Genomic DNA, 57671 nt, shown 5'->3' with positions numbered 1-57671 from the left:
CGCAATGCGCAGCGAATCATTGTCATTGGGGTGGACGGTGACCACGCCGGGAGACCGTGTTGTCAGCTCCTCGGTGTAGGCGGTGTGCGGTACCAACGGCCGTCGGCCCGCTGAGATCCAGGCGTTGATGGAACCCGACGCAGACATGTGCCGGTGGTAGGCCACCGGCACGGTGATCTCGGCAGACCGTCGTCGCAGTTCGGCATCGGACAAGAACCCGGTGACCTCACAACGCCGCCCCATGTCTGCGGCAACCTTGCCCAATTCGTCGGCGAGGTTCTCGTGGCCGGCGGACGGACCCCCGAGGGCAACGAAGGCGACCGATGGATCGAGTCCCGCCATCGCCTGCAACGTTTCCATATGACCTTTACCCGGGTAAAGAAATCCCAAGACGCCTACCGTCAGTTCCCTTGTTCCAGAGCGCTTTTCGGCACGGACATCGTCGATCATGAGCGGTACCACCTCGACCATCATCGCAGCATCGATGAACTCTGCAAACAGGTCCGCTTCGTGGCGGCTCGACACGATCACGCCCGATGCAACTCGCGCGACAGCCCGATAGAACTCGACACGAGCAGGCATGGCCGCGCCGTCGGAAGGCTGCGGAAGGTCGTGCAGGGTGACCGACACGGGCCGCCGCAAGCTCTCGATGATTGACAAAACACCGCTTCGTGCTTCGGACGGCGTCCGTCCGAACAGGCGATCGGTGACGTGAAGATGGACAAGCGCGCAGTCCTCGAGGATTTCTCGAAACTCGGCCACTGGACCGTGCACGTGGTGGAGCCGATGGTCGGCGCCTACTGCCACCGCTGCCTCGAACACCGAGTGCGCATAGCGAACAACCCCATGCGTCTGAGGTCCAACGGCGAGGTGCCCGATCGCTCCTCTCATGACAAGCCCAGAATCGAGATGAGTTCACGGTAGCGGTCGAGAGCTGCGTCGATGTATGCAGGATTATCGATGTACCAACGAATTTGTCGTTCGTGGACGTCTTCTTCGCTCAGCGATTCTCCATCCACACGCCACGAAAGCTGCGCGGCGGCATCGAGGCCCAGAGCGTCGATCACCCGCTGTTCCAGCGGCGCTCGAGTATTGCCCAGCAGCTCTCGCGCGGGTGCCTCGGGCACAGATGCTCCGAGCTCACCCAAGATACGGCCGGCAAGGGCGAGAAGCACCTTGTTGCCCGGGTGATTGATGGTGTGTGCGGCGTCCGCTCCGAGTCCGAGCAGCACATCGGAGACGGTGACGTCGCAATGTCGGCTCTCACGGGCCGCCAACTGCTCGACACTCCATCGGGCTGCTTCGCTAATGTTCTCGCGTGCGACATGTACATCCCAGTCGTCGAACGACTTTCGTCCGTCCCGTGCCGCAAAAATGGTTCTCAGGTCGTGATACGGAACGCCGGGCGGAACCGCAGCGGGGCTCGCAGGATGCCGAACGATGACCTGGAACGGGAACAGCCCACCGTAGCGGATCACCGGCCATGCGATGCGCTTCGCCGACGGCGCCATGTCGGCAAGGTCCGGACTGCCGATCGGCAGCCCGCGATATCCGCCGCGCACCGGCTGCGAAACGATGACCGCAGCCTCGCGGATGAGCGATTCGACCTGCGGGATGTCGGAGGCCTCGAGTTCGTGCACCGGCGGCACCCGGATCGTGCGGTACGCAAGATCAGGTGATCCCGACAGAACGACCCTCATCGCTTCGGCCTGACAGTTGCCCCACACGACCAGAATTTGCCGATCGTCGATTGTCTCGTTGTCGGCGACACCATAGAACTCGCCGTAGTGCCGGGTACGTCCGTCCACCTCATCCCTTCTGCTCACCGCCGCTTGACCCCGCATTTTGGACGGGCGCCGCGATAGTACTTTGATGTCAGGACGCATCTCCTCTCGAACAGCCGGGCCGGGGTGGCCACACCCCGGGTATCCGAAATGCCCATGGAGGAATCATCGACTTGATCACCATTGCCTCGGTCCCCACGGGACACCGGTACGTCACCCATCTCGACGCCGGCGATTCCCGGGTGACCCGGCTCTCCGATCCGGTGCCCGAAGGCGCCGACAGCAACGATCCGTGGTGGCCACCGCGGTGGCTCGAACCCGCCTGGTTACGCGGTCACATCAACGACTTCGATCTGATGCACCTTCACTTCGGATTCGACGCGATCCCCGTCGATCTTCTCCGAGAGATCATCGATGTGCTGCACCATCACGACAAACCTCTGGTGTTCACCGCCCACGACCTGCACAACCCCCACTTCTCGGACAACACGCAGCACTTGGAACAGCTGGGAGTGCTGGTGCCCGGAGCCGACGAAGTCATCACACTCACCACCGGGGCAGCCAGCGAAATCTCTCGGCGCTGGGGGGTCGACGCCACTGTCATTCCCCATCCGCACGTGGCCCCTCTCCCCTTGATCGGCCGGCCTCGTGAGGACAGGCCCGAGTTCGTCATCGGCATCCACGCGAAGAGCCTTCGGGCCAACCTCGACCCGCTTGCGATACTGGACACTGTCGTGACAACCGCGGCCGATCTACCGAACGCCCGAGTGCGGGTGGATCTCGACGCCCATGTCCTCGATCCTGGTGTCGACCAACGAACGGCCGACCTCGCCGCGATCATCACCGACTACGCAACCGAGCACAATGTGGACCTCAGGATTCACGACCGGTTCGACGACAACGAACTCTGGCAGTACCTGATCGAAATCGATGTCAGTGTGCTCCCCTACCGATTCGGAACACATTCGGGATGGCTGGAAGCGTGCTACGACCTGGGGACCGCGGTGATCGCTCCGGACTGCGGCTACTTCGCCGATCAAAAGCCATGTCGAACATACGGTTTCGGATTGAACAGATTCGATCCCAACAGCCTGACCGAGGCCTTGAGGGCCACACACGCCGAACGCGACAGCACACCGGCAGCCAGCAGAGCCTCGAGAGAAACTGAGCGGCAGCGCATTTCGGCGATGCATGACGCCGTGTACTCGCGAGCGCTCGAACAATACTCCACCGTGACCGGTCGCGCCGATCAAGCGATCGACTAGCATCGTGGACAGCAGATCTCGAATCACATCACGCGCTCATGAGCGCCGACGGCGCCCTGGTGCGTCACCGAGGAGATGACCATGCAACTTGCAGGTGTAGGCGTTTGGAGTTCGCAGTTGCGCTATGGCGATGCAGCCGAATCCGCAGAAGCTGCCGCCGAACTGGAGGACCTGGGATACACCGCACTGTGGATCCCTGACGTCGGAGGTCCGCTGTTCGACGCCGTGGAGAACCTCCTCGGAGCCACGAGCAAAGCCGTCGTCGCAACGGGCATCCTCAACCTGTGGATGCACGAACCGGTGGACGTCGCCGCGAAATACCAGTCCCTGGTCTCTGCGCACGGAGAGCGCTTGTTGCTCGGAATCGGCGTGAGTCACGCTCCACTCATCGACGCGGGCGACCCGGGCCGATACAAGAAGCCGTTGGCTGCAACCAAGGCGTACCTCGAGGCTCTGGACGCGACCGAACAGCCAGTCCCCGTCGACGCCCGCGTCCTCGCCGCGCTGGGACCAAAGATGTTGCACTTGTCCGCAACTCGCGCGAACGGATCACACCCGTACCTGGTCACACCCGACTTCACCGCCCGGGCGCGCGAATCCCTGGGCACCGGCCCTCTACTGCTCCCCGAGCAGACCGCCATCCTGACCACGGACGCCGACCACGCCCGCTCGATCGGAACCGAGTGGCTGCGTAATTACCTCGGGCTGCCGAACTACGCGAACAACCTGCTGCGCTCGGGTTTCACCGAAGACGATCTGACATCGGTCAGCGACCGGTTGTTCGACGCCATCATCGCGTGGGGCGACGAAGCCGCCATCGCCGGCCGGGTGCAGGAGCACCTCGCCGCCGGTGCCGACCACGTCTGTGTGCAGGTACTCGACACCGACCCCAAGGTGTACCCAAGGGAGCAGTGGCGTCGTCTGGCTCCGGCCTTGTTGTGACGCCGTGAGCAAAACCCGTCCGATCGTCGACGCGACGCCGAATCGTGAATGATCGGGCGGGTTTTCCGGATTGTCAGTCCGGTGGTTCGCCGGTAGCCGACCCCTGCGCGGTGCTGGTGTCACCACTGGGATCCGACCCGCTCGAATCCGAATCGGCACTGTCCCCGGGGTCGCTGTCGTTGATGGACGGCCCGGCTTTGCCCGAGTCAGCATGTTCTTGACTGATCTTCTCTTCCAGATCATCGACCGTCTTGCTCGGCTCATCGGTGCTGCCAGGCTGCTCGTTCGGGTGTGAATCGCTCATCGCTGCCTCCCGTATCAATGGATTCGTCTGTTCGGATGGAAAAGTCTGACCTCAGACGGGTACCCAATCGCGCGCCTCAACTACATCACAGTGGCTGCCGGCGGGATCGAGACGCCCGTGCGCGCGTTCAAGCGAGTGCCGCGACGCGATCCTCGAGCCCGTCGAGATCGTCGAGCACAACAGCTGCCCCTGCGATGGCTTCCGGGGCCGGCGGGTATTCCGGCCGGGGTGCAGCGATGAGCACCAGTCCGGCGGCGGTCGCGGACCGCATACCGTTGGACGAATCCTCCACCGCAACACACTCTGCGGGCTCGAACCCCAACGCCCGTGCCGCCGAGAGGTAGACGTCGGGCGCGGGTTTACCCCTGCTGAGCTCCTCGGTCGACACGGTCACCGCAAAAAGGTCGGTCCATCCCGCCGACCGCAGGACAGCATCGATGAGTTGCCGGGGCGATGAGCTGGCCAGCCCCAATGGCCACCGCCCGGCACACCGTCGCACTGCGTCATCGGCGCCCGGTAACACCGGGAGATGGTCCTCATACCGCTCGACCATCTTGTCGATCACGATCTGCGCGACCTCATTCGGCGGCTTGCCCACACCGAGGTCCTCACTCAGGTACTTCGCCCACTCCGGAGTGCTCATGCCCATCAGTGCGGTCTGTGCCTCGTCAAGCCACCGACCGCCGTGTTCGGCCACCACATCCCGGCGCACCTGTTCCCAGATGGGCTCGGAATCGATGAGCACACCGTCCATGTCGAAGATCACTGCTGCAGTCACTGCACCATCATCGCCTGCGCGATGAGACCGCGCGCGGTCACCCGAGGTCGATGACTCCGGCACCCGGCGGGTTCGAGAAGAGATCGACGATCGTGTCGGCATACTTGCCGGCAATCGGCTTGCGCCGCAATTTCATCGTCGGAGTCAGTTCGTCGCCGCCCGGATCCCAGGCCGATGGCACGATCGCGAACCGTTTGACCTGCTCCACCCGCGACAACTTCGAGTTGCCTGCCTTCACTGCCAGCGTGACCTCTTCGATGATCTCGGGGTTCTCGGCAAGATCCGCGATCTGCGCCTCGGGGATACCCAGAGCTTTTGCACGCGACGTCGCGACGTCGGGATCAAGGACCACCAAGGCGCTGATGTACGGCTTGTTGTCGCCGATCGCGACCACCTGGCTGATCAGCGACGAGGACGCCTTCACCGCGTTCTCGATTGTGCTCGGCGCCATGTTCTTGCCGGACTCATTGATGATGAGTTCCTTCTTGCGGTCGACGATTGTCAGGTTTCCCTCGTCGTCGATCTTGCCCACATCGCCGGTGGCGAACCACCCGTCGGCATCAATCGCCTCTGCCGTCTTCTCCGGCTTGTTGCGGTAACCGCGCATGACCATCGGAGCTCGCACCAGCACTTCGCCGTCGTCGGCCAGTTTGATCTCCACACCGTCCACGGGTTTGCCGACCGTGCCGACCTTCAGATTGTCCGTGGTCGTCTTCGTCGCAGCTCCGGTCGTCTCGGACAGACCCCACACCTCTATGACGGGAATGCCGATCCCGACGAAGAACTCGATGACCTCGGCCGGAATGGACGCCGCACCCGAGATGGCCACCTTCAGTTCGTCGAGTCCAAGCGCCGCACGGACTTTCGACAGCACGAGGGTGTCTGCCACGCGGTGCTGTGCAGCGAGGGTCTTGCCCCTCGGAGTGCCCGCCAAGTCGGCCTTGGCTGCGCGCCGGCCCACGTCGAGCGCCCATCCCGCAAGCTTCTTCTTCAGCGGGCTCGTCTCTTCGGCAAGCTTGCCTTCGATGCCGGCCTTCACCTTCTGCCACACACGGGGAACCCCGAAGAAGACGGTCGGCCGTACATCGGGCAGCGCTGAAGCGAATTCTCGCGGATCGGCCACCGAGGTGATCTGGATTCCGCGCATCTGGCTGGCACCGTGAGATGACACCCGATCGGCAATGTGTGCGGCCGGCAGGTAGGAGATGATCCGGTCGTCGAATCCGAACTGCAGTTCGTCGGCCACCGATTCCGCGGCGGAGATCACGTTGCTGTGCGTGATCTCCACGCCCTTCGGAGGTCCCGTGGTTCCCGAGGTGTAGATCAACGTGACCAGGTCATCGGATTCCACTGCGCGCCAGGAAGCTTCGAAATCGAACTCTTCGTCGCCCCGGGCTTCCACGTCTTTGAGTTCGATGGCACCTTCGGCCGGGCCGTCGACGGTGATGATGTGCTCGAGCGCCACGCCGGACTGTTTGATGGCGGGCATGAACACCTGCTCGGTGATCACGATCTTGTTGGCGGCATCGGTGAACAGGTACTCGAGCTGCTCGGGTGCGCTGGTGTTGTACACCGAGAACGGGATCGCTCCCAGGTGAACGATGGCGGTGTCGACGAGGTGGAATTCGGGGCGATTGGTCAACATCAGGCCGACGGTGTCGCCACGTGTGACACCGAGACGCACGAGGCCTCGTGCGATTGCCTCGACACGCTGAGCGTACTCACGCCAGGTGATCTCCTGGATCCCGCCCGGAGTGCGCAACGCGACACGATCGGGGTGCATCTTGGCGGTCTGCTGAAACGCTTCGGCCGTGGTGTGCACGGCGACTCCCGAAGCGTGGTGAAAGACGACGTCGGTGGTGTTCTCGCTCATCAGTTCTCCCGGCGGTTGGTCGCGACGCATCATGAACACGGCTGTGATCAGAATCTAGCGCTGCCGCGCCGCTCCCGAAGGCGATTCGCCGATGACCCGACAAATCGGACAGCCGACACCCACCTGCAATATGGCGACCACGACGCAACACCCCAGACAGACTGCCCGCGCCGCTTGGCACCCGGAGGGCGCACCTCGGCCGTAACATCACCTCGGACAGGAGATTCCGGGCGGGAGAACCATGCCGACGACCACGACGACAACGCTGCGATTCGCTTTGCTAGTTACTTGCGCCAGTGGCTTCCTGGACTCGTACACATTCCTTGTTCGCGGCGGCGTGTTCGCCAATGTGCAGACGGGGAACGTCATCTTCTTCTTCATCAACCTGTCCGAACAGCACTACGCCGACGCGGTGGCGCGGATTTGGCCGATCGTCGCGTTTTTGCTGGGTGTCACCCTGTCGACCCACATCAAGACCGGACGCCTCGACTCGGTGGTGACCCATCCAATCCGATGGACGATGGGCGTCCAAGCCCTGTCGTTGGCCGCCATCGGATTCGTTCCCGAGACAGTCCCCCACATGTACGTCACGGTGCCGATCTCTTTCATGGCCGCGATGCAGATCGAGCTGTTCCGCTCGATCGGCGATCTCAACTACATGGTGGTCGCGACCACCGGGAACTTGATGCACACCGTCGAGTCCGCGTACGGCGTCCTCACCACCGGATCCGAGACGTCCAAGCGCGCGCTTGCCGTCTACTCCAAAGTCATCGGCTCGTTCTTCCTGGGCGCTGCGGTCGGCGCGTTCGCGACGGAGTGGCTGGGTGTGCACGCCGCCTGGCTGCCCGCCGGCTTTCTTGCCGTCACCCTCGCCTTTTTCATTCTCGACGAGCGCGATACGAGTTCGGGACCCGACGACGACGCAGGTCACGGCGCCGCGACAGTGTGAGTCCGCCCACCACCGACAGCCCCGGAGGGGTTGATGCCGGTCAATCGGGTCAGGGTCTCGGGCGTACCCTCGAAGCGAATACGCACCGAAGGAGATCCGAATGTCCTCGACCGATGCCACCTCGCGACCCGCATCTCTCGCAATTGCCGCGGACCCTGAGACACGCCCCGCGGCTGACGATTCGGTGACCTACCGGGTGGAGAAGACGCCATTCGGTCCCATCGCGCATGTGCAGCTCAACCGGCCCGACAAGCACAACGGACTCACCTTGCCGTTGCTCGCCGGACTCACCAGAGCAGCCCGGCAGGCGGCCAAGGACCGCACCCTGCGCGCCGTCATCATCAGCGGCGCGGGCAAATCTTTCAGTGCCGGACTTGATTTCGCCAGCCTCCAGGGCAAAGAGAAGAGCATCTACCGGAACTTCATCCCAAACCTTCTGAAGGGCTCCAACGGTTTTCAGGACCCCGCATGGGAGTGGCGACGGGTTCCCGTCCCCGTCATCGCGGTGGTGCATGGCCATTGCTACGGCGGCGGGCTGCAGATTGCGATGGGAGCCGACTTCCGGTTCGCCACGCCTGACGCCGACTTCTCCGTCTTGGAGGCCAAGTGGGGATTGATCCCCGACATGTCGGCATCGGCCGCGTTGGCCCAGCTCACCACCATCGACATCGCCAAGCGACTGACCATGACCGGCGAGATGTTCTCTGCCGACCATGCCAAGGAGATCGGGCTCGTCACCGGCGTCGCCGAGGATCCGATGGCCGAGGCAATGGCCTTGATCGAGAAGATCGCGTCCCGCTCCCCCGATTCGGTGGCGTCCACGAAGACGCTGCTCGAGAAGACCTGGTCGCGCTCTCCCCGGTTCTCGTTCCCGGTGGAGCAGGTGCTGCAACTGCGGCTGCTGCGCGGCAAGAACCACTCCATTGCCCGTAAAGCGGGCATGAAGCGCACAACCCCGGAGTTCGTGGACCGCGAACTCTGAGCCTTCGCTCAGAACTCGAACGTGATGCCGCGTTCGAGCACGCCTTCGCTCGCCTCGTGCCGGACGGTTGTCCCGATCTCGACGACGTAGCGGCCGCGGCCCTCCGGTACCCCGGTGACCGCGAATCCGAGGCGGCATCGGTTGTCGAAGAGTTCAGGTGCGCCGAGTGTGCCCTCTTCCAGAATGGTGAGCTCCTCGTCGAGGATGCGGACTCGAGCACCGACCTTGAGGTCTTCGAATTCGCCTGTGCCACCGCAGATGTCAGCGGATGACACGGCATATTGGCCGCCGGTGAGGACAACTTCGCCTTCGGCGGTGAAGTCGCGGCCTTGCACACCCCAGGCCATGGCACCGAGCGCGATGACGGCGAGCACAACACCGACGACGGCACTGACGATGATGATCGGTGTGCGAGTGCGCCGTTGCCAGGTGCGGGGCGGCAGATCAGGTCCGGGCGCCAGCCAGTACTGCGGCGTCTGCTGCGCGGGATACATGATTCAAGTCTGCCTCATCGGCGCGTCGGGTCAGCCGCGTGGCGGGAAGTACTTGATGAGCGCTTCTTGGACCACGGTCGTCGCCAGCAATCCCTCGCGGGTGAAGAACCGTCCCGAAGCCAGCCCTCGCGAGCCGGCCGCGACCGGCGATTCACTTGCGTAGAGCAACCAGTCATCAAACCGGAACTCGCGGTGGAACCACATCGAATGATTGACGGTGGCGGCGAACAACCGGTCGATCCCCCAGGACAACCCGTGCGTTGTCAGGATCGAATCGAGCACTGTGGTGTCCGAGGCGTAGCAGAGCGCAGCGATGTGCAGGAGCGGGTCGTCGGGCATCTGGCCGTCGGTACGCATCCACACCCGGTTGTGTTCCAGGGTGTCGCCCGACTCGCGCACTTTCCACGTGGGGTCGTTGGCGAAGCGAATGTCGATGGGATGCAACGCATTCACGAACATGGCGATGCGCTCTTCGAACCCCTTGAAGTGCTCACCGAGGGTGGGCAGGTCCTCGGGGTACGGCACCTCGGGGATCTGAACCGAATGCTCCAGGCCGGCCTTGTTGTCCTGGAAGGCGACCAGCATGGACAGGACTTCTTCGCCGCCCTGCAGTGCGGTGACCAAGCGATTGGCGAACGGCTTCCCGTCTCGCAGACGGGTGACGTGGTATTCCAGCGGTTTGGTCACGTCCCCGCCACGGATGAAATGCGCGTGCAGCGCATGCACGGGCGTGGGCCGCGGAACACTGCGCCCGGCAGCCACCACACCTTGCCCGAGTAGCTGACCGCCGAACGTGCGCGGCCCCACCTGAGCGGGGTGGACGCCGATGAAGACGTCGGTCTCGCGTTCCTCCAGATCGAAGAGCGCCAGCAGTTTGTTCAGGTCGGACGTCGAGCCGGGGGCATCAGTCACAGGACGAATGCTAGCTGAGCTGTGTCTGATGGCTCGCTCCGCTCGCGGGGCGACCGGCCTCAAGTCGCGCGCTGTGCTGGTTTGGCTCGCTCCGCTCGCGGGCTGGTGGCCCGGGTCACGCGCTCTTCCTTCGTCGACTCAGTCGCTGCGCTCCCTCGCTCCTCTGTCCAGAGCACGCGGGGCCACCCGCGACAATCACTCGCTTCGCTCGCTCACTCATTAGTTGCGAGGGGGCACAGCGACCGATTCGACCCGGGAGGTGTGGCCGAGCGAGGGAGCGCAAGCGACCAAAGCGAACCTGGGAGGTGTGGCCACGCGCGTTCTGGACTGACGATGAACGAGCGCCAGCGATGTGAAGAGGAGGGAAGAACGCGCGATGACGGCCACACCGACAAAGCGAGCGGAGCGAGCAAATATTAGTGGTCGTCTTCACCGATCCTGTGCACATGGATCAGGTTGGTGGTGCCGACGGTGCCGGGAGGGGCTCCGGCGACGATGACCACCTGGTCACCGACTTTGAGGCGCCCGATTTCCAGGAGCGCTTGGTCCACCTGACGGATCATGGCGTCGGTGGATTCGACGCGCGGGACGATGAATGTCTCTGTGCCCCAGCTCATTGCGAGTTGGCTGCGTACCTCGGGCAGCGGGGTGAACGCGAGCAGCGGCAGTCGGGTGTGCAGGCGCGCGAGCCTGCGGACCGTGTCGCCGGACTGGGTGAACGCGACGAGGGCTTTTGCGTCGAGGCGTTCGCCGATGTCGCGGGCTGCGTAGGAGATGATGCCGCGTTTGGTGCGCGGGACGTGTGAGAGCGGCGGGACGTCGCGGGGTCCGCTTTCCACTGCCTTCACGATGCGGGCCATGGTCTGGACGGTTTCCATGACGTACTTGCCGACCGAGGTCTCCCCGGAGAGCATGACGGCGTCGGCGCCGTCGAGTACAGCGTTGGCCACGTCTGACGCCTCGGCGCGGGTGGGTCGCGAGTTCTCGATCATCGACTCGAGCATCTGCGTCGCGACGATCACCGGTTTGGCGTTCTCGCGGGCCATCTGGATGGCCCGTTTCTGCACCAGTGGGACCTCTTCGAGGGGCAGCTCGACGCCGAGGTCACCGCGGGCGACCATCACTGCGTCGAATGCCAGGATGACGGCTTCGAGGTTGTCGATGGCCTCGGGCTTTTCGAGCTTCGCGATGACGGGGACCCGGCGGCCCACGCGATCCATGATGGTGTGGACCAGTTCGATGTCGGCCGGCGAACGGACGAAGGACAGGGCGATCAGGTCGACGCCGAGCTTCAGGGCGAACTCGAGGTCGGCTTCGTCCTTGTCGGACATCGCGGGCACCGAGACGTTCATCCCTGGGAGGGAGACGCCTTTGTTGTTGCTGACGGGTCCGCCTTCGGTGACCGTGCAGATGACGTCGTTCTGGTCGATGTCGGTGACGGTCAGCCCCACCTTGCCGTCGTCGACGAGCAGTCGGTCGCCGGGGCGGGCGTCGACAGCGAGTTGCTTGTAGGTGGTCGACACGCGTTCGGCGGTGCCTTCGCAGTCATCGACGGTGATGCGGACCTGCTTGCCCGCGGGCCACTGCACCGGTCCGTCGGCGAACGTTCCCAGCCGGATCTTCGGGCCCTGCAGGTCGGCGAGGATGCCCACCGCATGCCCCGTGGTGTCGGAGGCCTTGCGCACGCGGTTGTACATTTCTCGGTGGTCTTCGTGTTTGCCGTGGCTGAAGTTCAGCCGGGCCACATCCATGCCACTCTCTACCAACTCACGCACGCGCTCGTCGGTTGCAGTTGCAGGACCCAGGGTGCACACGATTTTGGTACGTCGATTCACTCCGCCGAGCCTAGTCCGCGACGGCGATCTCCTCCACGTAAGCACCCAAGACGTCACGTGAAATTACGTCGAACTCCGCCTTTGGCCTCGTCGTGGGTGCCGCCGCGGCAGTCCGTCGTCAGCGAACCGAGAGCGGAAGCGCCGCGGGATGAACCGGTGAGGGCAAATCCGATTCGCCCATCAGGAACTCATCCACACCACGCGCCGCCGCCCGCCCCTCGGCGATCGCCCACACCACCAGCGACGCCCCGCGGTGGGCATCGCCACAGACGAACACCCCGGGCGTGTCGGTCTGCCAGTCGCTCCCACAGGACAGCGCGCCGCGGCCGTTGGGGGCCAACTCGAGGTCGGTCAGCAACGTGGTGCGTTCAACACCCTCGAACCCGATCGCGAAAAGTGCCAATTCGCAGGGCATTTCGAACTCATCCCCCACCGGCACGACATTTCGTCTGCCGTTGTCGTCGCGTTCGACGGTGACCTCGGCCAGCACCATCGCGGTGACGTTGCCGTTGTCATCGCCAAGGAAACGTTGCACCGCAACCTGATATCTACGCTCGCCACCCTCGACGTGCGCGGCGGAGTCGCGCAAGATCAACGGCCATGTCGGCCAGGGTGAGAGACTCTCGTCCCGTTCCGGTGGCAACTCGGGGTTGTAGTCGAGCTGGGTGACCGACGCAGCGCCCTGCCGGTGGGCGGTACCCAGGCAGTCGGCTCCGGTGTCGCCGCCGCCGATGATCACCACATGTTTGCCGTGGGCGGAGATCGGTGACGCGCCGTCGCCCTCACACTCGCGATTGGCGGGCACCAGATGCTCCATGGCGAGGTGGACACCGCCCAGCTCACGTCCGGGGACCTCGGGGTTGTCGCGGGCCTTGAGCGCGCCGACAGCGAGGACGACGGCGTCGTGACGGTCGCGGAGCTCGGCGACGGTCAGGTCTTCTCCGACGTTGCACTCGGTGACGAACTCGGTGCCCTCCCCCTTCATCTGGGCGATCCGCCGGTCGATGTCCGACTTCTGCATCTTGTACTCGGGGATGCCGTACCGGAGCAGACCGCCGATACGGTCGTCTCGCTCGTAGACGGTCACCGCGTGACCTGCTCGGGTGAGCTGTTGCGCGGCCGCCAGACCAGCGGGACCTGATCCGACGACCGCGACCGATTTGCCGGACAGTGTCGCCGAGGTCTGCGGGACGACGAGTCCCTCCCGCCACGCCTCTTCGGCAATCGTCTTCTCGATGCGCTTGATGGTGACGCTGCCGCCGGTGGTGGCGTGCGAGATGGACAGCACGCAGGCCGCCTCGCAGGGCGCCGGGCAGAGCTTGCCGGTGAACTCGGGGAAGTTGTTGGTGGCGTGCAGGCGGTCACTGGCCGCATCCCACCTGCCACGGCGCACCAGGTCGTTCCATTCGGGGATCAGGTTGCCCAGCGGGCAGCCCGCAGATCCGGAGTGGCAGAACGGGATTCCGCAGTCCATGCACCTGCGGGCCTGCTCGGAGACGTGCTGGTTCTCCTTGTCGGGGTCTTTGTCGACGTAGACCTCACGCCAATCGTTGACCCGTTCGTACACCGGCCGGGTCGGGGCCTCGGTCTTGCCGACCTCCAGGAATCCGCGCGGATCAGCCACGAGCCGCCTCCATGATCGCAGCTTCCACGTCGCGTCCTTCCGCTTCGGCCATCCGGGCGGCGTCGAGCACCCGCTGGTAGTCGGTGGGCATCACCTTGGTGAACTTGCGGCTTCGCCGAGGCCAGTCAGCGAGCATCGACGCGCCCACCGCCGATCCCGTGAGCTCGACGTGTCTGCTGATGTGTTCGTGCAGGAAGAGCAGGTCGTCGGGGTCCGGATTCTGCAGCGCCACCATCGCCTGGTTCACCATGCCCGGATCGAGTCGGTAGACGTACGCGATGCCACCGGACATCCCCGCCGCGAGATTGCGACCGGTGGGTCCGAGGATCAGCACCCGCCCACCCGTCATGTACTCACAGGCGTGGTCGCCGACGCCTTCGACCACCGCGGTGGCGCCGGAGTTGCGCACCGAGAACCGTTCGCCGACTCGGCCGCGCAGATAGACCTGGCCGCTGGTGGCCCCGTACAGGATGGTGTTGCCGGCGATGACCTGGTCTTCGGCGATGAAAAGGGCGTCGGGATGCGGCCGGACGATGATCTTTCCGCCGCACAGACCTTTTCCGACGTAGTCGTTGGCGTCGCCGGTGAGGTTCAGCGTGATACCCGGCGGGAGAAACGCCCCCAGCGATTGGCCGGCAGACCCCGTCAACGACACCGTGATGGTGTCTTCGGCCAGACCATCTGCGCCATACCGTCGCGTCACCTCAGACCCCAGCAGGGTTCCGACCGTCCGGTTGACGTTGCGAACGGGCAGGTCGAGGGTCACCGGGTGCGCATCTTCGAGCGCTCCCTCCGCCAGCTGGATCAAGGTCTGGTCCAGCGCCTTGTCGAGGGCGTGGTACTGCTCGCGGGTCCGCCGCCTCGGCGAGTCGGTGTCGGCCGTGTGGAAGATCGGCGACAGGTCGATCCCCTTCGACTTCCAGTGCGCAACCCCGGGGGCGGTGTGGAGCGCATCGGAACGTCCGATCGCTTCATCGAGGGTCCGGAATCCGAGCATCGCGAGATGTTCGCGGACATCCTCGGCGACGAACTTGAAGAAGTTCACGATGTGCTCGGCCTTGCCCGTGAACCGGGCTCGCAACTTGGGATTCTGTGTCGCCACACCCACAGGGCAGGTGTCGAGATGGCAGACCCGCATCATGATGCAGCCGGCCACGATCAGCGGGGCGGTGGAGAATCCGAACTCCTCGGCCCCGAGCAAGGCCGCGACCATGACGTCCCGGCCGGTGCGTAGCGCCCCATCGCACTGGACGGTGATCCGATCGCGTAAACCGTTGAGCATCAACGTCTGTTGGGCATCGGCGAGACCGATCTCCCACGGCGTGCCCGCGTGTTTGAGCGAGGTCAGCGGGGACGCACCCGTCCCGCCGTCGTGGCCGGAGATGAGCACCACGTCGGCGTGGGCCTTGGACACACCGGTCGCGACCGTACCCACACCCATCGCGCTGACGAGCTTCACGTGGATGCGCGCCTGCGGGTTTGCGTTCTTAAGGTCGTGGATCAGCTGGGCCAGATCCTCGATCGAATAGATGTCGTGGTGCGGGGGCGGCGAGATGAGCGCGACGCCCGGCGTGGAATGCCGTGTCTTGGCGATCCACGGGTACACCTTGTAGGCGGGCAGTTGCCCACCCTCACCCGGTTTGGCACCCTGCGCCATCTTGATCTGGATGTCGGTCGCGTTGACGAGGTAGTCGCTGGTGACACCGAAGCGCCCCGAGGCCACCTGCTTCACCGCGCTCCGGCGCGTGGGGTCGTAGAGCCGATCGGTGTCCTCACCGCCCTCACCCGAGTTCGACCGTCCACCGATGCTGTTCATGGCGATGGCGATCGTCTCGTGTGCCTCGGCCGAGATCGACCCGTAGCTCATCGCGCCGGTGTTGAACCGCGTCATGATCGACTCGACCGATTCGACCTCGTCGAGTGGGATCGGTTCGCGACCCTCGGTGTCGAACTCGAACAGCCCACGCAAGGTGCCGCCCTCGCGGGAGAGCCGGTTCACCTCGTCGGTGTATTTGCGGTAGACGTCGGTTCGGCCGGACTTGCTGGCGTGCTGCAACAAGAACACCGTCTCCGGGCTGAACAGGTGCAGCTCACCTTCACGGCGGTACTGATATTCGCCACCGACCTCGAGCCGGCGGTAGACCTGCTCGGTGGGGTTGGGCGGGTAAGCCCGGTGGTGACGGATCCGGACCTCCTCGGCCAGTTCGTCCAGTCCGACCCCGCCAATGCGCGACACCGTACGGGTGAAGTACTCCTTCACCAGGTCGCCGGAGAGTCCTACGGCTTCAAAACACTGTGCAGCCGTGTAACTTCCGACGGTCGAGATGCCCATTTTGCTCATGACCTTGAGCACACCCTTGCCCAGTCCCTGCAAGTAGTTGCGGACCGCCTTCGACGGGGTGACGCCGGTGAGTTCGCCTTCGCGGACAAGGTCTTCGATGGTCTCGAATGCCAGATACGGGTTCACTGCTGCGGCTCCGAAGCCGATGAGCAGCGCGACGTGATGCACCTCGCGCGCATCACCGGTCTCGACGACAAGACCGACCCGAGTGCGTTCTTTCGTGCGGATCAGATGGTGGTGCACGGCAGACGTCGCGAGCAACGACGGGATCGGCGCATTGTCCCGGTCGGCCTCGCGGTCACTGATCACCAGCGTCGAATAGCCGTTCGCGATCGCCTCACTGGCCCGCCTGCGCAGTTCTTCGAGCGCGCGTTCCAGACCCGGTCCCCCTTCGGCGACCGGGTAGTGCGAGCGCAGCACCTTGGCAGCCAGGCCCCGATGATTGCCGTCGTCGTTGATGTGCACGATCTTGGCCAGCTCATCGTTGTTCAACACCGGCCAGGGCAGCAGGATCTGCCGGCACGACGCCGCACTCGGGTGCAGCAGATTCTGCTCGGGACCCATCACCCGAGCCATGGAGGTCACGATCTCCTCGCGGATCGCGTCCAGCGGTGGATTGGTGACCTGGGCGAACAGTTCCACGAAGTAGTCGTAGAGCAGACGCGAACGCTGTGAGAGCACGGCGATCGGGGTGTCGGTGCCCATCGAGCCCAGCGCCTCGTACCCGGAGGCAGCCATCGGGGTTATCAGTACACGCAGGTCTTCTTCGGTGTACCCGAACGACACCTGCCTGCGGACCACACTTTCGTGGGTCGGCAGGAACCGGGGACGCTCCGGGAGCCTGGCCAGTTCGAGCAGTCCGGCGTGCAGCCACTCCTCGTACGGCTGTTCACCGATCAGCTGGCCCTTGATCTCCTCATCGGTGATCCGCCGGCCCTCCGCGGTGTCGATCAGGAACATCTTGCCCGGCTCGAGACGGCCCTTGGCGACGATGTCGTCGGTGGGGATGTCGAGTACGCCCGCTTCGGAGGCAAGGACCACCCGTCCGTCGCGGGTCTGCCACCAGCGCCCGGGCCGCAGTCCGTTGCGGTCGAGCACAGCACCGACCATCGTGCCGTCGGTGAAGGTGACGCAGGCCGGACCGTCCCATGCCTCCATCATCGAGGCGTGGAACTGGCAGAACGCGCGGCGCCGAGGATCCATGTCGGGCACGTTCTCCCAGGCCTCGGGCACCATCATCATCACGCAGTGCGGCACGCTGCGACCACCGAGGTGCAGTAGCTCCAACACCTCGTCGAGCGACGCGGAGTCGGAGGCATCCGGGGTGCAGATCGGGAACAGCCGCTTGAGGTCGCCAGGGATCAGGTCGGTGTCCAGAAGCGCTTCGCGGGCCCGCATGCGATTCCGGTTGCCCCGAACGGTGTTGATCTCCCCGTTGTGGGCGACAAACCGGAACGGGTGCGCCAGGGGCCAGGACGGGAAGGTGTTGGTGGAGAACCGCGAGTGCACGATCGCGATGGCACTCTCGGCCCGCTCATCGCGCAGATCCGGGTAGTAGAGCGGCAACTGTTTGGTGGTCAGCATGCCCTTGTAGACGATGGTGCGACTGGACAGCGAGGCGAAATACAATCCGCTGCCGTCGGTCTCGAGGTCCGGTGTGACCCGCTCCGCGCGTTTACGCAGCGGGTACACGAGCCGGTCGAGCTCCAGCCCCGACGGTGCGATGCCGTCGTCGTCGAGTGGTCCGCTGACGAACAACTGACTCATGAACGGCATGCAACCCCGCGCCGTCTCACCGATGTCGGCTTCATCCACCTCGACGGGCAGGTCACGCCAGCCGAGGATTCTGAGGTTCTCCTCGGCGGCGATGTCCTCCACCCGGGTGATCGCACGTCGTCGGGCGCCCGGATCGGCAGGAAGAAAACAGATTCCCGCAGCAAAAGTGTTCTCGCCGTTGAGGTTTGCCGGAGGCAGGTCGAACTCGACCACCTCACGTAAAAAGGCGTGGGGAACCTGCATCAGAATGCCCGCGCCGTCACCGCTGTTGGTCTGAGCTCCAGCCGCGCCGCGGTGATCGAGGTTCTCGAGGGCAAGAAGGCCGTCGGCGACGATCGAATGGGAACGCCGTCCGTGGATGTCGGCGACCATCGCCACACCACAGGAATCGACTTCGTTGTCCGGGTCGTACAGACCCTGGGCTTCGGGGAGCTGAGAGAACAGCAAATCCGACCTCCACGCCTAGCCCCCGCCTCGCGAGGGAACCAGCCAGCAATCCTCAGGACGTCTCTGGCCCGTGGGGTGAACACGACGCTGCGAACTTCACAGTGGCGTAAGTTCCGATGTTAGCAGCAAAGGTGGAGGAAAGACCGGGTCAGCTGGGGCTCTCGTCGGCCCCGGTTGCGGTGTCTGGCTTGGGCTTCCGATAGGGTTTCGCGGCCTTGTCGAGCTTCGGGTCCCCGGTGGTCTCGATGTCGGGGTCTGGGGGCAGATCGTCCGGGGGCGGCGGAGGCAGTTCTGTCTCGGTTGCCGAATCGCCGGGTTCGGCTGTCTCCGCGTTCTTCGTCTCGGGCTCGGACTTGTCCGTCGCCGAGGTTTCCTGCTCGGTGGTCGTTGCTGCGGTGGCTCCTGCAGACGCAGGCTTGTCCACCGTCTCGGTATCCGCGGCATCCGCCGACTCGGCCGAGCCGGTCTCAGCCGGTGCATTCGCATCGGGTGCGGTCTCGACCGGTGTGGCCTCGTCCGGTGTTGCCTCCGCGGTCGTCGTCGACGGCGCGTCGGACTCGAGCCCGGCAGCCGGCCCGGTCGACTCGGCTGGCTTGTCGAGATCGACGCGCTGTGTTCGGGTCGCACCGTCGTCGGAAGTCTTCGCGGTGCCGGCAGCAGCAACCGTCGCAGGTTCGCGTTCGTCTTCGACGTACCCGTCGACGGGGTGCTCGGTGGGTCCGGCCTCGGGGGCCGCACCTGGGTGATAGATGTCGTGCGGCGTCTCCCGGCCCTTGGGCGCGATGACCACATACAGGGCAGCGCAGACGAACACCAGCGCCGAGGTGAACAGGTTGATCCTGATGTCCCACAGCATGGTGGCCGGGTCTGTCCGGAGGGTTTCGATGACAAAGCGTCCGACGCAGTAGCCGGCCACATAGAGCGCGAACAGCCGCCCGTGGCCGATCCGGAACCGACGGTCGATGATGATCAGTGCAGCCACGATCAGCAGGTTCCACAGCAGCTCGTAGAGGAACGTGGGCTGCACGATCGCGTAGACCTCGCCGGTGGACTTGCCGTCGATGAGGTTGGGGCTGGTGAAGCCCGAGGAATCCGACCTCTCGTAGATCTTCAGACCCCAGGGCAGATCGGTCCGGTCTCCATAGAGTTCCTGGTTGAACCAGTTGCCCAGCCGACCGATGGCCTGGGCGAGCAAGATCGGTGGAGCGATGGCATCGCCGAAGGGCGGAAGCTTGATCCCGGCGCGGCGGGCCCCGATCCACGCGCCGAGAGCGCCGAATGCCACGGCGCCCCAGATACCCAGTCCGCCGTCCCAGATCTTGAAGGCGTCGACCGGCTCTTTCGCACCGTCGCCGATGTACGTGTTCCAGTCGGTAATCACGTGGTAGATGCGGCCACCGATCAGACCGAACGGCACCGCCCAGATGGCCACGTCCAGCACTTCGCCATCACGGCCGCCCCGCGCCATCCAGCGTCGGTTGCCCCACCAGATCGCGACGACGATGCCGACGATGATGCAGAGCGCGTAGGCCCTCAGCGGGAAGGGGCCGAGATGCCAGACCCCCTGCGACGGGCTGGGGATGTACGCCAGCAGCTCAGTGGTCACGAAGGGACCTCGGTCGACACCGGGTCTTGCCCGGCGTACGTCGCCCGGACGCCCTCGGCGAGTTCGGCAGTCAGTGCGCGAAGCGCGTCGCCGCCCTCGGCCACCGCGCTCACCAGAGCGGATCCGACGATCACGCCGTCGGCGTAACCGGCGATCTCGGTGGCCTGCGCCTTGCTGCGTACACCCAGTCCGACCCCGATCGGGATGTCCGAGTGCAGACGGATGCGGGCACACAGTTCCGGGGCCATGGTGGAGACGCTGTCGCGGGCGCCGGTGACGCCCATCGTGGAGGCCGCGTAGACGAAGCCGCTGCTGGCCTCGAGTGTCATGGCCAACCGCTCCTCGGTGGACGACGGTGCCACCAAGAAGATGCGGTCGAGATGGTGCTCGTGGGACGCAGCGATCCAGTTGTCTGCTTCCTCGGGGATCAGGTTGGGGGTGATCAAGCCCAGGCCGCCGGCGCCGGCGAGGTCACGCGCAAACGCGTCGACCCCGTATTGGAGAACGGGGTTCCAGTAGGTCATCACCACTGCGCTGCCACCCGCGTCGGAGATCGCCTCGACCGCGGCGAACACGTCCCGGACGCGCACACCCGAGCGCAGTGCCTGATCTGCCGCGTCCTGGATCGTCGGTCCGTCCATGACCGGGTCGGAGTACGGGACCCCGACCTCGATGATGTCGCAGCCGGCGTCGACCATGGTGCGCATCGCGTCCAGCGACCCCGGAAGATCCGGGTAGCCCACCGGCAGGTACCCGATCAGCGCGCTGCGCTTCTCCTCGCGGCAACGGGCGAACAGGGGGCCGAGCCGGGAGTCGGCCGTCGGGGATTCAGACATGACCATCCACTTCGAAGAGTCCGAACCACTTGGCGGCGGTGTCGACGTCTTTGTCACCACGTCCGGACAGGTTGACCACGATGATCGAGTCGGGACCGAGTTCCTGGCCGAGTTTGAGGGCACCGGCGACGGCGTGCGCCGATTCGATCGCCGGGATGATGCCCTCCTTGCGACTCAGAAGCGCCAGTGCGTCCATCGCCTCTGTATCGGTGATCGGCCGGTATTCGGCCCGGCCGATGTCCTTGAGGTGTGCGTGCTCGGGTCCGACTCCGGGGTAGTCCAGTCCGGCCGAGATGGAGTGCGACTCGGTGGTCTGACCGTCGCTGTCCTGCAGGAGGTAGGAGTACGCGCCCTGGAAGGCGCCCGGGGTTCCGCCGGTGAACGTTGCCGCGTGGCTGCCGGTGTCGACGCCGTCACCGGCAGCCTCGTAGCCGATCAGCCTAACGTCGGTGTCCTCGAGGAACGGGTGGAAGATGCCGATCGCGTTCGACCCGCCGCCGACGCAGGCGACGACCGCGTCGGGCAGTCGACCCGCCGCTTGCTGGATCTGCTGGCGCGCCTCGAGCCCGACCACTCGTTGGAGGTCTCGGACCATCATCGGGAACGGGTGTGGACCGGCCGCAGTACCGAAGCAGTAGTACGTGTCGTGGGCGTTGGTCACCCAGTCACGCATCGCCTCGTTGATGGCGTCTTTCAAAGTCGCCGAGCCGGTTTCGACCGCAACGACCGACGCACCGAGCAGTCGCATCCGGGCGACGTTGAGCGCTTGGCGTTCGGTGTCGACGCGACCCATGTAGATGATGCATTCCTGGCCCAACATCGCGCAGGCGGTCGCGGTGGCCACACCGTGTTGGCCGGCACCGGTTTCGGCGATGATGCGGTTCTTGCCCATCTTCTTTGCGAGCAACGCCTGACCGAGCACGTTGTTGATCTTGTGAGAACCCGTGTGGTTCAGGTCTTCTCGTTTGAGGAAGATACGTGCACCGCCCGCGAGCTCGGAGAGACGCCGGGCTTCGTACATCGGTGAGGGGCGACCGGTGTAGTCGCGCTGGAGCCGGTCGAGCTCCCCGAGGAACTCGTCATCCGAACGCACCTTCTCGTAGGCGGCGGTCACTTCCTCGATGACGGCCATCAGGGCCTCGGGGACGTGCCGTCCGCCGTAGACACCGAAGTGCCCGCCGCGATCCGGTTCGAACGACGTCCGGGAGGCGAGCCCGGCACTGGCCGGGGGCAGATCCGAGAACGACTGGGACGGTGAAGCAGATGAGGACGAAGACGTCATGTTGCGGCGAAGGCCTAACGGACTGGTTTGGGACAGGACGGGTGGGTTCCGGCGGTCACCAGTTCGGATACCGCGGCGCGCGGGTCACCTGAGGTGACCAGCCCCTCCCCGACCAGCACGGCATCCGCGCCGGCGCCGGCGTAGGCCAGCAGGTCGGCGGTGCCGCGTACTCCGGACTCGGCGATCCGGATGACCTCGGTGGGCAGGCCGGGAGCGATGCGCGCAAAGCTGTCCCGGTCGACTTCGAGGGTTTTGAGATTGCGGGCGTTGACGCCCACCACCGACGCACCGGCCTGTAGGGCCCGGTCGGCTTCTTCTTCGGTATGGACCTCTACCAGCGCGGTCATCCCGAGCGACTCGGTGCGGTCGAGCAGCGACGCCAGGACGTTCTGTTCGAGCGCGGCGACGATGAGCAGGATGACGTCGGCGCCATGAGCCCGCGCCTCGTGGATCTGATAGGGCCCCACGATGAAGTCTTTGCGGAGGACGGGCACCTGTACCGCGGCGCGAACCGCGTCGAGGTCAGCGAGCGAACCGCGGAACTTCCGTTCCTCGGTGAGCACACTGATGATCCGGGCTCCGCCGGACTCGTAAGCGGTGGCCAGTGCGGCCGGATCGATGATGTCGGCCAGATCGCCCTTGGACGGGCTGGCCCGCTTCACCTCGGCGATGACACCGATGCCGGGTTCCCGCAACGCGGCTTGGGCGTCCTTGGGTTCCGGCGCTTTGGCCGAGGCGGCCTTGATGGACGCGAAGTCGATCACGGACTCACGTGCGGCGACGTCTGCTTTCACCCCGGCAAGTATCGAGTCAAGGACGGTTTGCGTGCTCATGATCAACCCCTTTCTCACGCTACTGGCGAGGTTGCGCGCAACACGCTAACGGCCACAGCTGCTCGTGATTTCCGTACACAAAGGGTAGCTGCGCTGCCATACCGTTCGGATTCGGGGTACCAGGCCGGTACGTGAGACGCGTCACGGTTGCCGATCGGACGGACCGACGGTCGGATCATCGCCTGTGTCGAGGGCGTCCCAAAGCATGCGTTCGTTGTTCGGCGCACCGTCCCCGGCCGCCTCGGTGGACGAGGTGCGCCCGCCCTCCCGGGGGTCGTTCGAGCCGGAGATCCGCCCCGACTTCTTGTCGGCCTCACGCTTGGCGAACACCTGCTCCTCGAGCTCGGCCCGGCGTGCCGCAGGCGATTTGTACTTCGACGACATGGGGGCATCCAGGGCGGCCGTCTGCAGCATGACCACGGCCCCGAGCACTGCTGCCAGCGCACCGAGAAGCACGACAATGCCTGGCAGCACCGAGGTGTCGACCTCGAGCGGCTGATACCGCGCCGGCATGTCAATCACCTTCGCGGCGTAGGTCGTGTGGTCATCGCCGGTGAGAAGGGTGATCGCGGGCAGGATCCCGAGCACGGCAATGGCCGCGACGATGACGGCGGCGATTCGCAGCGCCCACCCACGCAGGGAGGCGGCCGCAGCGATCCCGGCCAGCAGGACGATCGCGAGCGGGGTCAACAGCAGCGTCCAGTCCGAGCCTTTGACCGTGAACGTGCGGGGCGGCGCCATGCCGTCTGCGGCGATCAGTTCGGCCCACGTCATGCGTGAGGCGGCCCAGAACGCAACCGCCGCCACTCCGAGCAGAACGGCGATCACGCCGAGCCGCCGGCCACGTCCACCGCCGCGACGGCCGGCCACCGCCTCACCGGACGGCAGTTCGCCGGGGTTCGTCGTATCGCCGGGTTCGGTCATCGGTCGCCACCCACTCGTGACATCGTCTCGGCGGCGGCGATGGCCTTGAGGACACCTCGCGCCTTGTTGCTGGCCTCGTTGTATTCGTAGTCAGCCTGGCTGTCGGCCACCACGCCTCCTCCGGCCTGCACGTAGGCCCGGCCCTCGGTCATCACCGCGGTACGGATCGCGATGGCGGTGTCCGCATCGCCGGCGAAGTCGAGGTAACCGACCACACCCCCGTACAGACCTCGCCGCGTCTTCTCGTGCTCGTCGATCAGTTCCATCGCGCGCACCTTGGGTGCTCCGGTCAGGGTCCCCGCCGGGAAGCACGCGTTCACCGCGTCGAGCGCGGTGCTGTCATCACGCAGGTGGCCCGACACCGTGGACACCAAGTGCATGACATGGCTGTACCGCTCGATGTGCCGGTAGTCGCTGACCTGCACGGTGCCCGGTTCACACACGCGGCCGAGATCGTTGCGTCCCAGATCCACGAGCATCAGGTGCTCGGAGTTCTCCTTCTCGTCCGCCAGCAGATCCTTCTCGAGCAGCAGGTCGTCCGCCTCGGTGTCCCCACGCCAGCGGGTACCCGCGATCGGATGAGTGGTTGCCACCGAATCCTTGACGGTCACAAGCGCTTCCGGGCTGGATCCGACGATCGTGAAGTCCGCGCGTCCGATGCCGGGGATGCGCAGGAGGTACATGTACGGGCTGGGGTTCGTGGTGCGCAGCACCCGGTACACGTCGATCGGCTCGGCGTCGGTCTGCATCTCGAAACGCATGGACGGTACAACCTGGAATGCCTCGCCGGCCTCGATCTCCGACACGAGGCTGGTGACGATGGTGCCGTACTCCTCCCGGGTGCGCTGAGCAGTGAACTCGGGCTCGACCGGCCGATAGGTGGACACCGTCGAGGGCGCCGGAGCGGCGAGCGCCTCCGTCATCGTGTCGAGCCGGGCGAGCGCATCGGCGTAGGCGAGCTCGGCGCGTTCGGCGGTGCCGTCCCAGTTGACCGCGTTGGCGATCAGCGTGATGGTGCCCTCGTGGTGGTCGACTGCTGCGATGTCGGTGGCGAGCATCATCAGCATCTCGGGCAGGTGCAGATCGTTCTCGGTGGTGTCGGGCAGACGCTCGAGCCGCCGAACGGCGTCGTACGCCAGGAACCCGACGAACCCGCCGGTCAACGGAGGCAATCCGGGCAGCCGGTCCGTCGCCAGGATCTTCAACGCCTCGGCGAGTGCGGCAAGTGGGTCGCCGCCTGACGGCGCGCCGGCCGGCCTGGTCCCCCACCACGTCGCCTCACCGTCCACGGAGGTCAACGCAGACGGTGAACCCGCCCCGATGAACGACCATCGCGACCACGAGCGCCCGTTCTCCGCCGACTCCAGCAAGAAGGTCCCGGGCCGGTCACCGGCCAGTTTGTGGTACGTCGACAGCGGGGTCTCCGCGTCGGCGAGAACCTTGCGGGTCACCGGGACCACCCGATGGTCGGCGGCGAGGTCGAGGAACTCGGCCAGCGTGGTGGTGTCTGAGAATCCCCCGGCGGGTGCGGCGGCTGTGGTCTTGTTCGGCATCCCGACCATCATTTCATCAACGGACTTTGTCCCGGTCGGCCGCCGCTATTGACCGAGCGGTTCCCCACCGACACCCCACTGCGTGCGTGGTACCTCGGTGATCGTGACCCACACGGAATCAGGGTTCTTCCCTGTTGCGCGGGCGTAGGCCTCGGTGACCGCGGCGATGGTCTCGCGCTTGACCCGGTCGCTGAGTCCTGGGGTCTGAGAGATCTGGATCAACGGCATGTCGGCCTCACTGTTTCGCTGGGTTCTGCGTCGCTGGAATTGTGCGGTCGCTGTGGGTTCTGACGGGAGCTGCTCACGAGATGGAGGTGAAGAGAACATCCGCGTCGAAACAACTGTGGTCGCCGGTGTGGCATGCCCCGCCGGTCTGCTCGACCGTGAGCAGCACGGTGTCGCCGTCACAGTCCAGGCGCACCTCGAGAACCTTCTGGGTGTGGCCACTCGTGGCGCCCTTGATCCACTGGGTGCCGCGTGATCTGGAGAAGTACGTGGCCTCACGGGTGGTCAATGTTCGTTCGAGGGCGTCGTCATCCATCCACGCGACCATCAGCACATCGCCGGTCCCGGCTTCTTGCACCACCGCGCAGATCAGACCGTCGGCATTGCGCTTGAGCTTGCCGGCTGTCTCCGGGTCGAGCGACATGGGAACTCCTGGGGTTGAAACGGGCCGCGCGCTAGCGAACCGGGATGGACTCGGCCCGCATCGCGTCCTTGACCTGACCGATGGTGAGCTGGCCGAAATGGAACACCGAGGCGGCCAGCACCGCGTCTGCCCCGCAACGCACCGCAGGGACAAAATGTTCCAGCGCGCCCGCTCCGCCACTGGCGATCACCGGGACCTGGACCGCGGCCCGGACAGCGGTGATCATGTCGAGATCGAAACCGTTCTTGGTGCCGTCCGCGTCCATCGAGTTCAGCAGGATCTCCCCGACCCCGAGGTCCTGGCCGCGTCTGGCCCATTCGACCGCGTCGATGCCGGTGCCCTTACGGCCTCCGTGGGTGGTGACCTCCCAACCCGATGGGGTCGGTGACTCGCCGTCGGGCACAGTGCGGGCGTCGACGGACAACACGATGCACTGCGATCCGAAGTGCCGGCTCATCTCGCCGAGCACATCGGGGTTGGCGATGGCGGCGGTGTTCACACCGACCTTGTCCGCACCGGCCCGCAGCAGTCGGTCCACGTCGGCGACCGTGCGGACCCCACCGCCCACGGTGAGCGGGATGAACACCTGATCGGCGGTGCGCTTGACCACATCGAGCATGGTGCCGCGGTTTCCACTGGAGGCGGTGACGTCGAGGAAGGTGAGCTCGTCGGCCCCGTCCGCGTCGTATGCCGCGGCCAGTTCCACAGGGTCGCCGGCGTCGCGCAAGTTCTGGAAGTTGACCCCTTTGACCACACGGCCGGCATCGACGTCCAGACACGGGATGACCCGTACGGCGACCGTCATCGGTATTTCTCCTTCGGAACCTCGAACGCACGTGGATCGCCGAGCTGCGAGATGAGCTCGACCAGTTCGCCGTGCACCCCTGGCCCAGCGGCCAGGATGGACGGTGAGTTGACCGTCCACGGTTCGCCCGCGAGGTCGCTGATCTGACCACCCGCAGCGAGCACCAGCGCGGCGCCCGCCGCGTTGTCCCAGGCGTGGTGGCCGAAGCTGATCGCGCCGTTGATCTGGCCACCGGCGGTCAGGGCCAGGTCGAAGCCGGTGCTGCCGAACAGACGCAGTCGGGCAGTCCGTCTGCTGAGCTCGCCGAGCAACTCCACCCGGAACGACCCGGGGTAGCGTCCGCGGCTGTCGAGGTTGAAGGCACCGAAGGCCAGCATCGCTTCGTCGAGCCGCAGGGTCGGCAGCGGATCGAGCAGCTTGCCGTTGCAGGTGAGTCCGCCACCCACGAACCCGGCGTACTTCAGATCCGAGAGCGGGAGCCAGGTGAGTCCCAGCACCGGCAGTCCGTTGTGCAGCAGCGCCAGCAGGATCCCGGCCACCGGCACCCCGGCCGAGTAGTTGAACGTGCCGTCGATCGGATCGACCACCCAGACGGTGCCTTCGGTGAGGTCGGGGCCGCCGTACTCCTCACCGTGCACACCGATCCCGGTGCGCTCCTGCAGTTCGGCCGAGATGATCCGTTCCAGCTCCAGATCGAACTCGGTGGCAAAGTCGGTGTGGCCCTTGGTGATCGCGCTGGGTGCACCCAGACCATCACGAAAGCGGGCGGTGACCGAGTCGAGCACGTCGGCCGCGGTGGCGAGCAGACGGTTCGGATCGAGGTCGGCCGGGAAACCGGGGACGTCGGTGGCGGTCATGCGGGTTCGACGTTCATGACGACACCGCCGCGAGCGCCTCCACCAGGGTGAACCGCCCGGCATACAGTGCCTTGCCCACGATGGCGCCTTCGACGCCACCCTCGACCAGGCCGGCGATCGCCACGAGGTCGTCGAGAGTCGACACCCCACCTGAGGCGACGACGGGGGCATCGGTCTTCGAGGTGACCTCGCGCAGCAGTTCGAGATTGGGCCCGGTGAGGGTGCCGTCCTTGGTCACGTCGGTGACGACGTAGCGGCTACAGCCGTCGCGCTCGAGCCGGGTCAGAACCTCCCACAGGTCGCCGCCGTCGGACACCCATCCCCGTCCACGCAAGCGGTACGAGCCGTCGACGAACTGGACGTCCAGGCCTACCGCGATCCGGTCGCCGTGTTCGGCGATCGCGCGCGAGCACCACTCTGGGTTCTCCAGCGCAGCGGTGCCGAGGTTCACCCGCGCGCAGCCGGTGGCGAGCGCCGCCTTGAGGGAATCGTCGTCGCGGATGCCGCCCGACAGTTCGACCTTCACGTCCAGCTCACCGATCACCTCGGCCAGCAACTCGCGGTTGCTGCCCCGGCCGAACGCCGCGTCGAGGTCCACCAGATGCACCCACTCGGCACCGTCGCGCTGCCACGTCAATGCGGCCTCTCGCGGAGAACCGTAGGACGTCTCGCTGCCTGCGGCGCCCTGCACCAGCCGCACCGCCTGGCCATCGGCCACGTCGACCGCCGGAAGCAGTTCAAGTCGTGAGCTCATGCTGTGTGTCAATCCCTTTCGGTGTTCTTCGGGTCGATCTCGGCGTCATCGGCATGGGCTGCCCGGTCAACCATCCGGTTGGCCACAATACCCATCGCCGCCACCGCGACCACCAGTGCCAGCAGCGCGACGACGAGGGCGGCCAGCGGCGCGACCTGCGCCAACCAGATCACCACGGGCACCGAGAGCACCAGAACCGCCGTGCCGGCGCCGAGTGCGAACACGGCGAGCCGGGCAAAAGAGAACTGGCGCGCCGGGCTCATCGCCGTCCGCGTGTGATCGCGGTCGGGCAGGTCGAGCTCACTTCAACGACCGCACCCAGTTGCGCAGGAGCCGGGCTCCGGCGTCACCGGACTTCTCCGGGTGGAACTGGGTCGCACTCAGTGGCCCGTTCTCGACGGCGGCGAGAAATCGACCACCGTGTTCGGACCACGTGAGCTTGGCGGGTTTGAAATGTCCCTCGGAGTGCAGTTCCCATGTCTGGGCCGCATACGAGTGCACAAAATAGAACCGCTCCTCCGGAGGCATACCCTCGAAGAGGACCGAATCCGGCTCCGCCTCAACGGTATTCCAGCCCATGTGCGGGAGCACCGGAGCCGGGAGCGCGCTGACCGTGCCCGGCCACTGCCCGCACCCGTCGGCCTCGACACCGAACTCGACGCCCCGTTCGAACAGGATTTGCATCCCGACGCATATGCCCAGTACCGGGCGACCGCCGGCGAGCCGGTCATCGATGATGCGGTCGCCCTTGATCTCGCGCAGCCCTTCCATGCATGTCGCGAAGGCTCCGACACCGGGCACGACGAGTCCGTCGGCCTCCAGGGCCGCGTGTGCGTCCGAGGTGACGGTGACGTCGGCACCGGTGCGCTCGAGCGCTCGCTGCGCCGAGCGTAGATTGCCCGATCCGTAGTCGAGGATGGCGACTGTGCGGCCTTCGGTGCCGCTTCCGGTGTTGCTCACAGCGCACCTTTCGTCGAGGGAACCCCGCTCACCCGCGGGTCTGGCTCCACCGCCGCCCGCAGAGCGCGTGCCACTGCCTTGAACTGCGCCTCGGTGATGTGGTGGGGGTCGCGACCGTACAGCGTGCGGACATGCAGTGCGATCTGGGCGTTCATCGCCAGGGATTCGAACACGTGCTTGTTGATCACCGTGTGGTACGGCACACCCGGGTTGCCACCGATCGTGCTGGTGAGAAGGTGGTCGGGTTCTCCGGTGAACACGCAGTAGGGCCGGCCCGAGACGTCGACGATCGCCTGCGCGAGCGTCTCGTCCATGGGGATCCATGCGTCGCCGAAGCGACGGATACCCGACTTGTCACCCAGCGCCTGTCGAATCGCCTGGCCGAGCACGATCGCGGTGTCCTCGACGGTGTGATGCGCCTCGATCTCCACGTCGCCCTTCGCCGCGACGGTCAGGTCAAAACTGCCGTGTGCCCCGAACGCGGTGAGCATGTGGTCGTAGAACGCCACCCCCGTGGAGATCTCGGTGTTGCCGGTGCCGTCGAGGTTGATCTCGACGGTGATGGCTGATTCGCGGGTGGTGCGCTCGATCCGAGCGACGCGAGCCTGGGTTGTCATTGTTGTTGTCCTCCTACGAGGTCGGAGCCGGCCAGTTCGGCACTGCGTGCCAGCAGTGCGTCGTTCTCGGCGGGCAGGCCGATGGTCGCACGCAGATGCCCGGCGATGTGCATGTCCCGGATCAGCACACCGCCGTCCAGGTAGTGCTGCCAGCTGGCTGTGGCGTCGGCGAAGTCGCCGAACAGGATGAAGTTGGCGTCGGAGTCCACCACGTGGAAGCCGAGGTCGGTCAGTCCCGCGGTGACCCGTTCGCGCTCGGCGACGATGGCCGAGACTCCCGCGAGGGTGTCGTCGGCGTGCCGCAGTGCCGCGCGCGCGGCGGCCTGCGTGATCACCGAGAGGTGATACGGCAGACGGACCAGCAGCAGGGCGTCGATCATTGCCGGGTCGGCGGCCAGGTAACCGAGCCGTCCTCCGGCGAACGCGAACGCCTTGCTCATGGTTCGGCTGACAACAACCGTGGCCGGGAACTCCTCGATCAGCGCCACAGCGCTCGGTGCCGCAGAGAACTCCGCATAGGCCTCGTCGACGATGACGATGCCGGGCGCCGCCGCTGCGACTGCCCGCATCTCTTCCAGCGGTATCGAGCCACCCGTCGGATTGTTCGGCGACGTCAGGAACACCACGTCGGGCCGCAGTTCCTCGATCGCGGCCAGTGCCACGTCGAGGTCGAACGAGAAATCGGCGCTGCGCTTGGCCTCGATCCAGGTGGTGTCGATACCCGTGGAGATGATCGGATGCATCGAGTACGAGGGCACGAATCCAAGTGCCGTTCGTCCGGGCCCGCCGAAGGCCTGCAACAACTGCTGCAACACTTCATTGGATCCGTTTGCTGCCCACAAGTTCTCGACACCGAGCCGAATGCCGGTCCGGGTGGTGAGGTATGCGGCCAGATCCGTACGCAGGGCAACGGCGTCGCGATCGGGATAGCGGTGCAACTGACTTGCCGCAGCACGCACCGACTCTGCCAGGTCGTCGACCAGCGCCTGCGACGGTGGGTGCGGGTTCTCGTTGGTGTTCAGCCGATATGGGACTTCCAGTTGCGGTGCGCCATAGGGTGATTGGCCCCTCAGCGACTCGCGGAGCGGAAGGTCGTCCAACCCGATGCGGCTGCTAGGAGCGCTCACCGCTGCTCGCCGCCGGTACTGTCCACCGCGCCGGCGAACCGCAGGCGGACAGCTTCGCCGTGGGCGGGAAGATCCTCGGCACGCGCAAGTGTCTGCACATGCCCGGAGACCTCTTTGAGAGCGGCTTCGTCGTAGTCGATGACGTGGACGCCACGCAGGAATGTCTGTACCGACAGTCCCGAACTGTACCGAGCCGACCCCGATGTGGGCAGCACGTGATTGGAACCCGCGCAGTAGTCACCCAGACTGACCGGCGAGAAGTCGCCGACGAAGATGGCGCCGGCGCTGTGCACCTGCGCCGCAACACCCTTGGCGTCGCGGGTCTGGATCTCGAGGTGCTCGGCCGCGTAGGCATTGACCACCCGCAGTCCCTGCTCGATGTCGTCGACGAGGATCACACCTGACTGCGATCCGCCCAGCGCGGTGCGTACCCGTTCGCTGTGTGTGGTGCGCTCGATCTGTACGTCGAGCTCGGCCTCCACGGCATCGGCCAAAGCCGTGCTGTCGGTGACCAGGACAGACGCCGCCATCACATCGTGCTCGGCCTGACTGATGAGATCGGCGGCCACATTGACCGGGTTCGCCGAATCGTCCGCGAGGATCGCGATCTCGGTGGGGCCTGCCTCCGAGTCGATCCCGACAACGCTGCGGCACAACCGTTTTGCGGCGGTGACGTAGATGTTGCCGGGGCCGGTGATGAGGTCGACCGGATCGAGGTCGGCGCCATCGGTGTCGGTGCCGCCGTAGGTGAGCAGTGCCACCGCCTGCGCGCCGCCCACCGCCCACACCTCGGTGACCCCGAGCAGCGCGCACGCCGCCAAGATGGTCGGGTGTGGCCTGCCGCCGAACTGTGCTTGAGGCGGGGAACTGACCACCAGGGTGTCGACGCCGGCTTCCTGGGCTGGCACCACGTTCATCACGACGCTGGACGGGTAGACGGCGTTGCCGCCGGGCACGTACAGACCCACACGGCTCACGGGGATCCAGCGCTCGGTCACCGTTCCGCCTGGACTGACCTCAGTTGTCACATCGGTGCGGCGCTGGTCGGCGTGCACCTTCCGAGCCCGGTCGATGGACTCGGTGAGTGCGGCGCGGACGTTCGAGTCGATGTCGGCCAGGGCCTGGTCGATCAACTCGGCCGGGACCCGCACGGTGTCGGGTGCGACGCCGTCGAACTTTTTTCCGTACTCCAGGGCGGCCTCGGCCCCGCGGTCGCGGATCGCGTCGATCACCGGCTTGACCTGTCCGAGGACTGCGTCGACGTCGGTCGCGCCGCGCGGCATCGCCCGGCGCAGTTGAGCAGTGGTGGCACGGGCACCGCGTAGGTCGGTGCGGGCAAGCATCGGCGAATACTCCTGACGGGTGGGTCGGCGATCCACAGTGCGCTATGGATCCGAGTTCAAGGATATGCGGTGCGGCCAGCCGTTTTCACCGGCGGCCCTAGGATCAGCACATGGTCTTCGTCGTCCGCCTGCTGATCAACGCCATCGCGATCTGGATGGCCGCGGCGCTCGTCACCGGCATCTCCATCGCCACCGACGGCCGCGACACGTCCGCACAGGTCCTGATCGTCCTGTTCATCGCCCTGGTGTTCACCGTGGTGAACACCGCGATCAAGCCGGTGGTGAAACTGCTGTCGATCCCCCTGCTGATCCTCACACTCGGCTTGTTCACGCTGGTCATCAACGCTTTGATGCTGCTGCTGACCGCGTGGATCACCGACTCCACCGAGTTCGGGCTCAGCATCGACGGGTTCTGGACCGCGGTGTGGGGGTCGGTGATCATCTCGATCGTCAACTTCCTGCTCGGCGCGCTTGTTCCCGATCGCAGATCGCGGGACCGGAGACAAGCGCGTCAGACGTTCAGATGACGACCGGCGGGTTCACAGCGTCGAGTTGTCGATGACAAACCGGTAGCGGACGTCGGAAGCAATCACCCGCTCGTAGGCCTCGTTGATCTGCTGTGCGGGAATGACCTCGATCTCCGAACCCAGATCGTGCTCGGCGCAGAAGTCCAGCATCTCCTGGGTCTCGGCGATGCCGCCGATCATCGAGCCGGCCAGCGAACGCCGGTTCGCGGTCAAGGACATCGCCCGGACCGAGATCGGCTTCTCCGGCAGCCCGAGTTCCACCAGCGTGCCGTTCAGCGCGAGCATGCCCATGTACTTGTTGATGTCGAAGTTGACCGACACCGTGTTGATGATGAGATCGAACTTTCCGCGCAGCTGCTTGAAGGTTGCCGGGTCGTCGGTGGCGTAATAGTGCTGCGCGCCGAGCCGCAATCCGTCTTCCATCTTCTTGAGGGATTGCGAGATCACACTCACCTCGGCGCCCATGGCCGCAGCGATCTTGACGCCCATGTGACCCAGTCCCCCGAGACCGATGATCGCGACCCGTTTGCCCGGCCCCGCACCCCAATGCCGCAGAGGCGAGTAGGTGGTGATGCCGGCGCACAACAGCGGAGCTGCCACGTCGAGTCCCAGGGAGTCCGGGATCCGGAGCACGTAGTTGGCATCGACCACCACTTCTTGTGCGTATCCGCCGGTGGTGGGTTTGCCGTCGCGGCCGGTGGCGTTGTAGGTACCGACCATCCCTCGCGTGCAGTACTGCTCCTGCCCGAGAATGCAGGCCTCACACTCGCGGCACGAGTCGACGAAGCAACCGACCCCCACTCGGTCGCCGACCTGGTACTTGGTCACCTCGGCACCGATCTCGGAGACCGTTCCGGCGATCTCGTGGCCGGGGATCACGGGGTATGTGGTGTGCCCCCACTCATTGCGAGCGGTGTGGATGTCCGAGTGACAGATGCCGGCGTACGCAACCGCGATGCGAACATCGTGCGGACCCACCTCACGAGTATCGATGGTGGTGGGGACCAGCTCTTCCGTCGCGGACATCGCGGCGTAGGCATTGACGGTCGGCACGTGTTCTACCTCCAGGGGATGGGTGGGTGGTGCGAATGAATGGCGTCGAGCGCCGTATTCAATCGTACAGACGCATATGTCCCCGGCCCCTGGTCGGAAACTCGGGCCGACGAGCCCACCCCTGCGGAGGACTAGTCGCCGACCCAATCGAATCCGAGGTCGAGCGCGATGACCGAGTGGGTCAACGCTCCGACAGCGAGGAAGTCGACACCGGTTCGGGCGTAGTCCTCGGCGACATCAAGACTCAGACCACCCGAGGACTCGAGTTTGGTCTTCGGCGATCGCGAGTTCCTGCGCTGCACCGCCATCTGGGTCTGCCACAACGGGAAGTTGTCCAGCAGAACCAGCTCCGCCTCCAGCAGCAGTGCCTCGTCGAGCTGTTCGAGCGAGTCCACCTCGACCTCACACGGCAGGTCTGGCGACGCGGCACGCACCGCCTGCAACGCGGCCGTGACAGAACCCGCCGCGGCCACGTGGTTGTCCTTGATCAGTGCAGCGTCGCCCAATCCCATCCGGTGGTTCTCTCCCCCGCCACACCGCACCGCGTATTTCTGGAGCGATCGCATGCCGGGCAACGTCTTTCGAGAATCACGGACCTTGGCGCCAGTGCCATCGAGTTCGGCGACCCACTGCGCGGTGGCGGTGGCGATCCCCGACAGGTGACACAGAAGGTTCAACGCAGTGCGTTCGGCGACAAGCAGTCCACCGACCGGGCCTCGCAACGTCGCGACGACCGTGCCCGGTTCGACCACCGCGCCGTCCTCGAGGCGGTCGAGCACCTCGTACGCGCCGCTGCCGATCACCGCATCGAACACCTGTAGTGCAACATCGAGGCCGGCCAGTACACCGGATTGCCGGCTCCCGAGGGCCGCGGTCGCAACTGCTCCCTCGGGAACCGTTGCGGCCGTGGTGACGTCGGGTCCGTAGCGCAGATCCTCGTCCAGTGCGGTCGCGATCAGTGCCGCGACCTCAGCGGTGCCGGCAGGGTTGCCCGCCGTCACTCCCCCGACCCCGGATTGCCGATCTCGATCATTCGCTGCACGCTCAGCCGGGCGCGCTCGGACGTGGCGGCGTCGACGTGCACCTCGTCCTTGCCCTCCGTGAGGCAACGCAGCAGAGCGGCCGGGGTGATCATCTTCATGTACGGGCAGGACGCGCGGTCGTTGACCGCCTGGAAATCGACGTCCGGGGCAGCCTTGCGCAGCTGGTGAAGCATGCCGACCTCGGTGGCCACCAGCACCTGTGTTGCGCCGGTGGCGCGGGCGGCGTCGAGCATCCCACCGGTGGAGAGGATCTTGACCTTGTCTGCCGGCACGAAGCCCTCGCCCGCGAGGTAGAGAGCCGAAGTGGCGCAACCACATTCGGGGTGCACGTACAACTCGGCGTCCGGGTGGGTCCGAGACTTCTCCGTCAGCTCATCACCGTTGATACCGGCGTGCACGTGGCACTCGCCGGCCCAGATCTGCATGTTCGTGCGGCCGGTCACCCGCTTGACGTGGGCTCCCAGGAACTGGTCGGGGAGGAAGAGCACCTCACGGTCGGGGTCGATGGAATTGACCACATCGACGGCGTTCGACGACGTACAGCAGATGTCGGTGAGACCCTTCACCTCTGCCGTCGTGTTGACGTAGGAGACGACCACCGCATCCGGATAGTCGGCCTTCCAGGCCCGCAGGTCCTCGGCGGTGATGGAGTCCGCGAGCGAACATCCGGCCCGCTCGTCCGGGATGAGCACCCGCTTGTCGGGGCTGAGGATCTTGGCCGTCTCCGCCATGAAGTGCACGCCGCAGAAGATGATCTCGTCGGTCTCGGCCTCGGCCGCAATGCGCGACAGCGCAAGGGAGTCGCCCACGTGGTCGGCGACGTCCTGGATGGCAGGTAACTGATAGTTGTGAGCCAGCAAGGTCGCGTTGCGCGCCTTGGCCAGGCGCTTGATCTCGGCGAACCATTCGGGCGTGGGGTCGACTCCGGTGTAGAGAGGTGCGGTAGAGCCGATCGGGAGTTCCGTGGTGGTCATGTCCAACCACCTCCTGTTCGTGGCGCCGACCTACGGTGGCCGGCCTGGGATACCTGGGCTGGGGTTTTCGACTGTAGATCGAAAACCTCGACCCGATCGTAGCACTCGCCCGCCGCGGGCCATCGAAAGGCCGCATCCGCGACCCCCTCGACATGGTCAAACAGGGCACCGCTCACCCACTACACTCGCAGCCATGCCCGCGCCGAGCGTCTTTCATGAAGTGCTCTGCGCTGTGTTCCAGGTGCGCGAATCGGGCGACTCCGACGCTCCCCAGCTCTCGGTCTTGCTGTGGCAGCGGGCGTTCGACCCGCAGGCCGGATCGTGGTCGCTGCCCGGCGGCGGCCTTCGAGCCGACGAGGACCTCAAGACCTCGGCGCTTCGGCAGTTGGCCGAGAAGGTCGACGTGCGCGAAGTCGCCCACCTCGAGCAACTGTCGGTCTTCTCCGACCCCAAACGGATGCCCGGACCGCGTGTCATCGCGTCCTCATATCTCGGTATGGTGCCGTCCGACTCACAGCCGAATCTGCCACCCGACACCCGGTGGCACCCGGTCTCGCAACTGCCGGAGATCAGTTTCGACCACAGCCAGATCGTCGAACGGGCAGGGTCGAGACTGGCTGCGAAGTTGTCGTACACGAACATCGCGTTCGCACTCGCGCCCGCCGAGTTCTCGATGTCGGCACTGAGCGACATCTACTGCGCTGCCCTCGGCTACCCGGTGGACTCGACCAATCTGCTGCGCATCTTGTCCCGCCGCGGCGTGATCACCGCAACAGGAACAGTCGGACGGACCGGCCCATCGGGTGGGCGGCCGCCGGCGCTCTACCGTTTTGCCGACAAACAACTGCGCATCACCGACGAGTTCGCGACGCTTCGCCCGCCGCCCTGATCCGCCGCGGAGGCGCTCACCCGGTCCGCGTGTGTTCGGCCAGTTTGGCCAGGAGAACCGCGAGGGAAACCACCTCGTCGTCGCTGAGCGCGTCGAAAGGCAGGGGCGCCGGATCCTCGACCGCTCGTGCCGCATCGAGCATCTCCCGCCCCGCCTCGGTCAGCGACACCACCTTGCTACGCCGGTTGGCCGGGTCCGTTCGACGGTCCACCAGTCCCCGCTGCTCCAGCTCTGTCACGGCCACCGTGGCGGCAGGTGCGTCCACCGTGGCCGCCGACGCCAGCTGTTTCATGGTGAGTGGACCCCCGTCGAGCCGGCTCAGCATCCGGAATCGACTGAACGGCAACCCCGTTTGGTCGATCACCGCGCGGCGCCACGTCTCGCGGTTGCTGTGCACCAGCGTTGTCATCGTGCGCCACACCTCGTCACGCTGATCCCCCATCACCGGCTCCTGCCGCCGGCGGGGGTGTGATGCGTCGGCTGGACGATCGGCTTCTCGTCAGACTCGGCGAACAGGTCGGCAACCCGCGACGTGGTGCGCGCCGACGCCTCGGTGGTGGAGAAGATCCCCAGTCCCGCGATGGTGAGGGCGAGTCCCGCCGTCACCCACCACAGCGGAGCCATCGCGGTGACGGACACCGGTGACTCGGGCCCGGCCGCGATCACCGATCCGGCGATGGTCCCCGACAGTGCCACCCCCACGCTGATCCCGAGTTGACGGCTCGTCGATGCGATCGCCGACGCAGCACCTGCGCGTTCGCGCGGCATCCCGCTGACAGCAGCCGTGGTGATCGGCGCGTTCACGGTTCCGAAACCGACCCCGAACATGCCGAAGACGATGAGCATCTGCCAGTTGGGCGTGTTCGGTCCCAGTTGCGTGAGCAGGCTCGATGCCAGAGCGAGCATCACACCCGCGAACACCAGGGACGGGCGCGTTCCATAGCGGCCCACCAGGCGTCCGGACAACGGCGAGCAGATGATGGTGCCGATCGCGATCGGCAGGAACATCAGACCTGTCTCCACCGGGGAGTAGCCGCGGATTCCCTGCAGGTAGATCGACATCATGAACAGGAACGCGCCATAGGCGGCAAAGGCGCAGATGCCGGTGACGGTGGCCGCCGAGAACGGGATGCTGCGGAAGAACCGTAGTTCGATGAACGGGTCGGTCCGGCGCAGTTCGTAGGCGCAGAAACCGCCGAATGCGACGATCGCCACCACAAAAATCCCGATCGTCCGCCAATCGGTCCAGCCCATGCCGGGTCCTTCGATCAACCCGATGACAACACCAGCCATGAACACGATTGCCAGGCCTTGTCCGATGGGGTCGAGTCCGCGAACGCGTTGCGACTTCGATTCGGGCACAACAACAATGGTGGCGATCACCGCGATCAGGCAGATCGGGAGGTTGATCAGGAACACCGACTGCCAACTGAACAGATCGATGAGCACGCCGCCCACGATCGGGCCGAGCGCCATCGAGACCCCGACCACCGCACCCCAGACGCCGACCGCCCGAGCACGTTCGACCCGGCCGGAGAACGTCTGGGTGATGATGGACATGGCCACCGGGTTGAGCATCGAACCGCCCACCGCCTGGAGGAATCTGGCGGCGATGAGGACCTCGACATTGGGTGCCAGGCTGCACAGAAGCGAGCCCAGAGCGAACAACGTCAGGCCGATCTGGAACACCCGCCGCCGCCCGAATCGGTCTGCGGTGGTTCCGGCGAGCATCAGCAAACTGGCCAACACCAGCGTGTAGACATCGATCACCCACTGCAATTCGGTGGGCGTGGCTTCGAAGTCACTCCTGATCGACGGGATCGCGACGTTGACGATGGTCGCGTCCATCGAGACGATCAGCAGGCTGAGACAGCAGGTCGCGAGAATCGCCACCTTGCGATTGCGGCTGAGATCCTCGGATGGTTTGGTCACGAAACTATTGTGAAACTACAACTGTTTCTGCGCAAGTGCCTGTGCAGGACGTCACTATCGGTGCGACGCACTCGCTTCGGCGGGGGCACCCTCGTCGGTCGTCGACTCGCGGGGTTCGCCGCGTTCAAGAGCGACCAGCAAGATGATGGTGACCAGCGCGGTCAGAGGCGCGATCACCAGTAGCGCCCACGAGAATCCGACTCCGCCGGAGATGTCGAGCTGGGCGCCGACGATACGCAGGCTGGGCGGCTGAGTGAACTCCTGCCCTACCGCCACCCCATCTCGACCCGAAAAGCGCAGACGCGCAATGGCATCGCCCACCCATACCGCCCCGACACCGGCCGTGATCGTCGACACGGTCAACACCACCACGCCCAACGGACCACGGAGCGACGGAGAGACCCAGAGCACCACGGCAAGCACCACACCGGCGGCCAGTGCCACACAGAAGAAGACCGCCAGGGCGGAGAACTCGGTGCCGGCGTCACCGATGGCAACCGCCCGGCCCGATTCGATCACCCGGCCGTCGATGCCCGGGGTGAGCAGGCCCCAGACCACTCCCCATGCGATCGCGACCAACACAATCCCCGCCACGACCAGCGCGGCCGCCGATGCAGGAGGCGACAACGCCCGGCGCGGACCGGTCAACGCTGCGCCAGCTCCACCGAGTCGACCGTGCCGTGTCGTGAGCAGCGCGCCGACCATCCGTCAGGACGGACCTGAACGACCATCCGGCGCCCACACTGGCCGCAGTATCGCGGCGGTTCCAGGCCCAACTGCGCGGCCTTGGGCACCGAGTCCGGGTGCTCGAGCTCCAACCGCACGCCCGTGTACACCCCGAAGGTGAGAGGCGTGGCCAGCGGCGCGGGGATGTCGGTCATCGTCGGAGCGTTCCTTGAGATGCGAACTGTCAGATTGAGTCGTTGAGGGCCTTGATCGGCATCTGCAGCTCTTCGAGCAGATCCAGATCGGTCTCGGCCGGACGGCCGAGGGTGGTCAGGTAGTTACCGACGATGACCGCGTTGATCCCGCCGAGGATGCCCTGCTTTGCGCCGAGGTCACCGAGGGTGATCTCCCGGCCACCGGCGAACCGCAGGATGGTGCGAGGCAGTGCCAGACGGAAGGCGGCCACGGCTTTGAGGGCTTCGGCAGCCGGCAACACGTCGAGGTCCCCGAACGGGGTACCCGGACGCGGGTTGAGGAAGTTGAGCGGAACCTCGTCGGGATCGAGGGCAGCCAGATCCGCGGCGAACTCGGCTCGCTGTTCCAGCGTCTCGCCCATGCCGAGGATGCCGCCGCAGCAGACCTCCATACCGGCTTCGCGGATCATCTTCAGGGTGCCGAAACGCTCTTCCCAGCTATGGGTGGTGACGACGTTCGGGAAATGCGAGCGCGCGGTCTCGAGGTTGTGGTTGTAGCGATGCACGCCCATGGCCTTGAGCTCGTCGACCTGTTCCTGGGTCAACATGCCCAGGCTGCAGGCGATCTGGATGTCGACCTCGGCGCGGATCGCTTCGATGCCGGCAGCAACCTGAGCCATCAGCCGCTTGTCGGGACCGCGTACCGCCGCCACGATGCAGAACTCGGTGGCACCGGACTTGGCAGTCTGCTTGGCGGCCTCGACCAGAGCCGGGATGTCGATCCACGCACTGCGCACCGGTGATGCGAACAAGCCGGACTGCGAGCAGAAATGGCAATCTTCGGGGCAACCGCCGGTCTTGAGGGAGATGATGCCCTCGACCTCGACCTCTGGCCCGCAGTGCTTCATCCGCACGTCGTGCGCGAGCTGAAGAAGATCGGTCAGTTTGTCGTCGGGCAGCTGCAGGATCTGCAGTGTCTGCTCTTGAGTGAGCCCTTCACCGCGTTCCAACACCTGCTCGCGCGCGACGTCCAGAATGTCTGTGCGTACTGGTGCCTGGGTCACGTGGGGCCTCCCTCTTGTCATGAATATTGCGGTCTCAGTGTGCCCTATCACCGTGGGCGCTCAGTTTGGGGTGGGACACATGGCGGTCAGCCACTCACGATCGAACCATCCAACTGCCTGCGACACGAAGGCCTGACGGTCTAAGGTGCCCGCCCCGGCGGGCACTTTCCCGACGATAGGCACGCCGGTGACCTGCGGCAAGTCCTCGAGATTGCATCGTTCGGCAAGATCTGGATCGACGGGCCAGGACCCGATCACGACCCCCGCGCACTCGAGTCCCGCCCCGGTGATCGCCCGGACGGTGAGTTCGGTGTGGTTCAGACTGCCCAGTCCGGGCGCAGCGACCACGAGCACACGCGCGCCGATGGCATCGGCGACATCGAGAATGGTCAGGTCGGGAGCCAGCCGGACCAGTACGCCGCCGGCGCCCTCGACGAGGACAAGATCGGACCCGGCCAGACCGTCCACTGCCGCGACGACGTCGGACAACAGCACCGGCTGGGCGCCTTCGTTACGGGCCGCACGCTCGGGGGCCAGTGGATCGCGGAAACGGGCACCTTCCGCCGTTGTCCGGACCCCCGCGAGACGTACCACTTCGTCGATGTCACCGGGATCGTCCGGACCGACCCCGGTCTGGGCTGGTTTGCACACGGCGACGTGGAGGCCACGGGCCATCACCGCCGCAGCGAGGGCCGCAGTGGTGATGGTCTTGCCCACTTCGGTGGACGTACCGGTGATGACCAGATTCACGGATCAGAGCCGTTCAGCACGGCGGTCACTACACCGGCCACCGTGCGGATGTCGTCGTCGGTGAGATCGGCGCGCACGGTGAGACGCAGGCGAGAAGTTCCAGGCGGTACCGACGGCGGCCGGAAACACCCGACCAGCACACCCTGTTCGCGACACCGTTGCGCCGCCAGCAGAGCCTGAGCGGGATCGCCCACGATGATCGAGACGACGGCGGCCTCTGGCGGTTCGCCGCCACACAAGTGCGCCAGCAGTGCCGCGTTCGCCCGAACCCGTTCGGACAGACCCGGTTCGTCGCGCAGCACCGCGAGGGCGGCCTGGGCGGCTCCCGCCGCGGCCGGCGCCAGCCCGGTGTCGAAGATGAAGCTACGGGCCCGGTCGATGAGGTGGTCGCGGACCGCCTCTGTACCGAGCACCACTCCCCCCTGTGCGCCAAGGGATTTCGAGAGCACTGTGGTGGTCACCAGATCAGGGGCGCCGGCCAGACCCGCCTCGTCCAGCACGCCGCGCCCGCCGGAGCCACGCACGCCCAACGCGTGCGCCTCGTCCACCAGCAGGGTTGCTCCGTGCTCGCGGGCGGCGGCGTACAACTCGGCAACCGGCGCGATCTGACCGTCGATCGAGTAGACCGAATCGGTGACGATCATGGCCCGCTGTTCGCTGCGTTCGGCGAGCTCGCGCCTGACGGCCTCGTGGTCGCCACGATCGACCACCACCACTCGTGCGCGCGAGAGCCGGCAGCCATCGATCAGCGATGCGTGGGCGCCACCGTCGCTGATGATCACGTCTCCGCGGCCCATCAGAGCGGCCACCGCCCCGACGTTGCCGAGATATCCGGACGAGAAGACCAGCGCCGCCGGGTAACCGAGGAACTCGGCCAGATCCCGCTCCAGCGCCTCGTGCAGGGCGGTGGTGCCGGTGACCAGCCGCGACGATGTGGAGCCCGCACCCCAGGTGTCGAGCGCGGCGTGCGCGCCGGCCAGGACCCTGGGATCGCAGGAGAGCCCGAGATAGTCGTTGGACGCCAGATTGATCAGCGCGTTGTCCGCCACGCGCGGCACCAAGGTGCGGTGCAGCCCGGCGACTTCACGGACGTCGGCAGCCTCGGCCAGCCAGTCCAGGGCGCTGTCCGAATCGGTGTTTCTGTCGGTCGGGGCAAGTGGTTTCACTGACGAACAGAGTCTCATAACGCTTCGGCTGCGGCGGGCGAGGGTTGAGCCGTACAGGCACGGACCGCAGCCGACACCCCACCGATCAGAACGTCGAGGTCGTCGTCGGTACACACATACGGAGGCATCGTGTAGATGTTGTCGCGGAACGGCCGCAGCCACACCCCCGCCGACACCGAGGCGTCCGTCGCCACAGCCATGTCGACGGGGTGGTCGAGTTGCACCACCCCGATGGCACCCTGCACCCGGACGTCACGGACGCCAGGGAGGTCTGCGAGTGGGCCGAGTCCTTCCCGTAGTCGATCGGCGATGTGGGCGACCCGATCGCGCCACCCGGACGCGAGTAGCAGCTCGGTGGATGCCACGGCCACCGCACACGTGAGCGGGTTCGCCATGAATGTCGGCCCGTGTGCCAGTACCCCCACGTCGGACCGCGAGATCGTGTCCGCGATGTCGCGGGTACACAACGCTGCTGCCATGGACAGATAGCCGCCGGTGAGCGCTTTGCCGATGCACATGATGTCCGGAGACACCCCGGCGTGGTCGGCGGCGAACAACTCTCCGGTCCGGCCGAACCCCGTGGCGATCTCGTCGAAGATGAGGAGTACACCCTGCTCATCGCACATCCGGCGCAGCTCGCCGAGGTAACGGGGATCGTGAAATCGCATCCCGCCGGCACCTTGGACCACCGGTTCGACGATCACGGCGGCGAGTTCACCGCGATGCTCGGACACGAGGTCTTCGAGCTCTGTGACGTACTCCACGCTGAACTCGGACGGCGGCGCCGACGCGAACACCTGACTGGTGAGCACGTCGGTCCACAGCGAGTGCATCCCGCCTTCCGGGTCACAGACGCTCATAGGGGTGAAGGTGTCGCCGTGGTAGCCGCCGCGCCACGTCAGCAGGCGGGTGCGGCCGGCTTCGCCCCGGGCCCGCCAGTACTGCAGCGCCATCTTGACCGCGACCTCGACCGACACCGACCCGGAGTCGCAGAAGAACACGGTCTGCAGCGGATCGGGGGTTATCTCGACGAGCAGCTCGGCCAGCCTGGCTGCAGGTTCGTGGGTGAGGCCACCGAACATCACATGCGCCATCGAGTCGAGCTGGGCGCGCGCCGCAGCGTCGAGCACCGGGTTCCGATAGCCGTGGATCGCGGCCCACCACGAACTCATGCCGTCGACGACCGTGGTCCCGTCCGCGAAGGTCAGGCGGACACCCGACGCAGATCGGACGACGCGGGGAACGGGGTCCGGATGCGGCATGGTCCCGTATGGATGCCAGATCATCTCCGAGTCGATCCGGGTGATCTGTTCTTCCGCCATGGGAGGCCGATTGATCTGAGATTCGGGCAATGTGGGCACCTACCCACCCTAATGAGCGCGCCGCGGCGTTCCAGGCCGGGGATTCTAAGGTGCAACAGGTAGATTACGTGCCGGAACCGCCCACCCCGCTGCTGTGACGACACCGATTTCAGCGCCACCGGACAAGTGAGACTAGAGAGCAGTTGACAGCCGCACCCAGCGTTGAGAAGAGGCCACCGGCGGTACCCGCCGACACGGTCCCCAGCTACCGTACCGACCTCGACGGTCTGCGGGGCCTGGCCATCGTCTTGGTGGCGTGCTTCCACATCTGGTTCGGGCGGGTGTCCGGCGGTGTCGACGTGTTCCTCACCCTGTCGGGGTACTTCTTCGTCGGCTCGCTGCTGCGGCACGTCATCGTCAGCGCACAGAACGAGCAGGCCGGACTCTGGCCCACGATCAACCCGGTCAAACGACTGACCCGACTCGGCAGGCGACTGCTGCCCGCGCTGGTCGCGATCCTGGTTGTCATCAGCCTCGGTACGTTGCTCATCTTCCCCGAGACCCGCTGGCGGGCGACGGGCCAAGAGGTCATCGCGAGCCTGTTCTACTACCAGAACTGGCATCTGGCGTTCAATTCGCAGGACTACACGGCGGCCAGTTCGGCGAACAGTCCTCTGCAGCATCTGTGGTCGATGTCGGTACAGGGCCAGTTCTTCGTGCTGACCATGCTCACCGCCCTGGCGGTCGCCGGGATCATCACGGTGCTGGTGCGTGCCGGAGTGCGCAAACTGGCCGACCCCACGGTCATCCGCATCCTGATCGGCGTATCGCTCCTCGGGGTGGCCGCCGTGTCGTTCTACTGGGCGCACATGCGGATGGACGTCAACCAGCAGTTCAACTACTACGACACCATCTCCCGCGTGTGGGAGCCTCTCGCCGGCGGTCTACTCGCCGTCTGGATGCCGAAATGGCGGGTTCCCAACGTCATCCGCAACATCGTCGCCGTCGCCGCCCTGGGACTGATCATCACCTGTGGCTGGTGGATCGTGGGTGTCGAGCAGTATCCCGGACCGTGGGCGCTGGTTCCCGTGCTGTCGACGCTCGCCATCATCTGGTCGGGTGCGACCGCGCTGCAGCACGGCCCGAAGTCGAGACAACCGGTCGTCAATCACGCACTGTCCGCCCGACAGATGGTGTGGCTGGGGTCGATCTCGTATTCCCTCTACCTGTGGCACTGGCCGCTGCTGATCTTCTACCTGACGTGGCGTGACAAGAACCATGCGTCGATCGTCGAGGGAACCGTTCTCATCGCGGTGTCCATCGCAATGGCGTGGCTGACCAAGAGGTACATCGAAGAGCCACTGCGGGCACCCCGGTCGGTGTCGATCCACAAAGAAGATCCGCCGCACAAGGGCACCCCGACGCGTCACCACCACCCGACGCACGCAGCCACCGTGAACCCGTGGCGAGCCAGACTCCTGGACTACACCACCGTGGTGACCAGCGTGCTGATCGTGAGCGCGGTGGTCATGACGGTCGGTTTCAAGGCCTGGGACTACCACGTGACCCACATGACGGTGGACACCACCAAGCTCGATCCCCGTGTCTATCCCGGCGCCCGGGCGCTCCTCGACAACGCCCCGGTTCCCCACGTCGACCCCCAGCCATCTGCACTACAGGTCGTCAACGACCTGCCGGTGACCTCGTTCAATGGCCACATCAGCGACTTCGACGACACCGGGGTGCATGTCGGGGTGTACGGCGATCCGTTGGCCACCAAGACGATTGCGCTGGCAGGTGGCTCGCACGCGGAATACTGGATCACGGCGCTCGACATCATCGGCAAACAGAACCACTTCAAGGTGAAGACCTATCTGAAGATGGGCTGTCCGCTGTCCACCGAGCTGGTGCCGAAACAACGCGGAGTTCCCTATCCGCAGTGTTATGACTGGGTGCAGAAAGTGGTCCCACAGATCATCGCCGACAAGCCGGATGCACTGTTCACCAACACAACCCGGCCGCGCGACGACGGGCCCGGCGACTGGGTGCCAGGCGACTACCTGCCGATCTTCGACCAGTTCGCCCAGGCGAACATCCCCATCCTCGGGATACGCGACAGCTCGTGGCCCCACAACGCCGACGGACCGATCAACACCCCGGATTGCCTGGCCAACACCCGCGACAGCGACAACTGCGACACCGCACGTTCCGCCTCCTTCGCACCGACAAACCCCACACTCGACATCGTGGCGGACCACCCGAACGTCTTGCCGCTCGACCTGACGGACGGGATGTGCAACGACACGACCTGCCCTGCTGTGGTCGGGAACATCACCGTCTACCACGACTGGCATCACTTGAGTGCGACGTATGTGCGCAGTCTCACAGCCGAATTGCAGCGTCAGATGCAAGCCGCGCTGCCCTGGACCTGAGGCACCCTCTACTCTTCCGGTGATCTGGTGCGATGGCTCCGCACTGACAGTGCCGCGGGCCTCCGCGAACAGTAGGGTCATCAACATGAAAATGCGAGGGTGCCCATGACATCAACCCCCGGAAGCGACGCGTCGTCCGCCAGAACCGTGGACGACTCGACTGGCTCGGACGACGTCGCGGTGGCCGTACACGGCACCACCGCCGACGCCACGGGCGGCGTGGTCGAGGAGCTGATGGTGTGGCCGGGCAGCGCATATCCCCTCGGCGCGACGTTCGACGGAGCGGGTACCAACTTCTCGCTCTTCTCCGAAGTAGCCACCGCCGTGGACCTGTGCCTGATCGGTCCTGACGGGTCTGAGACACGCGTGCCCCTCGAAGAGGTCGATGGCTACGTCTGGCACGCCTACCTGCCGTCGATATCGCCCGGTCAGCTCTACGGCTATCGGGTCCACGGCCCCTACGACCCTCGCCAGGGCCATCGATGCGACCCCTCCAAGCTGTTGGTCGATCCGTACGGCAAGGCATTCCACGGCGAGTTCGACGGAGACGCGTCCCTGTACTCGTATCCCATCGTCTTCGACGAAACTCCGCAGGACCAGGAGTCAACCGAGCCCCCGGCCGACACGAACGGCGGCAACGACGCGAGTACGCAGCCCGACACCGACACGCGGGCTTTGCTCGATACCGGTTCGGAGAACGGCGGCACCGCAGCGTCAGACCAGCTCACAGACCCGTCCGCCGACGTTGAAAACGTCGCGACTGCAACCACTCTCGAGTCCTCGGTTGACGACACCGACGATGGCCCGGCAGAACCCGCACAGGAGACCACGCCCCAACCGCGATCAGAATCGACGCCCGACCCCCTGTTCGGCGAACCTCCCAGACTCGACTCGCTCGGGCACACGATGACGTCGGTGGTGATCAACCCGTTCTTCGACTGGCAGCACGATCGGTCTCCCAATCGCCCGTACTACGAGACCATCATCTACGAAGCCCACGTCAAGGGCATGACGGCAACCCATCCCGAAGTGCCCGAACAGCTCCGCGGAACGTACGCCGGCCTCGCCCATCCGGCGATCATCGACCACCTCACGTCACTGGGTGTTACAGCCATCGAACTGATGCCCGTGCACCAGTTCCTCCAGGACCAGACCCTGCTCGATCAGGGTCTGCGAAATTACTGGGGGTACAACAGCTTCGGCTTCATGGCACCCCACGCCGACTATGCAGCCAACCAGCGGGCCGGCGGTGCGGTCCCGGAATTCAAGGCGATGGTGCGGGCATTCCACGAGGCCGGGATCGAAGTGATCCTCGACGTGGTCTACAACCACACCGCCGAGGGCAACCATCGCGGTCCGAGCATCGCCTTCCGCGGCATCGACAACGCGGCGTACTACCGACTCGTCGACGGCGAACCCTGGCACTACATGGACTACACGGGCACCGGAAACAGTCTGAACGTGCGCCATCCGCACACGCTGCAGCTGATCATGGACTCGCTCCGGTACTGGGTGCTCGAGATGCACGTCGACGGTTTCCGGTTCGACCTGGCCTCGACACTCGCCCGCGAGCTGCACGACGTCGACAAGTTGTCGGCCTTCTTCGATCTGGTGCAACAGGATCCGGTGGTCAGCCAGGTGAAGTTGATCGCCGAGCCATGGGACGTGGGCGAGGGCGGCTACCAGGTGGGCAACTTCCCAGGACTGTGGACCGAGTGGAACGGGCAATACCGCGACACCGTGCGTGACTACTGGCGCGGCGAGCCCGCGACACTCGGAGAGTTCGCATCGCGGCTGACCGGCTCGTCAGATCTCTACGAGGCAACCGGGCGCCGTCCCAGCGCCAGCATCAACTTCGTGACGGCGCACGACGGCTTCACCCTGCGAGATCTCGTGTCCTACAACGAGAAACACAACGAGGCGAACGGCGAGGACAACCGGGACGGGGAAAGCCACAACCGTTCGTGGAACTGCGGTGTGGAAGGTCCCACCGACGACCCCGACATCGAGCGTCTTCGTGCGCGTCAGCAGCGCAACATCTTGGCAACGCTGATGCTGAGCCAGGGCACCCCGATGATCGCCCACGGCGACGAGATCGGCCGCACCCAGAACGGCAACAACAACGTCTACTGCCAGGACGGCCCGATCGCGTGGATGGATTGGGAACTGGCGGAGAAGAACTCGGACCTGCTCGAGTTCACCCGACGGGTCATCGCCTTGCGCTCCTCGCATCCGGTGTTTCGCAGGCGCCGATTCTTCGCCGGGCGCCCGATCCGGTCCGGCAACCAGGCACGTGACATCGCCTGGCTCACACCCAGCGGCGAGGAGATGACCGAGGAGGACTGGGACAGCGGTTTCGGCAAATCCCTGGCCGTCTTCCTGAACGGATCCGGCATCAACGAGAAGGACGTCCGCGGACGTCTGGTTGTCGACGACGACTTCTTGATGTGTTTCAACGCGCACTACGAACCGATCGTCTTCCGGGTGCCGACCGATTTCTACGCCAACGAGTGGACCGGCGAACTCGACACCGCCCACCCGACCGGCTCGAGCACGGTCAACGCGAAAGCCGGCAGCGCACTGTTGGTTAGGGAACGGTCGTTGTTGGTACTCCGCAAAGTGAATTGACCTTCGATCTTGTGCCAATGCCTTGGCCGGACACCGATGCCGGCCTGGCTCGACAACCGCTGGAGTACCCATGATCCTGCCGCTGACGGCCACCTACCGGCTTCAGCTGCACGGCGAGTTCACCTTCGCCGACGCAATTGAACAGCTCGACCACATCGAAGGGCTGGGCGTCAGCCATCTGTACCTGTCGCCGATCCAGACCGCGCAACAGGGCTCGACGCACGGGTACGACTGGGTTCCGCCGCCCGCGGTCGCCGAGTCGCTCGGTGGGATCGAGGGATTGCGGGAACTGCGGTCGGCCGCAGCCGACCGCGGCATCGGTGTGATCGTCGACATCGTCCCCAACCACACCGGTGTCGAGGACCCTCGGCAGAACCCGTGGTGGTGGGACGTCTTACGCAACGGCAAGTCGTCCGAGTACGCCGACTACTTCGACATCGACTGGGCGTCGGACAACGGGGCCGACGGCAAGATCGCGTTGCCGGTTCTCGGGTCCGCCGACGACGTGGCATTGCTCGAGGTGGACACAAGTGGGGACGAACCAGAACTCTCGTTCTACGAACACCGGTTTCCGCTCGCCCCCGGCACCGAAGCCGGCCAATCCGCCCAAGAGGTCCATGACCGGCAGCATTACCGGCTGGTGCCGTGGAACATCGGCGTCATCGGTTATCGCCGCTTCTTCTCCGTCAATGGCCTGGCGGGGTTGCGACAAGAGGACCCCGCTGTCTACGCGGCCACCCACGACCTGATCCGTCAGCTCGTCGAGGAAGACCTCGTGGACGGTCTTCGCGTCGACCACCCGGACGGTCTGTCGGACCCCCAGGACTACCTGCAGCGGCTGCGTGCGGACATCGGACCGGACCGGATCCTGTTGATCGAGAAGATCCTTGCCCATGACGAGCCCCTGGATCCGAGCCTCCCGGTCGACGGCACCACCGGCTACGAGACGATGCGGTCGGTGGGCGCGGTGCTCATCGATCCGACCGGTGAATCGGCTCTCGGTCAGCTGCATCAGAAATACACCGGTGATCGCGGCGACAAGCTGTGGCTGCACGCCGCGGAACGACAGCTCAAACTGTCGATCCTCGACGAGACCTTCCCTGCCGAACGGGCCCGCCTGCGACGGGCGATCACCGCAACGGCCCGTGATCGCGAGGTGTTCTCGAACGACGACCTCGATTCGGCGATCGGCGCGGTGATCGCGGGTCTGGGCGTCTATCGCGCCGACTACCCGATACTCGCCGGAACTCTGGATTCGGTCATCGCAAGTGAGCGAGAACGGTTGCCGGCCCTGGCAACTGCCTTCGAACTGCTCGCATCGGCAGTGGCCACCGACGACGAATCGCGCAGCCGGCTCGCCCAGGTGTGCGGCGCCGTCACCGCGAAGAGCGTCGAGGACTGCCTGTTCTACCGGACCGCCCGGCTGGTCAGCCTGCAGGAGGTCGGCGGCGACCCGGCGGCATTCGGTGAATCGATCGACGACTTCCACGCCGCCAACGTGACCCGGGCGAAGAGCTGGCCGCGGGCACTGACCTCGCTGTCGACGCACGACACCAAGCGGAGTGAGGACGTCAGGGCACGCATCGGCGTCCTGTCCCAGATCCCGCAGAAGTGGGCAGACTTCGTCGACCGCTCGGAGTCCCGTAACCCGGCGCCGGCCGGGGTCACCGGACTCTTCTTGCGCCAGAATCTGTTCGGGATCTGGCCGGTCGACGGCGTCATCACCGGAACCTTGCGAACCCGCTTCCACGAATACGCCACCAAGGCGATCCGCGAAGGCGGGGTGGGCACCACGTGGACCGACGTGAACGATCAGTTCGAGACCGCAATACATGCCTGGATCGATGCCTCGTTCGACGGCCCGTGCGCGCCCGAGTACACCCAGCTCGTACAGGGAATGCTGCCTCACATCGAATCCGACGCTCTGGTGCAGAAGGCGCTGGCGTCGTTGCTGCCCGGAATCCCCGATGTCTATCAGGGCACCGAGTGGTTCGACGATTCCCTCGTCGACCCGGACAACCGCCGGGCCGTGGACTACACCCGCGATGGCGAACACCCGAAGACCCGCGTGGTGCGTGCGGCACTGACCCTGCGCCGGCGCCGGCCGGAGGTGTTCGTCCAAGGTGGGTACGAGCCGCTGTCGGGCACCGGTCCGGCCGCCGATCATCTGGTGGCCTTCGGCCGCACCTCGACGGCGGGGGTGACCGAAGTGATTGTCGCGGCAGCTCGCTGGACCGTCGGCCTCGACGCCGAGCTATGGGCCCAGACCCATCTCGATCTCCCCGCCGGTACGTGGCGGGAGCAGATCACCGGCACCGACGTCGACGGTAATGTGACGCTGTCAGGGCTGGCCACGCCGGTCGGCATTTTCGAGCGTGTGAGGGAGTGACCAGCGTCCTGGTTGCGGGCTTCACCAACGCGAGCGCGCACTGAGGAGTGGACACCATGTTGGTCGCAGGAATCGATTCGTCGACCCAATCCAGCAAGGTGGTGGTGTGCGACGTAGCCGACGGCCGCGTGGTGCGCTCGGGTAGCGCGCCACACCCCACGGGTACCGAGGTGCATCCGGATCAATGGTGGCAGGCCCTCGGGTCGGCGATCGAAGCTGCCGGGGGGCTCGACGACGTCGCAGCGGTATCCGTCGGAGCGCAGCAACACGGCATGGTGTGTCTCGATGAATCCGGTGAGGTGGTGCGAGAGGCGCTGCTGTGGAACGACACCCGGTCCGGTCCCGCCGCCGACGAACTCATCGCCGACCTCGGCGGGCCGCAGCAGTGGGTGGACGAGGTGGGAGTGGTCCCGGTCGCGTCGATCACCGCCACCAAGCTGCGCTGGCTCGCCGACAACGAACCCGCCAACGCCGATCGCACCGCTGCGGTGTGTCTCCCCCACGACTGGCTCAGCTGGAAGCTCACCGGCAGTACCGACCTGGCCGACCTGTGGACCGATCGCAGCGACGCCAGTGGCACAGGCTATTTCAGCGCGGCGGCCGATGAGTACCAGCCTCGGTTGCTGGAGTTGGCGATGAGAGGCCGGGCGCCGATGGTGCCCCGGATCGTCGGCCCAGCACAGAACGGTGGCGCCATGCGGTCGGGCGCGGGCATCGGTGCGGGCGCCGGCGACAACGCAGCGGCGGCGCTGGCGCTCGGCGCCGTCCCCGGCGACTGCATCGTGTCACTCGGCACCTCTGGAGTTGTCAGCGCGGTCAGTGACAGTGCGCCGACCGACTACGCCGGACTCGTTGCCGGTTTCGCCGACGCCACAGGCCGGCAATTGCCGCTGGTGTGCACTCTGAACGGGGCCCCCGTGCTGGCGGCCGTGGCCAAGATGCTCGACGTCGACTTCGACACGTTGTCCGACCTTGCCCTGTCTGCGCCTGCGGGCGCCGACGGGCTGTCCCTGGTGCCGTACTTCGAGGGAGAACGCTCCCCCAACCTGCCGCGCACGCGCGGAGCCCTGCACGGCATGACCGGACGAAACCTGAACAGCGCCAACATCGCCCGGGCGGGCGTCGAAGGTTTGCTGTGTTCCCTCCAGTACTGCGCCGACCGGATCCGCGACCAAGGCATCGAGATCAACCGGATCATCCTCGTCGGTGGCGGCGCACGCTCTGCGGCCATCCGGGAGCTGGCCCCGGCAATATTCGCCCGCCCCGTCGTGGTCCCGGAACCGGGCGAATACGTGGCGCTCGGCGCCGCTCGTCAGGCCGCCTGGTCGCTGGACCCCACGTCCGAACCACCTCGCTGGTCGGCCGCCGACGAACGTGTCTACGAGGCCGCTCCGACACCTCATGTCGTCGAGCAATACCACGAGGCATCCGGATTGACCGTCGGCCGGAACTGACCGCACACCGACACCGCCGAGACCTAAATCGTCTGTCACCACAACACAGCCGAAGGAGTGCCCATGAAACCCACCGGTGTCACAGCGAATCTGTCGGTGCCCGACATCACCGTCGCGCGCGACTTCTACTCTGACTATCTCGGCCTCGATATCGAGGCTTTCAACCTGGGCTGGGTGGCCAACTACCAGTCCGCAGACGGCCGGGCGGCGATTCAGCTCGTCACCGAGGATGCGACCTCACCTGTCGACTCGGTGATCTCGGTACACGTGGGCGACCAGGTGGAAGAGGCCTATGCCGAAGCACAACGACGCGGGTTCGAGATCGTCCACCCGTTGACCACGGAACCGTGGGGCGTGCGCAGGTTCTTCGTCCGGGCACCCGACGGCAACGTCATCAACATCGTCAGCCACGACGACGACGCGGCATCCGAGTAACTCCAGGCCGCCCCGTCAGACTCCTCGGGGGTCGTTGTTCTGCACCAGCAGTTGCTGCAACGTCTCCCGAGCGCCGTTGCGGCGCAACGACTCCAACGTCCACAGGTAGGGGCGCACAAATCGGTTCTCGTCGGCGAGGTCACCGAACAGCTCACGATTCTGCACAAACGCCAACGGCTCGTTGCGGCTCCGGACCGCTAGAGGGACCAACGAATCCGCGAGCGGGTCGACCACGTCGATCGGCTCGCCTGCTTCGTCCACCCCTTCTGCGTACCGGGTCCAGCTGGCCACCACCGCCGCAGCCAACACCACGTCCCCGCCGGCCTCGAGTTGCTGACGGATGACGGGCAACAACCACTTCGGTATCCGGTCCGACGAGTATTGGCAGAGCCGCGCGATGGTGTCGGCGATCGACGGGTTGGAGAACCTCTCGATCAGCGTCTCGATGTAGGCGTCGACATCCACACCGGGCAAGGGCAACAGCGTGTGCCGAGCCTCGTTGTTCATGTAGCCCAGCAGGAGACGGCGGATCAACGGATCCTGCGCTGCGTCGTGCACAAGCCGGTAGCCCATCAGATGGCCGAAGTAACACAGGGTCTGGTGGCCCGCGTTGAGCAGCCGGAGCTTCATCAGCTCGTACGGTCCCACGTCGGAGACCACCTGCACACCGACCGACTCGAGTCGAGGACGGCCGGCCGAGAACGAGTCCTCGAGAACCCACTGGGTGAAAGGTTCGGCCACCACGGGCCATCGGTCCGTGATGCCGGTGCGCGCCTGCACCTCATCGCCGAGTTCGGGTGGCGTGGCCGGGGTGATCCGGTCGACCATCGAATTCGGGAAAGCTGTGTTGTCGCTGATCCATTCGGCCAGACCGGGGTCCTTGCTGCACGCAAAGGCCGTGAAGGTCTTGCGAGCGATGTCCCCGTTGCCCTCGATGTTGTCGCACGACATCACCGTGAACGAGGGCTGCCCGGCGTCGCGACGACGACCGAGGGCCTCGACGACGAGGCCGAACGTCGTCGAAGGAACAGCACCCGGCTGGAGATCGGCCTGGATCGCCGGGTTGGTCAGATCGAAATCCCCTGTCGCGGAGGAGAAATTGTACCCGCCCTCGGTGATGGTGAGCGACACGATTCGGGTGGCCGGGTCGGCGAGCTTGTCGATCACCGCTGCCGGGTCGTCCGGTGCGAACAGATACTCGACGATGGAGCCGACAACCGAGGTCTGCATGGCCCCGTCGGGATGCTTGAGGGTCAACGTGTAGAGCCCATCTTGCGGTACCAGCGCATCTCGCATGTGCACATCACCCGGTAGCACTCCTACGCCGCAGATCGCCCAATCCCGCGAGGCAGGATCCGAGGTGAGCAACGCGTCGACGTACATGGCCTGATGAGCACGATGAAATCCACCGACACCGAAATGCACGATGCCGCAGCCCAGTTGGGTTCGGTCGTACTCGGGTTTCGGCACCGCCACGAGATCGGCCAGACTTGCGTTGTCCAGTTTCACGATGCCCCCGCCCCTGCCGATCCACCGAGCCTGCCCGGGTAGACAACAGCTTTGATACTGCCCGGTTGCCGGTCGGCATCCAGGGCTTCGGCCACCTCGGACAAACCGAAGCGCCCGGTGACCATCGAGTCGAGATCTACTTTCCCCGAGGTGACCAACTCGCGCGCGATCGGCCAGGTGTTGGCGTACCGGAACACCCCTGTCACAACGAGTTCCCGATTCTGGACAAGCGAGATGGGAAACGCCATCGTCGAGTTCGCACTCATGCCCACCAGGACCACGCGGCCACCGGGTCGGACGGCGGCGATGCCGGATGAGATCGCCGATTCCGCACCCGATGCGTCGATGAAGGAGTCGACGCCGATCGTGGTGTCCAGCTCATCCGGGGTGAGCACCTCCGTTGCCCCGAATTCGGCCGCGACCGCGAGTCGCGTGCGGTTCACGTCGGTCACCACGATGCGGGTGGCACCCGCCGCCCGCGCCACCTGGACACAGAGCAGACCGACGGGCCCCGCACCGGTGATCAACACGCCGTCACCGATCCCGACCTCTGCCTTGCGGCAAGCAGCGATCGCCACCGACAGTGGTTCGAACAATGCGGCCGCCTCATCGCTCACCGAGTCGGGCACAGGGTGGGCAAAGGCCGACCCGATGGTCACGAACTCGGCGAGTGCACCGTCCACCGGTGGAGTTGCGTAGAAACGCATGTGCGGAGACAGGTTGTACTGTCCGCGTCGCGTCGGCTCGTCGTCGGGGTCCGGTCGTTGGGGTTCGATGGACACTCGCTCCCCGATCCGCGACTCCGGCACTCCGCTGCCGACCGCCACGATCCGCCCGGCGGCTTCATGTCCCAGCACCAACGGCGACGACACGACGAAGTCACCGATCCGTCCATGTCGGTAGTAGTGGGTGTCGGATCCGCACACCCCTACCGCGCTCACCTGGACCAACACGTCGCCGGGGTCGGGCGACGGGACCTCTCGCTGCTCGATGGTCAGACTGCCGGGTGCAGTCAGGACACTCGCGGTCATGGTGGCTGGAGTCATTCGCCGGTCCTCCGTGGGTGTTGCGTGGGTCACATTCAGGATGTTAGCTTACTGAGCATATGCACGACCAGTGAGCATTTGCTCACCCACACCTCGATGAGGAGGGCGCGTGAACGCGTCACCGCTGGAGCCCACCGCTGACACCGGGCAAGACCTGCGCCTACTTGTTCGTGCGGCCACGATGTATCACCTCGAAGGGCTCACCCAGGCGGAGGTCGCCGCGCGGTTGGGCCTCTCGCGCCCCACCGCCGGCCGGCTCATCGCCAGGGCACGTGCCCAGGGCCTGGTGCGTGTGGTCATCGACGCACCCCCGCATCTGGCCGGCTCCATCCACACCGACGAGGAGCGCGATCTCGAGACTGCGTTCGGGCTCAAAGAGGCCCTGATCATCGACCAGCTCGCCGACGGGACGCAGACCGGTGACTCCGCGCTCGGACGGGCTGGAGCGTCGGTCCTCATCCGGAGACTCGAGCCGAACAGCACACTCGGCTTCACATGGGGGCCGGAAACGGTCGCCGTGGCCGACTCGATCACTCCCCGCTCTGCCAGCTGCCGGCGGGTGGTGCAGATGGACGGCTCCATGACGTCTGTCGAGTACCACACCGGTGTTGATCACGCGCTGTCGCGATTCGCCGAACGCCTGGGCGCACAACCACTTCGGCTTGTTGCCCCGCTCTACGCCGATCCCGACACCGTGAAGGCGCTCCAGCGGGACTCCATCCTGTCGCAGTCGTTCAAAGCCGCCGAAGAAGCCGATGTGATGGTGTTCGGTGTCGGGTCGGTCACCACGTCCACCACCCTCTTCGAAGGGGCGTACATCGACGCCGCCATCCTCGACGAATTGACCGGGCTCGGGGCGGTCGGCGAGATCGGCGGGCGGTTCTACGACAAGGACGGGGTCACGGTCGAATCGTCGCTCGTCGACCGCACGGTCTCCGTTCCGCTCGAGGCCGTCCGTTCCTGCCCCACCACCATGCTCATCTCCGGTGGAACCCACCGCCGGGAGTCGATCCTGGGTGCCCTCCGAGGTGGCCTCGCCACCACACTGATCACCGATCTGGGCACTGCGCACTGGCTCATCACGCAAGAGAAAGGTCAATGATGACTGACTCGACGAAGCCGAGAAGACGGGCGAGATGGCGCAGAGCCCTTGCGCCCCTTGCCCTCGCGGGAACCGTTGCGCTGACGGCCTCCGCCTGCAGTGGCGCCGGATCCTTCACGGACGGCGGCGGTGAGGCAGTCACCATCGCGTTGGTCTCCAACTCCCAGATGCAAGATGCGATCGCATTGTCTCCCCAGTTCGAGAAGGAGAACCCCGGCGTCAAGCTCAAGTTCGTCACGTTGTCCGAGAACGAGGCACGCGCCAAGATCACCGCCTCGGTGGCAACCGGCGGCGGCGAGTTCGACGTGGTGATGATCAGCAACTACGAGACGGCGACCTGGGCCGAGAACGGGTGGCTCGTCAATCTCACCCCGTACATGGTCTCCAGCCCCGGCTACGACCAGGACGACTTCATCCCGACCCTCCGCGAGGCACTGTCCTACGAGGGCAACATGTACTCGGCACCGTTCTACGGTGAGTCCTCGTTCCTCATGTACAACAAGCAGATGCTCGCCGACGCGGGCATCAACATGCCCGCGGAGCCGACGTGGCCCCAGGTCCAGGAGGCCGCCAAGACCCTGAACAGGGGCGAGGTGTCGGGGATCTGCCTGCGCGGCAAGCCGGGATGGGGTGAGACCCTGGCACCGCTGGACACCGTGATCAAC

The 57671-nt window shown here is 65.7% G+C and carries 52 protein-coding genes (2 of these 52 running past the window's edge); 13 read left to right on the top strand and 39 right to left on the bottom strand.

Translation table 11 applies throughout. From position 1 onward, the window contains the following. Both ACVWY6_RS06725 and ACVWY6_RS06720 read right to left on the bottom strand, forming a co-directional pair. On the bottom strand, positions 1 to 822 hold the 5' portion of the coding sequence (locus tag ACVWY6_RS06725) for a hypothetical protein (protein WP_457536810.1). 120 nt of this gene lie to the left of the window's left edge; the window shows 822 of its 942 coding nt (coding positions 1-822); the start codon lies at positions 820 to 822; its stop codon lies off the left edge, out of view. Positions 823 to 887: 65 nt separating this feature from the next. Next, a complete protein-coding gene (locus tag ACVWY6_RS06720; protein ID WP_457536808.1) occupies positions 888 to 1826 on the bottom strand; it encodes a WcbI family polysaccharide biosynthesis putative acetyltransferase in 939 nt (312 codons plus the stop codon). Positions 1827 to 1957: 131 nt separating this feature from the next. Between ACVWY6_RS06720 and ACVWY6_RS06715 the strand changes: the two genes are divergently transcribed. Together ACVWY6_RS06715 and ACVWY6_RS06710 are read left to right on the top strand one after the other, a co-directional pair. After that, entirely contained in the window at positions 1958 to 3049 is a 1092-nt protein-coding gene (locus ACVWY6_RS06715) for a glycosyltransferase (protein ID WP_457536806.1), read from the top strand. Positions 3050 to 3130: 81 nt separating this feature from the next. Continuing rightward, positions 3131 to 3991, top strand: coding sequence for an LLM class F420-dependent oxidoreductase (locus ACVWY6_RS06710; RefSeq protein ID WP_457536805.1), 861 nt, complete (start codon positions 3131 to 3133; stop codon positions 3989 to 3991). Positions 3992 to 4064: 73 nt separating this feature from the next. Here the strand turns inward: ACVWY6_RS06710 and ACVWY6_RS06705 are convergent, their stop codons facing one another. From ACVWY6_RS06705 to ACVWY6_RS06695, 3 genes are all read right to left on the bottom strand, one after another. Next, positions 4065 to 4295 (bottom strand): hypothetical protein, encoded by a 231-nt coding sequence (locus tag ACVWY6_RS06705; protein WP_062799416.1) that lies wholly within the window; start codon positions 4293 to 4295, stop codon positions 4065 to 4067. A gap of 127 nt (positions 4296 to 4422) precedes the next feature. Next, on the bottom strand, positions 4423 to 5073 hold the full coding sequence (locus ACVWY6_RS06700) for an HAD family hydrolase (RefSeq protein WP_457536803.1): 651 nt from the start codon (positions 5071 to 5073) through the stop codon (positions 4423 to 4425). Between the two features lie 37 nt (positions 5074 to 5110). Continuing rightward, complete coding sequence (locus tag ACVWY6_RS06695) at positions 5111 to 6946, bottom strand: AMP-dependent synthetase/ligase (protein ID WP_457536801.1); 1836 nt, start codon at positions 6944 to 6946, stop codon at positions 5111 to 5113. A 241-nt stretch (positions 6947 to 7187) separates the two neighbouring features. Between ACVWY6_RS06695 and ACVWY6_RS06690 the strand changes: the two genes are divergently transcribed. Together ACVWY6_RS06690 and ACVWY6_RS06685 are read left to right on the top strand one after the other, a co-directional pair. Beyond that, positions 7188 to 7895, top strand: a complete 708-nt coding sequence (locus ACVWY6_RS06690; RefSeq protein WP_457536800.1) for a YoaK family protein — start codon at positions 7188 to 7190, stop codon at positions 7893 to 7895. Positions 7896 to 8079: 184 nt separating this feature from the next. Beyond that, complete coding sequence (locus tag ACVWY6_RS06685) at positions 8080 to 8877, top strand: crotonase/enoyl-CoA hydratase family protein (protein ID WP_457536931.1); 798 nt, start codon at positions 8080 to 8082, stop codon at positions 8875 to 8877. Between the two features lie 8 nt (positions 8878 to 8885). Here ACVWY6_RS06685 and ACVWY6_RS06680 read toward each other — a convergent pair whose 3' ends face one another. The 21 genes from ACVWY6_RS06680 to hisD form a co-directional block, all read right to left on the bottom strand. Then, entirely contained in the window at positions 8886 to 9371 is a 486-nt protein-coding gene (locus ACVWY6_RS06680; protein WP_457536798.1) for a hypothetical protein, read from the bottom strand. Positions 9372 to 9401: 30 nt separating this feature from the next. Continuing rightward, entirely contained in the window at positions 9402 to 10283 is an 882-nt protein-coding gene (locus tag ACVWY6_RS06675; RefSeq protein WP_457536797.1) for an acyl-CoA thioesterase, read from the bottom strand. Between the two features lie 416 nt (positions 10284 to 10699). Further along, positions 10700 to 12118 carry a pyruvate kinase gene (pyk, locus tag ACVWY6_RS06670; protein WP_023960951.1) on the bottom strand — a complete coding sequence of 473 codons (1419 nt, stop codon included), beginning with the start codon at positions 12116 to 12118 and terminating at the stop codon, positions 10700 to 10702. A gap of 118 nt (positions 12119 to 12236) precedes the next feature. Further along, positions 12237 to 13742 carry a glutamate synthase subunit beta gene (locus tag ACVWY6_RS06665; protein WP_317714397.1) on the bottom strand — a complete coding sequence of 502 codons (1506 nt, stop codon included), beginning with the start codon at positions 13740 to 13742 and terminating at the stop codon, positions 12237 to 12239. Continuing rightward, on the bottom strand, positions 13735 to 18306 hold the full coding sequence (gene gltB / locus ACVWY6_RS06660; protein WP_457536795.1) for a glutamate synthase large subunit: 4572 nt from the start codon (positions 18304 to 18306) through the stop codon (positions 13735 to 13737). The genes ACVWY6_RS06665 and gltB overlap by 8 nt, the downstream gene beginning before the upstream one ends. Positions 18307 to 18454: 148 nt before the next feature. After that, a complete protein-coding gene (gene lgt / locus ACVWY6_RS06655; RefSeq protein ID WP_457536793.1) occupies positions 18455 to 19912 on the bottom strand; it encodes a prolipoprotein diacylglyceryl transferase in 1458 nt (485 codons plus the stop codon). Continuing rightward, the gene (gene trpA / locus ACVWY6_RS06650) at positions 19909 to 20748 is read right to left on the bottom strand and encodes a tryptophan synthase subunit alpha (RefSeq protein ID WP_457536792.1); all 840 of its coding nucleotides are present in this window, start codon (positions 20746 to 20748) and stop codon (positions 19909 to 19911) included. The genes lgt and trpA overlap by 4 nt, the downstream gene beginning before the upstream one ends. Beyond that, on the bottom strand, positions 20741 to 22030 hold the full coding sequence (gene trpB, locus ACVWY6_RS06645; RefSeq protein WP_457536790.1) for a tryptophan synthase subunit beta: 1290 nt from the start codon (positions 22028 to 22030) through the stop codon (positions 20741 to 20743). Before trpB ends, trpA begins: the two co-directional genes overlap by 8 nt. 14 nt (positions 22031 to 22044) lie before the next feature. Next, complete coding sequence (gene trpC, locus ACVWY6_RS06640) at positions 22045 to 22863, bottom strand: indole-3-glycerol phosphate synthase TrpC (protein WP_030172965.1); 819 nt, start codon at positions 22861 to 22863, stop codon at positions 22045 to 22047. A gap of 141 nt (positions 22864 to 23004) precedes the next feature. Next, positions 23005 to 23787: a Trp biosynthesis-associated membrane protein gene (locus tag ACVWY6_RS06635; protein WP_457536788.1), complete on the bottom strand. Its 783-nt coding sequence runs from the start codon at positions 23785 to 23787 to the stop codon at positions 23005 to 23007. Further along, positions 23784 to 25352: an anthranilate synthase component I gene (locus ACVWY6_RS06630; RefSeq protein ID WP_457536787.1), complete on the bottom strand. Its 1569-nt coding sequence runs from the start codon at positions 25350 to 25352 to the stop codon at positions 23784 to 23786. Before ACVWY6_RS06630 ends, ACVWY6_RS06635 begins: the two co-directional genes overlap by 4 nt. A 33-nt stretch (positions 25353 to 25385) precedes the next feature. After that, a complete protein-coding gene (locus ACVWY6_RS06625; RefSeq protein ID WP_457536785.1) occupies positions 25386 to 25667 on the bottom strand; it encodes a tautomerase family protein in 282 nt (93 codons plus the stop codon). After that, positions 25642 to 25989: a phosphoribosyl-AMP cyclohydrolase gene (gene hisI / locus ACVWY6_RS06620; RefSeq protein ID WP_023960969.1), complete on the bottom strand. Its 348-nt coding sequence runs from the start codon at positions 25987 to 25989 to the stop codon at positions 25642 to 25644. Before hisI ends, ACVWY6_RS06625 begins: the two co-directional genes overlap by 26 nt. A 31-nt stretch (positions 25990 to 26020) precedes the next feature. Beyond that, entirely contained in the window at positions 26021 to 26794 is a 774-nt protein-coding gene (hisF, locus tag ACVWY6_RS06615) for an imidazole glycerol phosphate synthase subunit HisF (protein ID WP_023960971.1), read from the bottom strand. Further along, positions 26791 to 27651 (bottom strand): inositol monophosphatase family protein, encoded by an 861-nt coding sequence (locus ACVWY6_RS06610; protein ID WP_023960973.1) that lies wholly within the window; start codon positions 27649 to 27651, stop codon positions 26791 to 26793. Before ACVWY6_RS06610 ends, hisF begins: the two co-directional genes overlap by 4 nt. 13 nt (positions 27652 to 27664) lie before the next feature. Beyond that, complete coding sequence (gene priA, locus ACVWY6_RS06605) at positions 27665 to 28405, bottom strand: bifunctional 1-(5-phosphoribosyl)-5-((5-phosphoribosylamino)methylideneamino)imidazole-4-carboxamide isomerase/phosphoribosylanthranilate isomerase PriA (RefSeq protein ID WP_457536784.1); 741 nt, start codon at positions 28403 to 28405, stop codon at positions 27665 to 27667. An 8-nt stretch (positions 28406 to 28413) separates the two neighbouring features. Then, entirely contained in the window at positions 28414 to 28668 is a 255-nt protein-coding gene (locus ACVWY6_RS06600) for a hypothetical protein (RefSeq protein ID WP_023960977.1), read from the bottom strand. 37 nt (positions 28669 to 28705) lie between these two features. Further along, positions 28706 to 29365, bottom strand: a complete 660-nt coding sequence (gene hisH, locus ACVWY6_RS06595; protein WP_457536783.1) for an imidazole glycerol phosphate synthase subunit HisH — start codon at positions 29363 to 29365, stop codon at positions 28706 to 28708. Continuing rightward, positions 29362 to 29982, bottom strand: coding sequence for an imidazoleglycerol-phosphate dehydratase HisB (hisB, locus tag ACVWY6_RS06590; RefSeq protein ID WP_457536781.1), 621 nt, complete (start codon positions 29980 to 29982; stop codon positions 29362 to 29364). The genes hisH and hisB overlap by 4 nt, the downstream gene beginning before the upstream one ends. Further along, a complete protein-coding gene (locus ACVWY6_RS06585) occupies positions 29979 to 31109 on the bottom strand; it encodes a histidinol-phosphate transaminase (protein ID WP_457536779.1) in 1131 nt (376 codons plus the stop codon). Before ACVWY6_RS06585 ends, hisB begins: the two co-directional genes overlap by 4 nt. Then, positions 31106 to 32452, bottom strand: coding sequence for a histidinol dehydrogenase (gene hisD / locus ACVWY6_RS06580; RefSeq protein ID WP_457536777.1), 1347 nt, complete (start codon positions 32450 to 32452; stop codon positions 31106 to 31108). The genes ACVWY6_RS06585 and hisD overlap by 4 nt, the downstream gene beginning before the upstream one ends. A 110-nt stretch (positions 32453 to 32562) precedes the next feature. Here hisD and ACVWY6_RS06575 point away from each other — a divergent pair, with 110 nt between their 5' ends. Further along, positions 32563 to 32979 carry a phage holin family protein gene (locus tag ACVWY6_RS06575; protein WP_023960987.1) on the top strand — a complete coding sequence of 139 codons (417 nt, stop codon included), beginning with the start codon at positions 32563 to 32565 and terminating at the stop codon, positions 32977 to 32979. Between the two features lie 12 nt (positions 32980 to 32991). On the opposite strand, the gene ACVWY6_RS06570 is transcribed toward ACVWY6_RS06575, so the two are convergent. The 3 genes from ACVWY6_RS06570 to nadA all read right to left on the bottom strand — a co-directional run bounded on the left by ACVWY6_RS06570 (position 32992) and on the right by nadA (position 36049). After that, positions 32992 to 34005, bottom strand: a complete 1014-nt coding sequence (locus ACVWY6_RS06570; RefSeq protein ID WP_457536929.1) for an NAD(P)-dependent alcohol dehydrogenase — start codon at positions 34003 to 34005, stop codon at positions 32992 to 32994. Positions 34006 to 34163: 158 nt separating this feature from the next. Next, positions 34164 to 35033, bottom strand: a complete 870-nt coding sequence (gene nadC, locus ACVWY6_RS06565) for a carboxylating nicotinate-nucleotide diphosphorylase (protein ID WP_457536775.1) — start codon at positions 35031 to 35033, stop codon at positions 34164 to 34166. Beyond that, positions 35030 to 36049 carry a quinolinate synthase NadA gene (gene nadA / locus ACVWY6_RS06560; RefSeq protein ID WP_457536773.1) on the bottom strand — a complete coding sequence of 340 codons (1020 nt, stop codon included), beginning with the start codon at positions 36047 to 36049 and terminating at the stop codon, positions 35030 to 35032. The genes nadC and nadA overlap by 4 nt, the downstream gene beginning before the upstream one ends. A 193-nt stretch (positions 36050 to 36242) precedes the next feature. Between nadA and ACVWY6_RS06555 the strand changes: the two genes are divergently transcribed. Continuing rightward, positions 36243 to 36938 (top strand): NUDIX hydrolase, encoded by a 696-nt coding sequence (locus ACVWY6_RS06555; RefSeq protein WP_457536771.1) that lies wholly within the window; start codon positions 36243 to 36245, stop codon positions 36936 to 36938. A 16-nt stretch (positions 36939 to 36954) separates the two neighbouring features. On the opposite strand, the gene ACVWY6_RS06550 is transcribed toward ACVWY6_RS06555, so the two are convergent. The 8 genes from ACVWY6_RS06550 to ACVWY6_RS06515 are packed head-to-tail and all read right to left on the bottom strand — an operon-like array spanning position 36955 to position 44032. Next, entirely contained in the window at positions 36955 to 37380 is a 426-nt protein-coding gene (locus tag ACVWY6_RS06550; protein WP_457536769.1) for a MarR family winged helix-turn-helix transcriptional regulator, read from the bottom strand. Further along, positions 37380 to 38870 carry an MFS transporter gene (locus tag ACVWY6_RS06545; protein ID WP_457536768.1) on the bottom strand — a complete coding sequence of 497 codons (1491 nt, stop codon included), beginning with the start codon at positions 38868 to 38870 and terminating at the stop codon, positions 37380 to 37382. Before ACVWY6_RS06545 ends, ACVWY6_RS06550 begins: the two co-directional genes overlap by 1 nt. Before the next feature lie 54 nt (positions 38871 to 38924). Beyond that, positions 38925 to 39518 (bottom strand): hypothetical protein, encoded by a 594-nt coding sequence (locus ACVWY6_RS06540; RefSeq protein ID WP_457536766.1) that lies wholly within the window; start codon positions 39516 to 39518, stop codon positions 38925 to 38927. Further along, positions 39515 to 39751, bottom strand: a complete 237-nt coding sequence (bsaP, locus tag ACVWY6_RS06535) for a biotin synthase auxiliary protein BsaP (RefSeq protein ID WP_023961005.1) — start codon at positions 39749 to 39751, stop codon at positions 39515 to 39517. The genes ACVWY6_RS06540 and bsaP overlap by 4 nt, the downstream gene beginning before the upstream one ends. 29 nt (positions 39752 to 39780) lie before the next feature. Continuing rightward, positions 39781 to 40794, bottom strand: a complete 1014-nt coding sequence (gene bioB, locus ACVWY6_RS06530; protein ID WP_023961007.1) for a biotin synthase BioB — start codon at positions 40792 to 40794, stop codon at positions 39781 to 39783. Positions 40795 to 40854: 60 nt separating this feature from the next. After that, positions 40855 to 41544, bottom strand: coding sequence for a dethiobiotin synthase (gene bioD / locus ACVWY6_RS06525; protein WP_457536765.1), 690 nt, complete (start codon positions 41542 to 41544; stop codon positions 40855 to 40857). Continuing rightward, positions 41541 to 42728, bottom strand: coding sequence for an 8-amino-7-oxononanoate synthase (locus tag ACVWY6_RS06520; protein WP_457536764.1), 1188 nt, complete (start codon positions 42726 to 42728; stop codon positions 41541 to 41543). The genes bioD and ACVWY6_RS06520 overlap by 4 nt, the downstream gene beginning before the upstream one ends. Then, the gene (locus ACVWY6_RS06515; RefSeq protein WP_457536927.1) at positions 42725 to 44032 is read right to left on the bottom strand and encodes an adenosylmethionine--8-amino-7-oxononanoate transaminase; all 1308 of its coding nucleotides are present in this window, start codon (positions 44030 to 44032) and stop codon (positions 42725 to 42727) included. Before ACVWY6_RS06515 ends, ACVWY6_RS06520 begins: the two co-directional genes overlap by 4 nt. Positions 44033 to 44214: 182 nt before the next feature. Here ACVWY6_RS06515 and ACVWY6_RS06510 point away from each other — a divergent pair, with 182 nt between their 5' ends. The 5 genes from ACVWY6_RS06510 (at position 44215) to ACVWY6_RS06490 (ending at position 53349) form a co-directional block, all read left to right on the top strand. Beyond that, positions 44215 to 46443, top strand: coding sequence for an acyltransferase family protein (locus tag ACVWY6_RS06510; protein WP_457536762.1), 2229 nt, complete (start codon positions 44215 to 44217; stop codon positions 46441 to 46443). Between the two features lie 105 nt (positions 46444 to 46548). After that, positions 46549 to 49071, top strand: coding sequence for a glycogen debranching protein GlgX (gene glgX / locus ACVWY6_RS06505; protein ID WP_457536760.1), 2523 nt, complete (start codon positions 46549 to 46551; stop codon positions 49069 to 49071). A 70-nt stretch (positions 49072 to 49141) separates the two neighbouring features. After that, a complete protein-coding gene (gene treY, locus ACVWY6_RS06500) occupies positions 49142 to 51460 on the top strand; it encodes a malto-oligosyltrehalose synthase (protein ID WP_457536758.1) in 2319 nt (772 codons plus the stop codon). A 56-nt stretch (positions 51461 to 51516) separates the two neighbouring features. Beyond that, entirely contained in the window at positions 51517 to 52914 is a 1398-nt protein-coding gene (gene xylB, locus ACVWY6_RS06495) for a xylulokinase (RefSeq protein WP_457536756.1), read from the top strand. A 63-nt stretch (positions 52915 to 52977) separates the two neighbouring features. After that, complete coding sequence (locus tag ACVWY6_RS06490; RefSeq protein ID WP_116914752.1) at positions 52978 to 53349, top strand: VOC family protein; 372 nt, start codon at positions 52978 to 52980, stop codon at positions 53347 to 53349. Positions 53350 to 53364: 15 nt separating this feature from the next. On the opposite strand, the gene ACVWY6_RS06485 is transcribed toward ACVWY6_RS06490, so the two are convergent. Together ACVWY6_RS06485 and ACVWY6_RS06480 are read right to left on the bottom strand one after the other, a co-directional pair. Next, positions 53365 to 54858, bottom strand: coding sequence for a mannitol dehydrogenase family protein (locus ACVWY6_RS06485; protein ID WP_457536754.1), 1494 nt, complete (start codon positions 54856 to 54858; stop codon positions 53365 to 53367). After that, positions 54855 to 55904 carry an NAD(P)-dependent alcohol dehydrogenase gene (locus ACVWY6_RS06480; RefSeq protein WP_457536752.1) on the bottom strand — a complete coding sequence of 350 codons (1050 nt, stop codon included), beginning with the start codon at positions 55902 to 55904 and terminating at the stop codon, positions 54855 to 54857. Before ACVWY6_RS06480 ends, ACVWY6_RS06485 begins: the two co-directional genes overlap by 4 nt. A gap of 109 nt (positions 55905 to 56013) precedes the next feature. Between ACVWY6_RS06480 and ACVWY6_RS06475 the strand changes: the two genes are divergently transcribed. Both ACVWY6_RS06475 and ACVWY6_RS06470 read left to right on the top strand, forming a co-directional pair. Then, positions 56014 to 57006: a sugar-binding transcriptional regulator gene (locus ACVWY6_RS06475; protein ID WP_062799473.1), complete on the top strand. Its 993-nt coding sequence runs from the start codon at positions 56014 to 56016 to the stop codon at positions 57004 to 57006. Continuing rightward, positions 57006 to 57671, top strand: partial view of an ABC transporter substrate-binding protein gene (locus tag ACVWY6_RS06470; RefSeq protein ID WP_457536750.1) — the 5' end (the start) only. Its footprint extends 714 nt past the window's final position; the window shows 666 of its 1380 coding nt (coding positions 1-666); its start codon is at positions 57006 to 57008; its stop codon lies off the right edge, out of view. The genes ACVWY6_RS06475 and ACVWY6_RS06470 overlap by 1 nt, the downstream gene beginning before the upstream one ends.

It is taken from the genome of Williamsia sp. R60 (genome assembly GCF_054063855.1).
This window is presented reverse-complemented; position numbering and strand designations above follow the sequence as displayed.

Excerpts from the sequence above, each read along its gene's own strand:
- priA (WP_457536784.1), bottom strand. The coding sequence starts at position 28,405 with ATGAGCTCACGACTTGAACTGCTTCCGGCGGTCGACGTGGCCGATGGC.
- hisF (WP_023960971.1), bottom strand. The coding sequence starts at position 26,794 with ATGACGGTCGCCGTACGGGTCATCCCGTGTCTGGACGTCGATGCCGGC.
- ACVWY6_RS06695 (WP_457536801.1), bottom strand. The coding sequence starts at position 6,946 with ATGAGCGAGAACACCACCGACGTCGTCTTTCACCACGCTTCGGGAGTC.
- ACVWY6_RS06600 (WP_023960977.1), bottom strand. The coding sequence starts at position 28,668 with ATGAGCCCGGCGCGCCAGTTCTCTTTTGCCCGGCTCGCCGTGTTCGCA.
- treY (WP_457536758.1), top strand. The coding sequence starts at position 49,142 with ATGATCCTGCCGCTGACGGCCACCTACCGGCTTCAGCTGCACGGCGAG.
- xylB (WP_457536756.1), top strand. The coding sequence starts at position 51,517 with ATGTTGGTCGCAGGAATCGATTCGTCGACCCAATCCAGCAAGGTGGTG.
- hisD (WP_457536777.1), bottom strand. The coding sequence starts at position 32,452 with ATGCTTGCCCGCACCGACCTACGCGGTGCCCGTGCCACCACTGCTCAA.
- ACVWY6_RS06570 (WP_457536929.1), bottom strand. The coding sequence starts at position 34,005 with ATGTCCGCGACGGAAGAGCTGGTCCCCACCACCATCGATACTCGTGAG.
- hisB (WP_457536781.1), bottom strand. The coding sequence starts at position 29,982 with ATGACAACCCAGGCTCGCGTCGCTCGGATCGAGCGCACCACCCGCGAA.
- trpC (WP_030172965.1), bottom strand. The coding sequence starts at position 22,863 with ATGAGCACGCAAACCGTCCTTGACTCGATACTTGCCGGGGTGAAAGCA.
- nadA (WP_457536773.1), bottom strand. The coding sequence starts at position 36,049 with ATGACCACCACGGAACTCCCGATCGGCTCTACCGCACCTCTCTACACC.
- trpA (WP_457536792.1), bottom strand. The coding sequence starts at position 20,748 with ATGTCTGAATCCCCGACGGCCGACTCCCGGCTCGGCCCCCTGTTCGCC.
- ACVWY6_RS06490 (WP_116914752.1), top strand. The coding sequence starts at position 52,978 with ATGAAACCCACCGGTGTCACAGCGAATCTGTCGGTGCCCGACATCACC.
- ACVWY6_RS06690 (WP_457536800.1), top strand. The coding sequence starts at position 7,188 with ATGCCGACGACCACGACGACAACGCTGCGATTCGCTTTGCTAGTTACT.
- ACVWY6_RS06635 (WP_457536788.1), bottom strand. The coding sequence starts at position 23,787 with ATGACCGAACCCGGCGATACGACGAACCCCGGCGAACTGCCGTCCGGT.
- bsaP (WP_023961005.1), bottom strand. The coding sequence starts at position 39,751 with ATGACCGACATCCCCGCGCCGCTGGCCACGCCTCTCACCTTCGGGGTG.
- glgX (WP_457536760.1), top strand. The coding sequence starts at position 46,549 with ATGACATCAACCCCCGGAAGCGACGCGTCGTCCGCCAGAACCGTGGAC.
- ACVWY6_RS06705 (WP_062799416.1), bottom strand. The coding sequence starts at position 4,295 with ATGAGCGATTCACACCCGAACGAGCAGCCTGGCAGCACCGATGAGCCG.
- ACVWY6_RS06575 (WP_023960987.1), top strand. The coding sequence starts at position 32,563 with ATGGTCTTCGTCGTCCGCCTGCTGATCAACGCCATCGCGATCTGGATG.
- ACVWY6_RS06630 (WP_457536787.1), bottom strand. The coding sequence starts at position 25,352 with ATGATGGTCGGGATGCCGAACAAGACCACAGCCGCCGCACCCGCCGGG.
- ACVWY6_RS06520 (WP_457536764.1), bottom strand. The coding sequence starts at position 42,728 with ATGAGACTCTGTTCGTCAGTGAAACCACTTGCCCCGACCGACAGAAAC.
- ACVWY6_RS06625 (WP_457536785.1), bottom strand. The coding sequence starts at position 25,667 with ATGTTCTCTTCACCTCCATCTCGTGAGCAGCTCCCGTCAGAACCCACA.
- ACVWY6_RS06680 (WP_457536798.1), bottom strand. The coding sequence starts at position 9,371 with ATGTATCCCGCGCAGCAGACGCCGCAGTACTGGCTGGCGCCCGGACCT.
- ACVWY6_RS06480 (WP_457536752.1), bottom strand. The coding sequence starts at position 55,904 with ATGACTCCAGCCACCATGACCGCGAGTGTCCTGACTGCACCCGGCAGT.
- trpB (WP_457536790.1), bottom strand. The coding sequence starts at position 22,030 with ATGACGTCTTCGTCCTCATCTGCTTCACCGTCCCAGTCGTTCTCGGAT.
- ACVWY6_RS06710 (WP_457536805.1), top strand. The coding sequence starts at position 3,131 with ATGCAACTTGCAGGTGTAGGCGTTTGGAGTTCGCAGTTGCGCTATGGC.
- ACVWY6_RS06550 (WP_457536769.1), bottom strand. The coding sequence starts at position 37,380 with ATGGGGGATCAGCGTGACGAGGTGTGGCGCACGATGACAACGCTGGTG.
- ACVWY6_RS06555 (WP_457536771.1), top strand. The coding sequence starts at position 36,243 with ATGCCCGCGCCGAGCGTCTTTCATGAAGTGCTCTGCGCTGTGTTCCAG.
- ACVWY6_RS06610 (WP_023960973.1), bottom strand. The coding sequence starts at position 27,651 with ATGACCGCCACCGACGTCCCCGGTTTCCCGGCCGACCTCGATCCGAAC.
- ACVWY6_RS06515 (WP_457536927.1), bottom strand. The coding sequence starts at position 44,032 with ATGGCGGAAGAACAGATCACCCGGATCGACTCGGAGATGATCTGGCAT.
- hisI (WP_023960969.1), bottom strand. The coding sequence starts at position 25,989 with ATGTCGCTCGACCCGGAGACAGCCGGCAAGCTCAAGCGCAATGCCGAC.